This window comes from Paenibacillus cookii (assembly GCF_018333375.1).
GTDB lineage: Bacteria > Bacillota > Bacilli > Paenibacillales > Paenibacillaceae > Paenibacillus_AQ > Paenibacillus_AQ cookii.
The window spans coordinates 1-57,671 of sequence record NZ_BORW01000018.1 but is presented as its reverse complement, the minus strand read 5'-3'; the positions used below and the strand labels follow the sequence as shown (position 1 = coordinate 57,671).

46 protein-coding genes, 1 pseudogene and 1 CRISPR repeat array are annotated in these 57,671 nt (G+C 52.5%); of the genes and pseudogenes, 12 read left to right on the top strand and 35 right to left on the bottom strand.

The genetic code is table 11. The features are described from left to right. Nucleotides 1-120: 120 nt before the first annotated feature. Complete coding sequence (locus KI367_RS16350; RefSeq protein ID WP_212950948.1) at nucleotides 121-1,869, bottom strand: protoglobin domain-containing protein; 1,749 nt, start codon at nucleotides 1,867-1,869, stop codon at nucleotides 121-123. Between the two features lie 496 nt (nucleotides 1,870-2,365). Between KI367_RS16350 and KI367_RS16345 the strand changes: the two genes are divergently transcribed. Next, nucleotides 2,366-2,590, top strand: coding sequence for a hypothetical protein (locus tag KI367_RS16345; protein ID WP_212950946.1), 225 nt, complete (start codon nucleotides 2,366-2,368; stop codon nucleotides 2,588-2,590). A 14-nt stretch (nucleotides 2,591-2,604) separates the two neighbouring features. After that, on the top strand, nucleotides 2,605-3,276 hold the full coding sequence (locus KI367_RS16340; RefSeq protein WP_212950985.1) for a phosphotransferase family protein: 672 nt from the start codon (nucleotides 2,605-2,607) through the stop codon (nucleotides 3,274-3,276). A gap of 151 nt (nucleotides 3,277-3,427) precedes the next feature. Here KI367_RS16340 and mazF read toward each other — a convergent pair whose 3' ends face one another. From mazF to KI367_RS16295, 9 genes and pseudogenes are all read right to left on the bottom strand, one after another. Continuing rightward, complete coding sequence (mazF, locus tag KI367_RS16335; RefSeq protein ID WP_212950944.1) at nucleotides 3,428-3,769, bottom strand: endoribonuclease MazF; 342 nt, start codon at nucleotides 3,767-3,769, stop codon at nucleotides 3,428-3,430. After that, nucleotides 3,763-3,993 carry an AbrB/MazE/SpoVT family DNA-binding domain-containing protein gene (locus KI367_RS16330; protein ID WP_036712908.1) on the bottom strand — a complete coding sequence of 77 codons (231 nt, stop codon included), beginning with the start codon at nucleotides 3,991-3,993 and terminating at the stop codon, nucleotides 3,763-3,765. Before KI367_RS16330 ends, mazF begins: the two co-directional genes overlap by 7 nt. 82 nt (nucleotides 3,994-4,075) lie before the next feature. Beyond that, on the bottom strand, nucleotides 4,076-7,321 hold the full coding sequence (locus KI367_RS16325) for an SMC family protein (protein ID WP_212950943.1): 3,246 nt from the start codon (nucleotides 7,319-7,321) through the stop codon (nucleotides 4,076-4,078). 1 nt (nucleotide 7,322) lies between these two features. After that, nucleotides 7,323-8,039 (bottom strand): hypothetical protein, encoded by a 717-nt coding sequence (locus KI367_RS16320; protein ID WP_246537013.1) that lies wholly within the window; start codon nucleotides 8,037-8,039, stop codon nucleotides 7,323-7,325. After that, entirely contained in the window at nucleotides 8,029-9,450 is a 1,422-nt protein-coding gene (locus KI367_RS16315; RefSeq protein WP_212950941.1) for a hypothetical protein, read from the bottom strand. The genes KI367_RS16320 and KI367_RS16315 overlap by 11 nt, the downstream gene beginning before the upstream one ends. Beyond that, nucleotides 9,426-10,796: a toprim domain-containing protein gene (locus KI367_RS16310; RefSeq protein ID WP_212950940.1), complete on the bottom strand. Its 1,371-nt coding sequence runs from the start codon at nucleotides 10,794-10,796 to the stop codon at nucleotides 9,426-9,428. The genes KI367_RS16315 and KI367_RS16310 overlap by 25 nt, the downstream gene beginning before the upstream one ends. Before the next feature lie 241 nt (nucleotides 10,797-11,037). After that, nucleotides 11,038-11,442: pseudogene (locus KI367_RS16305) on the bottom strand (class I SAM-dependent methyltransferase); the annotation flags it as partial. A 93-nt stretch (nucleotides 11,443-11,535) separates the two neighbouring features. After that, nucleotides 11,536-11,826 (bottom strand): NUDIX domain-containing protein, encoded by a 291-nt coding sequence (locus KI367_RS16300; protein ID WP_212950936.1) that lies wholly within the window; start codon nucleotides 11,824-11,826, stop codon nucleotides 11,536-11,538. A 313-nt stretch (nucleotides 11,827-12,139) separates the two neighbouring features. Next, nucleotides 12,140-13,249, bottom strand: a complete 1,110-nt coding sequence (locus KI367_RS16295; RefSeq protein ID WP_246537009.1) for an amidase domain-containing protein — start codon at nucleotides 13,247-13,249, stop codon at nucleotides 12,140-12,142. Nucleotides 13,250-13,472: 223 nt separating this feature from the next. Here KI367_RS16295 and KI367_RS16290 point away from each other — a divergent pair, with 223 nt between their 5' ends. Then, complete coding sequence (locus KI367_RS16290) at nucleotides 13,473-14,978, top strand: oligosaccharide flippase family protein (protein ID WP_212950934.1); 1,506 nt, start codon at nucleotides 13,473-13,475, stop codon at nucleotides 14,976-14,978. Between the two features lie 104 nt (nucleotides 14,979-15,082). Here the strand turns inward: KI367_RS16290 and KI367_RS16285 are convergent, their stop codons facing one another. Continuing rightward, the gene (locus KI367_RS16285; protein WP_212950933.1) at nucleotides 15,083-15,694 is read right to left on the bottom strand and encodes a TetR/AcrR family transcriptional regulator; all 612 of its coding nucleotides are present in this window, start codon (nucleotides 15,692-15,694) and stop codon (nucleotides 15,083-15,085) included. 376 nt (nucleotides 15,695-16,070) lie between these two features. Between KI367_RS16285 and KI367_RS16280 the strand changes: the two genes are divergently transcribed. After that, nucleotides 16,071-16,436 (top strand): DoxX family protein, encoded by a 366-nt coding sequence (locus KI367_RS16280; protein ID WP_212950931.1) that lies wholly within the window; start codon nucleotides 16,071-16,073, stop codon nucleotides 16,434-16,436. 154 nt (nucleotides 16,437-16,590) lie between these two features. Here the strand turns inward: KI367_RS16280 and KI367_RS16275 are convergent, their stop codons facing one another. The 5 genes from KI367_RS16275 to KI367_RS16255 all read right to left on the bottom strand — a co-directional run bounded on the left by KI367_RS16275 (nucleotide 16,591) and on the right by KI367_RS16255 (nucleotide 21,647). Then, nucleotides 16,591-16,923: a YxeA family protein gene (locus KI367_RS16275; RefSeq protein WP_036711456.1), complete on the bottom strand. Its 333-nt coding sequence runs from the start codon at nucleotides 16,921-16,923 to the stop codon at nucleotides 16,591-16,593. A gap of 56 nt (nucleotides 16,924-16,979) precedes the next feature. After that, the gene (locus KI367_RS16270) at nucleotides 16,980-18,908 is read right to left on the bottom strand and encodes an ABC transporter permease (protein WP_212950929.1); all 1,929 of its coding nucleotides are present in this window, start codon (nucleotides 18,906-18,908) and stop codon (nucleotides 16,980-16,982) included. After that, the gene (locus tag KI367_RS16265) at nucleotides 18,895-19,680 is read right to left on the bottom strand and encodes an ABC transporter ATP-binding protein (RefSeq protein ID WP_212950927.1); all 786 of its coding nucleotides are present in this window, start codon (nucleotides 19,678-19,680) and stop codon (nucleotides 18,895-18,897) included. Before KI367_RS16265 ends, KI367_RS16270 begins: the two co-directional genes overlap by 14 nt. A gap of 230 nt (nucleotides 19,681-19,910) precedes the next feature. Then, nucleotides 19,911-20,945, bottom strand: coding sequence for a sensor histidine kinase (locus KI367_RS16260; RefSeq protein ID WP_212950926.1), 1,035 nt, complete (start codon nucleotides 20,943-20,945; stop codon nucleotides 19,911-19,913). An 18-nt stretch (nucleotides 20,946-20,963) separates the two neighbouring features. Continuing rightward, nucleotides 20,964-21,647, bottom strand: coding sequence for a response regulator transcription factor (locus tag KI367_RS16255; RefSeq protein WP_036711444.1), 684 nt, complete (start codon nucleotides 21,645-21,647; stop codon nucleotides 20,964-20,966). Between the two features lie 190 nt (nucleotides 21,648-21,837). Between KI367_RS16255 and KI367_RS27215 the strand changes: the two genes are divergently transcribed. From KI367_RS27215 to KI367_RS16245, 3 genes are all read left to right on the top strand, one after another. Further along, complete coding sequence (locus tag KI367_RS27215) at nucleotides 21,838-21,921, top strand: putative holin-like toxin (RefSeq protein WP_220687457.1); 84 nt, start codon at nucleotides 21,838-21,840, stop codon at nucleotides 21,919-21,921. 243 nt (nucleotides 21,922-22,164) lie between these two features. Beyond that, nucleotides 22,165-23,920: a CRISPR direct-repeat array (repeat unit 32 nt; unit sequence ATTTCAATCCACGCATCCACACAGGATGCGAC). A gap of 366 nt (nucleotides 23,921-24,286) precedes the next feature. Next, nucleotides 24,287-24,883 carry a LysE family translocator gene (locus tag KI367_RS16250; protein WP_212950924.1) on the top strand — a complete coding sequence of 199 codons (597 nt, stop codon included), beginning with the start codon at nucleotides 24,287-24,289 and terminating at the stop codon, nucleotides 24,881-24,883. A 43-nt stretch (nucleotides 24,884-24,926) separates the two neighbouring features. Next, nucleotides 24,927-25,679, top strand: a complete 753-nt coding sequence (locus KI367_RS16245; RefSeq protein ID WP_246537018.1) for an AraC family transcriptional regulator — start codon at nucleotides 24,927-24,929, stop codon at nucleotides 25,677-25,679. 66 nt (nucleotides 25,680-25,745) lie between these two features. On the opposite strand, the gene KI367_RS16240 is transcribed toward KI367_RS16245, so the two are convergent. Then, on the bottom strand, nucleotides 25,746-26,510 hold the full coding sequence (locus KI367_RS16240) for a hypothetical protein (protein ID WP_212950920.1): 765 nt from the start codon (nucleotides 26,508-26,510) through the stop codon (nucleotides 25,746-25,748). Nucleotides 26,511-26,613: 103 nt separating this feature from the next. Then, nucleotides 26,614-27,489 (bottom strand): ADP-ribosylglycohydrolase family protein, encoded by an 876-nt coding sequence (locus tag KI367_RS16235; protein ID WP_212950919.1) that lies wholly within the window; start codon nucleotides 27,487-27,489, stop codon nucleotides 26,614-26,616. 211 nt (nucleotides 27,490-27,700) lie between these two features. Here KI367_RS16235 and KI367_RS16230 point away from each other — a divergent pair, with 211 nt between their 5' ends. Further along, nucleotides 27,701-28,177 carry a hypothetical protein gene (locus tag KI367_RS16230; RefSeq protein WP_036711428.1) on the top strand — a complete coding sequence of 159 codons (477 nt, stop codon included), beginning with the start codon at nucleotides 27,701-27,703 and terminating at the stop codon, nucleotides 28,175-28,177. A 112-nt stretch (nucleotides 28,178-28,289) separates the two neighbouring features. Here KI367_RS16230 and uvrA read toward each other — a convergent pair whose 3' ends face one another. The 4 genes from uvrA to KI367_RS16210 form a co-directional block, all read right to left on the bottom strand. Continuing rightward, on the bottom strand, nucleotides 28,290-30,836 hold the full coding sequence (gene uvrA / locus KI367_RS16225) for an excinuclease ABC subunit UvrA (protein ID WP_212950917.1): 2,547 nt from the start codon (nucleotides 30,834-30,836) through the stop codon (nucleotides 28,290-28,292). A gap of 154 nt (nucleotides 30,837-30,990) precedes the next feature. Beyond that, nucleotides 30,991-31,533 carry an NADPH-dependent FMN reductase gene (locus tag KI367_RS16220; RefSeq protein ID WP_212950916.1) on the bottom strand — a complete coding sequence of 181 codons (543 nt, stop codon included), beginning with the start codon at nucleotides 31,531-31,533 and terminating at the stop codon, nucleotides 30,991-30,993. A gap of 68 nt (nucleotides 31,534-31,601) precedes the next feature. Beyond that, nucleotides 31,602-32,534, bottom strand: coding sequence for an NADP-dependent oxidoreductase (locus tag KI367_RS16215; RefSeq protein WP_212950914.1), 933 nt, complete (start codon nucleotides 32,532-32,534; stop codon nucleotides 31,602-31,604). Between the two features lie 38 nt (nucleotides 32,535-32,572). Next, nucleotides 32,573-33,982, bottom strand: a complete 1,410-nt coding sequence (locus KI367_RS16210) for an MFS transporter (protein ID WP_306433245.1) — start codon at nucleotides 33,980-33,982, stop codon at nucleotides 32,573-32,575. A 172-nt stretch (nucleotides 33,983-34,154) separates the two neighbouring features. Between KI367_RS16210 and KI367_RS16205 the strand changes: the two genes are divergently transcribed. Together KI367_RS16205 and KI367_RS16200 are read left to right on the top strand one after the other, a co-directional pair. Then, the gene (locus tag KI367_RS16205) at nucleotides 34,155-35,042 is read left to right on the top strand and encodes a LysR family transcriptional regulator (RefSeq protein ID WP_212950910.1); all 888 of its coding nucleotides are present in this window, start codon (nucleotides 34,155-34,157) and stop codon (nucleotides 35,040-35,042) included. A 76-nt stretch (nucleotides 35,043-35,118) separates the two neighbouring features. Further along, entirely contained in the window at nucleotides 35,119-36,345 is a 1,227-nt protein-coding gene (locus tag KI367_RS16200) for a chromate transporter (RefSeq protein WP_212950908.1), read from the top strand. 124 nt (nucleotides 36,346-36,469) lie between these two features. Here the strand turns inward: KI367_RS16200 and KI367_RS16195 are convergent, their stop codons facing one another. From KI367_RS16195 to KI367_RS16170, 6 genes are all read right to left on the bottom strand, one after another. Beyond that, entirely contained in the window at nucleotides 36,470-37,864 is a 1,395-nt protein-coding gene (locus KI367_RS16195) for an MATE family efflux transporter (protein ID WP_212950906.1), read from the bottom strand. Nucleotides 37,865-37,986: 122 nt separating this feature from the next. Beyond that, nucleotides 37,987-38,895: an HD domain-containing protein gene (locus KI367_RS16190; protein WP_212950904.1), complete on the bottom strand. Its 909-nt coding sequence runs from the start codon at nucleotides 38,893-38,895 to the stop codon at nucleotides 37,987-37,989. Between the two features lie 262 nt (nucleotides 38,896-39,157). Beyond that, nucleotides 39,158-39,577, bottom strand: a complete 420-nt coding sequence (locus KI367_RS16185; RefSeq protein ID WP_212950902.1) for a VOC family protein — start codon at nucleotides 39,575-39,577, stop codon at nucleotides 39,158-39,160. Between the two features lie 96 nt (nucleotides 39,578-39,673). After that, on the bottom strand, nucleotides 39,674-41,230 hold the full coding sequence (gene spoVB / locus KI367_RS16180) for a stage V sporulation protein B (RefSeq protein WP_212950901.1): 1,557 nt from the start codon (nucleotides 41,228-41,230) through the stop codon (nucleotides 39,674-39,676). A 587-nt stretch (nucleotides 41,231-41,817) separates the two neighbouring features. Next, nucleotides 41,818-42,417, bottom strand: a complete 600-nt coding sequence (locus KI367_RS16175) for a hypothetical protein (protein WP_212950899.1) — start codon at nucleotides 42,415-42,417, stop codon at nucleotides 41,818-41,820. Nucleotides 42,418-42,874: 457 nt separating this feature from the next. Further along, nucleotides 42,875-43,033: a hypothetical protein gene (locus tag KI367_RS16170; RefSeq protein ID WP_212950897.1), complete on the bottom strand. Its 159-nt coding sequence runs from the start codon at nucleotides 43,031-43,033 to the stop codon at nucleotides 42,875-42,877. Nucleotides 43,034-43,688: 655 nt separating this feature from the next. Between KI367_RS16170 and KI367_RS16165 the strand changes: the two genes are divergently transcribed. After that, nucleotides 43,689-48,167 (top strand): glycosyl hydrolase, encoded by a 4,479-nt coding sequence (locus KI367_RS16165; RefSeq protein ID WP_212950896.1) that lies wholly within the window; start codon nucleotides 43,689-43,691, stop codon nucleotides 48,165-48,167. 210 nt (nucleotides 48,168-48,377) lie between these two features. Here KI367_RS16165 and KI367_RS16160 read toward each other — a convergent pair whose 3' ends face one another. The 5 genes from KI367_RS16160 to KI367_RS16140 all read right to left on the bottom strand — a co-directional run bounded on the left by KI367_RS16160 (nucleotide 48,378) and on the right by KI367_RS16140 (nucleotide 53,168). Further along, nucleotides 48,378-48,749: a hypothetical protein gene (locus KI367_RS16160; protein WP_212950894.1), complete on the bottom strand. Its 372-nt coding sequence runs from the start codon at nucleotides 48,747-48,749 to the stop codon at nucleotides 48,378-48,380. 182 nt (nucleotides 48,750-48,931) lie between these two features. Then, a complete protein-coding gene (locus KI367_RS16155; protein WP_212950892.1) occupies nucleotides 48,932-49,765 on the bottom strand; it encodes a carbohydrate ABC transporter permease in 834 nt (277 codons plus the stop codon). Between the two features lie 3 nt (nucleotides 49,766-49,768). Continuing rightward, nucleotides 49,769-50,722: a carbohydrate ABC transporter permease gene (locus KI367_RS16150; RefSeq protein ID WP_212950890.1), complete on the bottom strand. Its 954-nt coding sequence runs from the start codon at nucleotides 50,720-50,722 to the stop codon at nucleotides 49,769-49,771. Between the two features lie 74 nt (nucleotides 50,723-50,796). After that, on the bottom strand, nucleotides 50,797-52,107 hold the full coding sequence (locus KI367_RS16145; RefSeq protein WP_212950888.1) for an ABC transporter substrate-binding protein: 1,311 nt from the start codon (nucleotides 52,105-52,107) through the stop codon (nucleotides 50,797-50,799). 134 nt (nucleotides 52,108-52,241) lie between these two features. Beyond that, nucleotides 52,242-53,168 (bottom strand): AraC family transcriptional regulator, encoded by a 927-nt coding sequence (locus tag KI367_RS16140; RefSeq protein ID WP_036711385.1) that lies wholly within the window; start codon nucleotides 53,166-53,168, stop codon nucleotides 52,242-52,244. A gap of 164 nt (nucleotides 53,169-53,332) precedes the next feature. On the opposite strand from KI367_RS16140, the gene KI367_RS16135 reads away from it, so the two are divergent. Continuing rightward, nucleotides 53,333-54,529, top strand: coding sequence for an acyltransferase family protein (locus KI367_RS16135; RefSeq protein WP_036711382.1), 1,197 nt, complete (start codon nucleotides 53,333-53,335; stop codon nucleotides 54,527-54,529). 137 nt (nucleotides 54,530-54,666) lie between these two features. On the opposite strand, the gene KI367_RS16130 is transcribed toward KI367_RS16135, so the two are convergent. Both KI367_RS16130 and KI367_RS16125 read right to left on the bottom strand, forming a co-directional pair. Next, the gene (locus KI367_RS16130) at nucleotides 54,667-55,512 is read right to left on the bottom strand and encodes a Gfo/Idh/MocA family oxidoreductase (protein ID WP_212950886.1); all 846 of its coding nucleotides are present in this window, start codon (nucleotides 55,510-55,512) and stop codon (nucleotides 54,667-54,669) included. Further along, complete coding sequence (locus tag KI367_RS16125; RefSeq protein WP_036711473.1) at nucleotides 55,509-56,588, bottom strand: Gfo/Idh/MocA family protein; 1,080 nt, start codon at nucleotides 56,586-56,588, stop codon at nucleotides 55,509-55,511. Before KI367_RS16125 ends, KI367_RS16130 begins: the two co-directional genes overlap by 4 nt. Between the last annotated feature and the right edge of the window lie 1,083 nt (nucleotides 56,589-57,671).

The window sequence follows — 57,671 nt, the reverse complement described above, 5'->3', positions numbered from 1 at the left end:
AAACGGCCGGGTGCCGCTCGCGGGCATAAAAAAGCCTCCTCTCCTGGAGTGGAGAAGAGGCCGTGATCATGTCCAGTATGGGGGATCCGACCTGAGCGTAAAAGGCCGCGCGGAAAAATCTCAGGCTTGCTTGCGTTTGCGGCCAAACAGCTCCTGGCGGAGTTCGTCCAAATGCCCCAGCACCTCGCGCGATGCTTCTTCAATCGGTTTCAGCACGTTGTAGGACTCGGAGGCCGCGGTCTTGCCGTCCATCAACCGGGCGGCCTCCTTCGCCAGCCGGTGGATTCGCGCATGCGGTTCATCGAGCGCCTGAAAGGACGGCAGCTTGGCGAGGGCCTCGCTTGTTCGGCGTTCATCGTACCACTTGCCCAACCGGCATGCGTGATGGTCCCCCGCGGCTTCGAGGTCGAGCCGATGAAAACCGAGCAGGCTGTTGTATACCCACCAGCGCCACAGCAGATGGTCGGTTTTCACGGTGCGAAGGGTCTGCTCTTCGCTCAGGCGCGGAAACAGCCCGAGAGTTTGCAGCCGCAGCCCGTTTACTTTTTTGCTCGCTTCGTAAATGTCTTTGCCGGTCGCCAGCGCATGCTGCTGAATCCGTTCCTGATGCTCCAGCATGACCGCCGTGCGCGCCGATATGTCCTTCGTTGCCGCGGCTTGCTCCTGTACGACCGCCGCGATGCCGGAGGTGGACTCGCCGATCCCTTTGATCAGCTGCATCATGTGGTCCAGACTGCCGATCGCTTCCTGCGCGCGGTTTACGTGCCCGAAGATGTCCTGCTCCATCTCCTCGGTTTGGCGCCGGACGTCGAACGTCGTCTGATCCATCCGGGCGATGCTGCTTGTCACCTGCTCCACCGAGCCCTTCGTCTGTTCGGCCAGCTTCCGCACCTCGCTTGCGACGACGGCGAAACCTTTGCCGTCCTCCCCGGCTCTCGCCGCTTCAATGGATGCATTCAAGGCCAGCAGATTCGTTTGCTCCGCCACCTCGCGGATGAGACCGACGACCTGAGTCACGTTTTGCACCGTCTCATGCAGTTCTTCGAAACGGCTGCGGGTGTCGGCAAAGCGTTCGGTGATCGCCAGAAATCCGTTCAGCGCCGAGGCGATCACCTCCTGTCCCTGCTGCGCCTGCTCCAGCATCCCGTTGCTGCTCTCCGCCATGCGTGCCGCGTGTTCGGCCACTTCCTGAACCGACGCGGACAGCTGCTGCGCTCCCGTACTAACGTTGTTCGTCTCCTCCAACGATTGCGCGACCGAATCGAGGAGCGGTTTGATTTTGTCCATTTCGATCAACGTTTCGACGATTTGGCTGTTCGTTTCGATCACCTGGTAATGATGCGCTTCATCGTACGCTTCCAGCACCAGCTGCGTGTCCAGCGTGATGATGCGGTTCAGCGACGTGATGATCGCCGCCGCTTTGTGCCGATTCGGGAATTCCTCTAAAATGAGCGGAACAAGCTCCTCATAAATCCGGGTGAACGCCCCGATGAACCACTCCGGCGCAAGCTTGATACGGCTGTGGATATGCCCGATCCGCATCCGCGACTCAAAATAGGACTCGTCCAGCTCGACGCGCGGAATGGATTTCAGATAAGCGATAAACGTGCCGGTCAGGCGCTCCCGGGTACTGTGTTCTTCGATGATATCCCGCATCTCCCGAACCTGCGCCAAAATCTCGTAATGCCGATGGGTAATCCGCTCCGCGTGCGCATCGATCAGCGCCGTTAACCGGCGCACGTTCTCCAAGTCAGCCTGATGAATTTGCAAAAATTCCAGCTTTTGCTTCAAATGGCCCGCCGCCGCAACGTCCGTCGAAGCCTGCAAGGGTCCGTCATCATCCCTCCGACTCTTCTTTTGAAAAAACATCTGATCCCCTCCTGATGTGTTTGGTTCTTGTTGATCATGCCAGCGCTGCAGCCTATTAACCTCTCTCGATTTATCCCTGACGCCGCTTTCCGGCATTGTAGAAGGCTGCCGCCGGCTTGCGTAGGAACTGGTTGCCGAGACAATGCGCCCATCTCGAAACCGTTTACGATTCCTGCTTTCTTATTTATCGGCAAATCTGGTTAAGAACTGGATATGAACAGAAGCGTAAATTTCATGAACACAAAAAATGCACCCCTTAAGAAGCGTGCCGGATGAACTGATGCTTGGGTTCCTGCTTCGCCTTTAAAAGGTGCTTTCGAAAAATATTAAAAAGCGGATGTGAACGCTTGACTTGCCGCCATATCCCCTTTGCGGATGATTGCATGAAAAATGGGCTGTTCATGGGAAGAGTTACGGGCGTGCATCCATACACTCCCTGTTGGGACGAATAGGATAGGATCGAACGTCCATCGTCGCTCCTCGGGGCAGCATGGCCGTGATCGCTGAAGGGAGTGCTTTCCATGCCCGCTCCATATCCACGCTCGCAAATTCGCGGCATCGCCCGCCAATTCGGATTGAACATGATTTCCTCGGCGCCGATGCCGCGAATTCAGGCAAGCTGTGGATTCTGGATCGGGGAAGGCCTTTCTACGTCACGGCATGGATCGAAGGGCATCCCATGCAAACGGCGCAGGACTTTGAGCAGCTCGGCAGGCTTTAGCCGCGCTTCATGCCATCCCCCCGGGAAAGGCCGGTCTCAAACGGGCTCCCGCCCTTGAACAAATTCGGTTATGGAAAACAAAGGATTCCTTTTTCCGCAAAACGACGGCGCGTTTGCATCAAAAAGGGAGATACCGAAGATGGATCGAAACGTACGGCAAAGCCTGCACATCGCTTTCGGAACGGGCATGGAGCGAGCTCGCCACCCCGGGGACGCTCCGGCTCATCAAGAACGAAGCCGCTCGTCCCTCATTCGTTCACAACGACGTCACGATGCCGAATGTCATCCTTTCCGGCGACGGGCGTCTCTTTCTCATCGACTGGGACCGGATTCGGCTGGGCTCGGCCTTTATCGATACGGCCAAGGCGATCCAAAACACGACCCAGTTCAATCCCGAGTTCATCCAATCGTTTCTGACAGGGTACGAACAACACCGGCCATTAGGCAAGGCTGCACGAAAAACCATCGCCGCCCTTTATGCGCTCCCGCTCGAAGTTTGGTCCGCTTTCCGTTTCCCTTCCCGCGCCGGCAGCCGGCAAATGCTGCGTACAATAGACCGGACGTGGCAGGAGCGGGTAAAGGCGGTGGAGTTTATGGATGCGTGGGCGGGGTTAGCTTCCGGTATTCCTTGTCCGTCAAATATTCACAGAAAAATGGGGCGGCTTCCTCGGGGAGAATCGGCTTGAACCACTCGTCCAGTCCCCGGTCCAGCATGACGAGCAGCACGATCATAAACAAGCTGACGCCGGTAGAATACCGAAGCCAGCTTGTATCCTGGAGTTTTTTTCGTTGTCCACTAAATGGGGTCTTGCCCAAGGTCTCGGAAGCATTATTTTGTCAGAGGATTAGCAAGCTCAGTTTTGAAATAACTTCGGAGAGGATTTTGGGCGGAACTTTGCAGATGAACATCGCTTGACGGGACTGCCAGTCAAGGCTCTTAACCTGATCGGCAAGGATTACTCCATCAATCGGCAAATCTTGCGGAATAATAACTTCAAAGGGGTAGCTTTTTCTCCTTGAGGTTATCGGACATAACAAGGAAAGTCCAACCTTTCCATTATAAGCTGCAGGAGAAACCACTAGTGCCGGACGCCTGCCTGCCTGTTCATGCCCCGCCTGCGGGTTGAACTGCAACCAAACCAAGTCGCCGCGATCCGGTATATATTCGGTTTTTACCATGCTTCCCGACCTTCCGGCCCGCCTGTTGACACCTCTTCATGAAGGTTCTCAGGTGTAACTTGAGTAAGAAGCTCCTCCAGTGTAGTGGACTTCGGCTTGATAACCAAGTGGCCGTTTTCCACATCAAGATCGATCTCCGACCCTTCCTCCAGCCCAACCTTCAAAGCAAGGGATTTCGGGATGCGAATGCCTAGACTATTGCCCCACTTTTGCACATGAAACATGGAACCGCCCCCTGAAAATGTATATACAAAGTATATACCCAATATGGCTAAAAGTCAAATTTTGGTCCCTTGCCTTTATGAGTTATGCGTTTCCCACTTGAAGGTTCGTTTGCTCCTTCTTTTTCAATCCAATGACCTGACTCTGTGGAATTAGCGGATTATGATACACGACATAAGCCTTGTTAAATCGCTCGAAATAGCTTGGCTCATGCGATTTAGGAGTTAGGATGATCATTTTTCGTTTAAGTTCGCGAACATAAAGGTCAAAGACCATATTTTTGCGCTGCTCATCCAGTGCGCTGTCAAATTCGTCAAGCACGATAAATCCGGGACTCGACTGTAAATTCTGCAAAAGGGAGAGCGCAAACAGCAAGGAACTCAGCGATTCCTCTCCTCCGGATACACCTTTACCTACCCTTCCGCCGCGCGCTTTGATGCTCACATCCTCCAGCTTGCCCCGGTGTCCTTCTTTTCGAGCTCTAATATACAAATGGAAGTGAGTTCTTCCCTGCTTGTCCTCATGAGAATCCCAGTCTACCTGGCCCTCAAATTGAAACAAAGACATATAGGACCTGAATTTTTGCTGAATTTCGCTTACGCGCATGCTAATCGTTGTTTCCAAAAGATCCTGCAATTCGACCGTCCGCTGCTCATCCGCCTCCAGCAGAATTTTGGTCCGCTTATATTCATCCTCCAGTTGCTCATAGTTTTCCTTGGCAATTCGGTAATTTTCAGGAGCCGCAGGATCTACTTCTTCTTTTCTTGCTTCTTCAAAGGTAACTTCCCCTTTTTCCGCATCTGTCCGAAGCGCCCTAATTGCCGGTTTCTCTTCCTTGGCATATTTCTCCGCATAAATTTGTTTAGCCTCGTTAAAGATTTCAGGCACTATTCCCTTCATGTCTTCAATCTTCCTAGCGAGTACCGTCATTTCTGATTCCGCGTTCTGCTTTCCTTCTTCCGCTTTGTGGTGTTGATTGTGAAGTTGATTCACCAGCTGCTTCGTAAGCTGCAGTCGATGCCCTACATCGCCAATCTCCCGGTCCAGCTTTCTTCCTTTCTTCTCCAGTTGCTCCAAACGGTCTTCTAATGTCTGTAATTCATCTTCTTTCTCCTGCGTTTCACTTTCCAATGACTGAAGCTGGGCTTCTTTGTCATGCAGCTGCTCAAATTGTTCCCTCTGCGCACCTAGCTTCTCATAAAATGCCGCTTCTCGTTCTAAACTTTCCTGCTCATTTTCAAGCTTGGCCCGGACTCGCACCAATTCCCGAAACAGTTGCGATAAATGATTCTGCTCTTCTTCCAACTTGGACAACTTTAGAGTCATCAGCTTTAACTGTTCCTGACGCTGCATTCGCTCGTGTTGTCTCGTCATAAAAGCTTCAGCCATACGAACCTGCTGAATGATCCCCCCCAGAATCTGACTTTTCTGTGTATCTTCCTCGACCAACTGATAGATCTGTTCCAGTTCTGTGGAAAGTTTGGTTATATTGGACTCGACTTGTTTTTGACGAACCTCAAGTGCTCGTGCACTTAGAATATACCGCGGCTGCTCCTGGTTCCCCCGAAGTCCGGCAGCATCCCGAAGCACTTCCTCCTCGATTCGGACCGAATTCTGCAGAAAGAACTGTTCTACCCACCAGAGCGCCTTGCTGGCGTCATTCGTCATCTCCTCAGACAAATCACGTTTTACCTTGAGATGAAGCGCCGGCAAAACAGTAACCGAGCGATCTGGAACAACCGAATGCAAAGAGACATGATACAAGTCGTTCGGAGGTTTGATCCCGTCAACGCTTCCGCCGAAAAAAATCGTATATTTGATCGTATTAAATGAATCCTCATACTTTGGATGTGCCGCCTCATCCAGTTCAATCAAGTCACTCAGCGTATACGCCTTTCTGCCCAGCCTCTGAAAATATTGAAGCGATGCTTGCTGCCTGACCGAGATATTCCGATCCATCCGCAAGTTTTCTAATTCCCTCTCCAGCACTTTCAATTCCCGATCAAGGTCATAACCGTGGTTTCTGCCTTTCCTGATCTTCTCCTCGAGTCGATTCATTTCAAGCTGTACCTCATGACTGGAAGAATGCTGACTTAAAATATCACGGTGCAAGGATTCTTCCTTCTCATCCTGTTCAAGAGCCGCCTTAAGCTCGCTTGATCTGTTCCGAAGGTCGGTAAGGCTTAGCCCGACTTGTGAAACTTGTTCCGTGTTGCTTTGTTCCTGCTCTGTCAGTTCAGCCAATCTTCTATAAACGTCCTCCAGCCCTTTACTCACCTGAGCTTCTGTTCGCTGAATATACTTTCTTTCTTCCTCGAGCATGGCAAGCTCCTGCTTCAGTCCAGCAATCTCTGTCTTAAGCACATCCCTGTCCTCTTGCAAGTTCTGAAGCTTCTGTTCGAGATCAGAGATCTCTCCGGCAACACGCTCCTTATCTTCATCACATCGGATCCGCTGAGCATCAAGATTCTGTTTTTCTTCGATCAATACATTCTCTTTTTCCAGTTGTTCCTCTTGGTCTATTAACAGCTGCTCTGCCTGTCCGAGATACATAGCCCTTTCCTGCTTGAAATATTTCTCAAGACGAAGCAGCGATACGGAGCGCAGTATTCCGCCATCTCGAAGCCTTTTGCGGTTTAGCTCATATCGATCCAGTTCAGACTTCATAATCTTTAAATTTTGCTTCGTACCGGCCAGTCTCGTCTGTGCCATAGACAATGATTCCCGTGTTTCCTTCAACTTGACCATGCTTTCTTCCCAATTTCTCTGCGCATCCGTAATGCCATGCATTTCGCTAAAAATACGGAATCGTTCTTCCGGCGACATCGTCGCAAATTGGTTTACTTCCTGCTGGTACCAGATTAAATAAAACAGGTCAGGGTCAATTCTATAGACATATTGCAAGTCTCTTTTATACTTGGTAAAGCTGTTTTCCCGATCTCCTGAAGTATAATGCTTTCTATCTGTATAATGATCTTGTTCATCACCTGCTTCGATAATAAATTCCTTCTTGATCGGCTCACCGGGCTCCTGTTTGATCAGCAGCGTAAATTCGATATAGCGCGGAGCGTCGATTTTCATCGATCCTTCATTCAAAAACAGCAGCGCAATACGTGCTCTCCAAGTTTCATCGGGAGGTAAATTTCGTGATTTCAGCCCTTCAACTTCTACTTTAGAGGAGTAGAGGACAGCACCCATACAGTACGTAATCGTCGATTTTCCTGCTCCATTGGGACCGGTGACCATAATATGATCCGTATGACCGGACAAATCCAGATAAGCAGGATCATAATCTCGAATGCCTGAAAAGGTTAGCTTCCATGGAATCATCTTATTCCCCTCCGGTGTGTAAATTGTAACGTCTGAAGAACTTGAGCACTTCCTCTTTGCTCAGCTGATTGGACTGACTAAATTCAGCTGTTCGCCGTAGGAATGAATCCGAGAAAAGATTTGCTCCGATAGCCGTCAACTGATATGCTCGTTCATTCGAAAATTCATTGTCGCTATATTCCTCAATGGCTCCGATTTTTTTTAGTGCATCCAGATTATTCAGCAGCTTCTGATTGGCTTTCGTCGTTTCATGTCCAAGTGCATGCAGCAGCTGATCAAACAGGGTGTACTCATGCTGCAGCACCTCTTGCTGATAAAAGATATATAGCAGCAGCGCCAGACTTTCTTCAGACAAAGTGGTTCTTGCAGTTCTAGCAGGAACCCTCATCATAACAATCAGTTGATCCCGTCGGTCGTCATAGATCAATTTGAAATATCTCCCTACTGCCTGGTTAACCCTAATAATGTAAGAATCAAGAGCATCATTATCACTTGCAGTGCCCAATTGTTTCTCGGCTTCCTTTCTGGACAAACCAAAGTTGCCCCCTCGCAAAGTTGCAGATGAGGAGAACAAAATATTCATAAATACCAGCTCTTCCTGCGGTGTCAGAACTCCCTTTAATCCCTGTAAAGCCTGCAATGTGTGACTCTCTGCCGCCTGATTCTCCGCAGGCTCTACCCGATCTTCCTTCTGTTTCCTCATTTCCTCATGATTCATCATGCAAATCTCCCGGCTTTCTTTTTTTAATCGTCCATTCCCGATCCTTCGGATTGATCCAATTCCAGACCTTGTCGGGCCACTGCTGAAGTTCTGATCCAGCTCTATTCATCCAAACCTTGTCGTTGCCAATAAGAGCTGAAATAGCCGCCAAGGAATTGATGGCGTCTGACCAGCGCGGGCCCGCGGCTTCGATCATGATTTGCTCCATCCCCGCCTCATCATATTGATCGAGATATTGTTCGACCTCTTCGGTGCGGATCATGGATTTCGTCATCAGCCAGGTGGTGTCTCCTATATACTGCTGCAGCTCATCTGCAGAAATTTGCTCAAGTTTGTATTCGATCATTTCTCCCTCTTCTTCCAGAGGTTTCACCTTGGGCTCATAGTTCTCCAAGTAATGAACCGAATCCGAAATATCAGCCGCAGAAATAGGAGCTGCAAACTTGATTGGAATCCATAGCCCATCCAATGCCTCGCCCTCGTACTGATCCTGTTCCATGAAGCTTAGCATTTGGTAAGGATTTGGAATGTCAGAATCAACAGGCGGATTATACATTTTGATAATGAATTCACGTACCTTCTCAGGCTGAATATAAGATGAAAGCACTGTTTCCCGCATCGTGGCAAATTTTAAATATTTATTCGTCATCCCAAGACTAAGACTTGTGCCTTCCGCTAATACAGAGGTTCCCTTTTGCATCAAAGTAGTCAACACCAGACTATCTTCCAACGTCTGAAATTGCCGGTAACGCTCCTCCAGCTTGCCCTGCAGCTCCTTCATCAACTCGTGAATCAGCTCTAACTGTGGCAATGCATTACGATCGGCCAGCATTTCAAGCTCTCGTTCTTTGAGCAACTGGATGGCATTCTCGACATTACGAATCATGCTGGCAATCTTGTTCCCGCCGGAAATGCCATGATCATCGTAGGCTTCGCTGATTTCTGCGTCTCGCCTTGCTTGAAACAAAGAACGTCCAATCTCGTCGTGCATATAATAGGCCAATGAGTCATTGGCAAGCCGCACCAAAGCATCCATCATCCGTTTCCCTGCATCGCGCAGCTTGATCTGCCTAGACTGTTTGGATAACCAGTTGTATTTCACCAAAATATTGATGATTTGCTCCATCTGCTTTTGGGTTGGAGGATTTGGATCTGTGTATTTATTTCTGTAACGATAGAATAATGTATCTGTATTTTCAATTGGCTCAGCCAGGCCCAAAGCTTCCTCATTTAGAAGCTGTATGATGCGCAGAAATCGGAATATCCCTCCCGGCGTCAACCATTGATGCGTACCGAGATCGTTGAATACACCTGCAAGATAACTGATATCCCGCATCGATTGATATAGCTCGGGAACCGTTCCGTCTTTGTCGAATACCGAGATCAGCATTCGATCCATTTCTTCCAATCTGTCTCACTCCCCAAAATCAGCTCTTGTTCTGTACGCTCACCATTCATCAGCAGTTCGTTCATATAATTCTCGTATTCTTCAAACCGGGTCAGGATCGAGTGATCATGGCATATCCATTTCATTGTGATTCGTTCTTTACTCGCCCCTTTTACAACCGATGTCAGATGACTGGCAATGACAAGACCGGATTCATCATAATCAGTCCATATGATCACTTGCTGGATGGAATCTCCTTGAAGCAACTGCCGAATCAGACGGGCATGCGCGCTTCTGAGTTGACCGTCTACTCCGATAACCAATAAGCCGCTGTCTTGGACAAATTCCTCTGCAGCTGCAAATCTGGTCAGAATTGCTCTGTTCTCCGCAAGCCAGAGTGTACCGGCTGAGGTCGAATAGTCATCTTTATATACAGCCAGGTCTGTTAAAGCGTAGACGGGCCCAGCCAAATAATTCGAGTACCTGCCCGATATCGGACCTGTAAAATAAATAGGCGTGATCTGTCCAAGACTATTCAACCCTAGCAAAGGTAACGGACAGGATGCCCAGGTTTCGACCAGACCTAGAAAATCCTGCTTGTGGGAATCAAAGGTTTTAGACCCCCCGATGCCCCGCTCATAGGAAGCTCCGATCTCTTTCCAGTCAAAAAATTGCTTACGAACAGACAAGTGGATAAAAGCCTGTAAGAAATGCATGAACACGAAGCGTTTTTTTCTTGTCCAACTCGCCGGAAATTCAGGAGAAGAACTGAAGTCATCCAAGAGATGATGTTGAAATAGCGCATCCAACACTGAAATTAAAGACGTTATATTTTCCTTTCGCTCCGGAAGCCAAGAAGAAGTATCTGAATGAGCAGGTTCAAGAGTTTTAAGGATATCAAGTTCGTTCCTAAGCGCTTGCCGCAATTCAGACCACTGCCGGTCTTCAGCCTCTCTTTTATTGTCAATAACCCCCTGCTTATATTGAAACAAACGAAGTCCCATACGGTAACTGATTCTTTCCGCAGTTCTGCCGTCTTGTTTGAAACGATACTCTTTCATAATCCAACCCTGCTCTAACCAAGTGAAGGTATTCGAATCTTCCTTAAGATCAGCTTTCCTTCCGACGCTCCATTCAAGCAATTTCTCTGAGGGTAACTGTGACTCATCCTCATAACTAACAGCAACAATCAACATCCCCGTCTTTCGATAGGTTTTAACGGTTCTTTTTACGATAGTTAATTCATGAAGATTACCTTCTGTAATACTTTCAGCCGTATCCAGGCCAACGGGTTCGATCTGCTCGCCTTTCTTTAAGATGTATTTTTCAATGAATTTTTTAATTTCTTCAAATTGATTTATGATCATAAACAACGAACCTTTATAAATGTAATTTATTTTAATTGTAGCATAGTGAAGGAAATGAGGCGGGAGGATATCTGGAAAATAAGAACCCCGCCCTTTCAGGCGGGAAATATCGGGTAGCTACTAATTAACGACAGTGATACCAATGAATTTTTCATTCATGGCCAAATTCCATTCGAAGCCCATTTTGAAGGACGAAAGCGATATGTTGGACAAGCCGACGATAAACAAGCCTTCGTCATGATCATAGTCGAGTCATCCCTTGAAAATGAGGGCTTCCTTCGCCGCTATCACGGGTATGGAAGTTTTCCATTTGAAAATAGATTTGGATGATCCATTGAATGTCCTCATCCGGGTACATGGCAAAATATCGCTTCGGCTCAAACGTATCTTGCTCCCAAATGCCGTCCGTGGACATCCCTCCATAAAGCCCTAAATAAAACAATCCGCCGGGCTTCAAAACGCGTTTGATTTCCGCGAGCACGCCGGGCAGCTGCGCTTTCGGCACATGCAGCAAGCAATTCATGGCGTACACCGCATCAAAGGAGCGATCCGCAAAATCCAGATGATAAAAGTCCATCACCCTTGCTCTCAGCCCTTTTTGCTTGCATAAACGGACCATTTCTTCGGATAAGTCTACGGCTGTGACATCAAACCCATGCTTTTAAAAAAAACAAGCTGTCCCGCCCCGGACCCGCGCCGATTTCTAGAACGCTGTGCACATCATTCGACTGGAACGCATTCAGCACATTGTCCCGCTCCTCGGCCTTCCACCCTCCAGCTCCGCAGCGTTTCTGAGGTCAGCATGATTGTCATATGCTTGTTTCAGCGTTGATTTGATGGATGAAGGCTCGATCGTGATTTGCATTTCCTCTCGGAGCTCGCGTTTCAGACAGTCGATTGGCGATTCTCCGGACTCCAGCTTGCCTCCCGGGAACTCCCACAGGCCTGCCTGCGGTTTGCCGGGCTTTTTTCTGGCGATGAGGACTTGTCCTTGCTCGTTTTCGATGATGGCTGCGGCGACTTGGATCAAAGGGGGGACCTCCTTGTTTAATAGCTCAATTCATCTTTCTCCTAACAACTATTATATTATTATCCCATATTGTCAAAGCGTCTGCTGAAGGCCCTCAAACGGCTGGGTGGATTGGAAGGATAAAAACGGGGAAACGCTGGATGAAATCAAAAGAAGCCGTTAAAGTCCTTTAAAGACCCTCACGGGGAATGATTTTAAAAAAGGCTCTGGACGAAGTGATTAATTATCGGTTCCTGAGCCTGTTTTTGTATCTCGTAAAAAACTAAATGCAGTTCCACTCAAACCACCGCCATCCCTAACCCCAGCAATCCCCCTAATCCCTAACATGAATCAAAATATACTTCGTCGTTTGATCCCATCCCAAATCGAATGGTACGCGATAACGGTCGGCGGTATGGGAGTTCACGAGGGGATAGCCGTTCGCGTCCTTCCCGACGACGACCGAAAAGTGGTCCGTGTCCCCTTTCAGCTCGTAGCCGATCAGATCGCCCGGCTGCAGCTTGGCAATCGCGCCATGGGGATGCTTGTCGCCGGATCGCGTAATTTCTTCAAATGTCCCTTTGGCAATCTGGCGGCCGTATCCGGAGTAAAACAAGAAGCGCTGGAAGGCATCCGTCTGCACCCAGGCCTGGCTTCCGCCTCCCCGATATCCCCAAATGCCGGACATCGGCAATCCGCCGCCTTCCTTTTTATCGCCAAGCACCTGGGATGCGAAGTTCGTGCAGTCTCCTCCCAGAGACGTATAATCCCTATAATTCCGGTTGTACCGATTGTTATTGCCGGCTCCCCAAGCCAGTCCCGCATATTTGTTGGCGTAAGCGACGGCGCGCTCCCGCTTGTATCTGCCTTCTTTTTTGGCCGCCTCGGGTTCGGGCGACAGATGCGGAAAGCCGGGAGGGGAATCCGGGATCAGCTCCGGATTTTCTTCAAGCGGATCGAGGTACCACTCCTTTTTAACGATCCATCCGTCGCTCGTTTTTTTCAGGATAAGGGCATGCCGGGTACCGATTCCAAAGGATTGCGGGGGAACGGACGACGTCTTGTAGCCGTAAGAAATTTTGGTGGATTGGACCAAAGAAAGCACGGCTTGATCCCCGACTTCCTTCAAACGGGCGATTCGGATGCGGGGTTCGGCGGCGATCAGCCGAAGTCCGCGTTTTTCAATCCATGCGTGGACGTATTTTGCGCGCTTTAATTCCATTTGGTAAGCGTAGCGGCCCCCGGACTCGGACAGGTCGTAATATTTCTCGATCGTCGTCGGCTGCTGATCAATGAGCAAGCGGTTGCGGTCTTGGTACAATTGCTCCAAAAACGGCATCATCTTTTCTTTATCATCGTCCTGCTCGGGGGAAAGGGCATAAGCATCCGATGGCGATAAACAAAGGATCAAAGACATGCCAATCAGCAAAAACAGTCGTAACACAGCGGAAATCTCCCTTATCAAGGTTATTTAAGCGTCAGGGCTTTATTAAAAATCCTTGAATGTCCTTTTGAGCATCAACCTTTATGCTTCCCATGAAGAATGGAAATATCCTTTGAGGTTCGAATTCCATATCCCGGTTTCAGACAAGTTTCGGCCACCCATGGGGACTACCTTCGCCGTTTCGCTCATATAATTTTGGGACAACGTTTTTTGGGGTGAAAAGATGCCGCTTCCTTCCGTCCTTAAACAAACCGTGATGCGCACAAGCATCATTTTTCTGGTGAAAGCCATCGGGCTTGCGGCCCGCATCCCGTTGTTTCGGCTGCTCGGCTCGGAAGGAACAGGGATTTATCAGATCGTGTACTCCATCTTCGGATTCGCGCTTACGCTCACCGTGGGCGGCTTCCCTACATCGCTGGCGCTCATGACGGCGAAAAACGCGGCGCGCGGCCTGCAACTTTTCAACCGGCTGGTTGTCCCGTTTTTGATCCTGGGTGTATGTTCCGTTTCCCTGCACTACGCCATAGCCCCATATGTTGCTTATTATCTCGGGGACAGCCGTCTGGCGTTTCCCATCCGCTGCATTGCGCCGGCGCTCGCGGTGATTCCGTTACTGCAGCTGTACCGCGGTTATTTGCAAGGGATCGAGTCTTACCTGCAAGCGTCCGTTTCCGAACTCGTCGAACAAGCGGTGCGCGCCGGTACGATGTTATTATTGGCGGTTTTATGGCTGAAATACGGCATTCATGCAGCGGCCGGCGGAGCGGCGTTCGGAGCCTTTACAGGCGGCGTGGCCGCAGTATGTTTTCTTTGGGTTTTGCGATACAAAAATCAAGAGGGGTCGGCGATCAATGCGGGGAAAACGTCCACGTTACGCTGGTTCGTCCTTGGGCCGGAAGCCTTTCTCTTCGTGAAGTCATCCCTTGCCATTATGTTCACCCGTTTAATTTCCCCGGCAGCCGATCTTCTGGATGCGCTGATTATCCCTCGCCGACTGCAGATCGCGGGACTTACCCACTCGGGTGCACTCGCCGTTTACGGGGAAATATTCGGCATGGCATCGATCATCGTGTACCTGCCTACGATTGTGACCGCCGCTTTATCCTATACAGTTGCCTCGAAGCTGTCAGCCGGTTGGCAAAGCAACAACAGGAAAGATTTTATAGAACGCTCGAACATATGCCTGGAAATCGGGTGGTTATGGGGGATCAGCTCTGCCATCATCCTTTTCTTTCATGCGGACGAGCTCTCCAGGCTCATTTTTGGGAACGAAGTTGCGGCCGCGGCCATTCGTTGGATGTCCTTTGCCCCGATCATTGCGGGGATGAGGGAGCTGACGACGACGATTTTATGGACGACCGACCAAAAGAAAGGGCCCTTTATCGGCTCTCTTTTCGGCCTTGCCTGTTCCGTGATTGCCGCATATTTCTTAACGGCCATTCCCGGGTTCGGTTACGCCGGCGCGGCCATCGGCATCTTCCTATTCGAACTTGTTCCATTGTTTTGGAATGCCGTCGTTTTACGTAAACAGTGTAAAGGTGCGTTTTCCATCGGGCACTTGTTTAAAGTCTCGCTGTTTCTGGTGCTGATTCCCTTTCTCCATGCTCCATTGGATGCCTTTCTGGCGCACATCGGCCTGGCGTCGTCGGCTCTCCGATCGGCCATAAGCCTGTTGTTTTTTACCGTCAATATGGTTTTTTACATCCTGTACCGATTCCGGAAAAAATAATCCATGAAGGGGGAGGGCCGATGAGGGCTCTACGCATGGAAACAAGCAAAAATAAAGCCTTATCTATCGCGAAGAATAGATAAGGCTTTGACGATTCAGCACGTTTACGCTTCCGTCTGCTCAGACGGCTCCAACAAACGACCGCTTACCTTGGTAAGAAACGCCGACCATTTCTCTTGAAATTCGGGGTCGCTCGACTCCAGGCCGGTCATGATCTGCGTGATGCTGCTGAAAATGATCGGATACGTCGTTAATGCAGTCAGCGCCAACGCCACAAATTCAGGGTCGAGATCCGGCGGAACCATCCCCTTTTCTTGTTGGGCCTTCCAGTACGACGCATAGGATTGCAGGGCGATTTCCCCGCCCTTATTCCATGAGGTCTGCTCGGCTCGCGCCTCAAGCGCTTCCCAAGCGCTGAACTTAATGAAGTCCGCCCTCGCCTGGCTGTTGACTCTGAAACGGTGCTCCGCAATATGGAGGGGATCGTCCGGAACCTGGGCTACCCACTCCGGTTCGCTTGTCGCCGAATACACCAAAACGGCTTCCAACAGTTCCGCTTTCCCTTTGAAGTAATGATAGATCAGCTGCTTCTTCACCCCGGCGTTTTCCGCGATCGCCTCGATCCGCGCCCCCTTGAAGCCCTTGTCGAAAAACTCGCGTTTTGCGGCTTCAAGAATGTTCTTTTGCGTACGTTCCGCGTTGCGTATTTCTCCCACTCGGCTGTACCTCCATCCCAAGTCTGTTAATATCATCCTACCCTCTTACTGAACTGCTGTCAAATTTAATTTAACAAATATAAAATTATACTTTACGAGAGTAAAATTATAACTTACCATGTAGTCAGTAACCAATATTTGCTACAAGGTGGCGATGGGAACAAACGCGTAGCTTCGCTAAAGGCAGGGAAAATCCGAATGGTCTTGAAAGGGGCTGTGATGCGCTAGAGCGTTGCAAACTCCGCGGTCAACGCGAACATCAATGAAATAGAAGGACCCGATTTTTAATCGGTTCATCCCGAATTTGCATGGTGCAAGGGAGCGATATTCGGGTGGCCAAAATGGATTTAAAAAAACAAACAATGGAGGAATTCCCATGACCGTCTTATCGATTGTTCTTCAAAGCTTGCTGATCGCCTATTATGTCTTTTCGGGATCCGCGAAGATCGCGGGGGCCAAATACTGGGTGGATGTGTTCAACGGTTTGAAGCTGCCTCAATGGTTCCGCGTCATCACGGGCCTGGTTCAGTTGGCCGGAGCGGCCGTGCTTATCATCGGCTATTGGTATGCAGAGGCCGTTGCATGGGGCGGCATTTGGCTTGGTATTACGATGCTGGTCGCGTTTTTTGCGCATATCAGGGTTAAAGATTCGTTCGGCAAAACGGTGCAGCCCGTCGTGTTCCTTGCGCTTATCGTCGTTGTAACCCTTATGAATGCGGACGGCATCATGAACCTTTTATGATCACGATCGATACGCCGGGACCTGCGGCTGCGGCTCCCGGTTATTCCGCTCCAACGCAAAAAACACCCGGCAACCCGCCGAGTGCTTTCCACGCTATTTCTGCTGTTCTAACCTTTTTTTATCTAATCTTGTTTGGATCTAATCTTCATTTACCTTACAACCCGATGCCCTTCGGCAAATCCTCCTTCTTCACCTGCTCCCATTCCTGCACGTACGCTCCTTTCGCCATCACCTTCAAATAGACCCCCTGCTTTAAATCGACGCTGGACGTAAACGTCACGTCTTTCTTTTTGCCCTCGGCATTGTACCCGGTCAGGCTGTACTTGAACCGCCCGTCATCCGGTTCCGAAGGTTTGTTGACCTGGACGTAGACATATTCTTTGGTGATGAACGGGTTGAAGCGATCGACGACGTCCTTGTACGAAAAAACGAAAAATGCTGCGAAAATGACGATGATAAAAGCGGCAACTGCGCCGAATTTTTTCATGATGGTTCCTCCTCTTTTCCCATGGTTGAATCATGGATCTGCTTGATTTCAGTCTGTCAGGACATGGCGTTTTTGACGATTTTCCTATAATAGCCGATGGTCAGGACCGCAAACACAAAATAGATCAAGGCGTACATGGCCATCGCAATCACCGAAGGTACGGTGATGTCGGACAGCACCAGGATGGACGCCGCTTTGACGGCAAAGATCGAATGCAGGATGCCGATCAGGAGCGGTATCGCGAACACGAACAGCTGCTTGCGTACGATGCCCCTCATGATGTCCTTCACGTCAAAGCCGAGCTGCCGCAAGGTCTTGAAGCTTCTTTTCTCCTGCTCCGCTTCGGTCATTTGCTTAAAGTACAGGATGCTGCCCGTCGAAATCAGGAACACAAGCCCCAGAAATGCCGAGATGAACATCAATAACCCGAGCGAATGAAGCGCCCCCTCGTATTGCGTATGAAAATCGGGTTCGAAATCGTCCTTCGACACGTATTTGGCGTAAAGGGCCGATGCCTTGGCACGCTCCGCTTTGCCCGGGACCTGGTACGTATCCAAGCGGACTTTTTCGTATCCGGGAGATCCCGGCATGTTGTTCGCCAGCTCCAGCACGGTGTTTTCTGAGGTCACGAGCTGGGCGCCGTAAACGTTGAAGTTCATGACGTATTGCACGACGAGGTTCGTCAGCCGCATTTTCGTTTCCCCGCGTTTGCCCAGCACGATTTCCTTCGGGAACCCCATGCCTTCCTTATCGGTTCTTCCTTCGAGGTTCACCCGGGCATCATACAGCACGGCCTCGCCTTTCGGCGGCACTTTCACCTTCATGCCTGCTTTTTGCAGCTGCTCCGCCGGCAGGAACAACATGCCTTGCGTCGATTCTTCCGGCTTGCCTTGCAAATCACGGATCGTTCCCTTCAGCCGCACCGCGTCAACCGGTTGATGATCGAACCGGATGCCCGCCTTTTCCAGCTCCGCGCCGAACGACTTGGCGTCTTTTTCTTTGTTTTCGAACACAAAATCGTACGGCAGCGAGATGCGCGTATCGCTTTCCGCCGAAAAATAAAGCGAGTAGGCCAGCGCCACCATCGTAAGCGTCATCGCCGACAACACCGTGATCAACGTAAGCGAGTTGGCGTTGGCTTTCATCCGGTGCATGAGCGGTGCAAGGGACAAGCTGTTCAGCAGCCCGAGATGCCCGTTTTTTCTTTTCCGAAACTGGTAAAACAGCCACCCGATCGTCACCCGGAACAGCAGATACGTGCCCAGGATCGTCGAAAGAAGCACCAACAGCATGTTAAAAAACAGCATGTCGTTCACCATATGCCCCGACAGGTCATAGCCGTAAATGATCAGCGCGATGCCAAGCAGGGCAAGAAACGCGGCGACGACGGTTTTCGGCTTTTTGGGATGGTCGCCTTGGCGTTCCGCGTTAAACAATTCAAGCAGCGTGTTGCGGTAAACCGTAAGCGTCATCTGGATGGAAGTGAAAATGATCAAGGCGGCAAAAACGATCACCGTCTGCACCGCCGCCGCGGCCGAAAAGGCGATCCCGACGATGACGTCGAAGCCGAGCAGCTTCATCAGAATCAGCAGAAACAGCCGCGATACGAGCGCGCCGCAGCCGATACCGAGCAGAAGGGCGCCCAGGCCGAGCAGCATGTTTTCGATGATCAAAAACCGGGCCACGCCCAGCTTCGACAGGCCGATCAATTGGTATAAACCGATCTCCTTGCTGCGCCGCTTCAGAAAAATGCTATTGGCGTATATGGTAAAGATGGCGACGATGACGAGCAGCAAAATTCCCGCCACCCGGAACGACGTTGCAAAATTCACGTCCGCGCCCATCCGCTCCACGATCGACGAATCATGCTGCAGCGTCGCAAAGACGAAATACAGGCTCATGCTGAAAATGAGCGCAAAAAAGTACAGGTAATAATGTTTGATGTTTTTCCGAATGCTGCGGATGACCAGTTCAAATAACGTCAACGTTGTCCCCCCCAAGCACGGCCTGCACGTCCATGATTTCCTTGAAAAACGACGGCCTCGTTTTGTCCCCGCGGTACAGCTCGGAGTAAATTTGTCCGTCTTTCAGGAACACGACCCGGCTGCAGTAGCTGGAAGCGACGGGATCATGCGTGACCATGACGATGGTGACGTCGCGTTTCCGGTTCAGGTCTTCCATCGTTCCTAATAAGGAGGAAGCCGATTTGGAATCCAGCGCCCCCGTCGGCTCGTCCGCAAACACCATCGAGGGCCGGTGGATCAGGGCGCGGCCGGCGGACGTGCGCTGTTTTTGCCCGCCCGATATTTCATGCGGATATTTATGCGCCAGCTCCTTGATGCCCAAAATGTCGGCGATGATGTTGAACTCCTCTTCCGCCATTCGTTTGTCCATTTTGCTGAGGGAAATGGGAAGCAAGATGTTTTCCTTCACGGTGAGCGTGTCGAGCAGGTTGTAATCCTGAAAAATGAATCCGAGTTTTTGGCGGCGAAAAGCCGAAAGCTCGGCATCCTTCATTTTCGAAACGTCGGCGTCGTCGATCCGAATGGTCCCCTCCGTCGCGCGGTCGATGGTCGCCAGCACGTTCAGCAGGGTGGTTTTCCCCGACCCGGAAGGACCCATGATGCCCACGAATTCCCCTTCCAGGACGCGAAGATCGATGCCTTTCAACACTTGTTGGGCGCTGCCTTTGGAACCGTAGGTTTTGCGGACGTTCTGCGCGTGCAGCACCGTTTTTTGCGAATTTATGTCATTCATAGCGAACCTCCATGTTTGGCTGTATCCTCATTGTACTTTCGACCGCCGGGTCTTGTCGCACGTTTTGGATGACAGGCCGGCAGGGCAAGGTGACAATATCGTCATGTTGCGGCTGCGGAAAATCAAAAAAAGCAGTCAGGACGTACCCGGCTGCTTGTTTTGTCTCGTATAGATTCCATTATGGGGAACATCGGAAGGGGATATTCCCTTCGAAGAAACACGGATTGGGGCTATGTCAGCATCCCTCTCCGGATCGCCTCAAACTCGTTTTTAGCCGCAAAAATCATGCGCATGTTCGTCCCGTTTGGCGGCTCCGACTGCGCTTGAAGCGTAATTCCGATTTTGGACGCGACGGTTTGCGCGAGATACAGCCCGAGGCCCGTCGCCGCATTTTGGATTCGGCCGTTCCCGCCCGTGAAGCCTTTATCGAAAATGCGCGGCAGGTCGTGCGATGCAATGCCCGGCCCTTCGTCCTTCATGTTCAGGACGGCGTTCCCGTTCTCCGTGACGCTTGTCCCGATGACGATGATCCCGCCCTCCGGGCTGTATTTGACGGCGTTCGTCAGCAGCTGGCGGAGGATGAACCGGCACCATTTCCGGTCGGTCACGACCTCGGCGTCTTCGCCTTCGAATTCGACCGCGATGTTTTTCTCCATGCACCAGGAAGCCAGGTCGCGCACCTCCTCCGCGGCAAGCCGCCGCACGGACGCCGGCTCCAGCACGTAATCCGACTCGAGGGACGGAAGGCGCGCCATATGGAGCTGCCGGTCGATCAGCAAATGGATCCGCAGCCACTCCGCTTCGATTTTCCGGATCGCCGGATCGCTGCGGTTGGCGTCGATCGTAAGTTTCATCGCGGTGAGCGGCGCTTTCACTTCGTGAATCCAGGAGGAGGTAAAATCATTTTCGATCAGCTGCGCCTGCTTCACGTCGGATAGCTTTCTCCTGTAAAAAAGATCCGCCGCACGCAAAATGTCGTTCGTTACCTCATCCGGATAAAAGGCCGGTTTCGGCAACGTTTCCAGCCAGTCCTCGTGCATCTCTTGGCTTCGTGCCGCCAGCGCCGCCGCATACTTCGTTTCCGTTTTGTAACGCCAAATCAAAAACACGGCAAAGACGAGCAGAAACAACACGTTCAAATAGATCACGGAGCTGGCATGGACCGCGATGCCATGGTCGAGCAGGATCAGCACGTCAGTAAACACGAGCAGCGCCAAAAACAGAAAAATCCAGCTTTTTTTATAAGCCACGTAACGTAAAAACACCCCTCCGACGCGCCTCCTTTATAACGTGATGGCCATGTAGCCAAGCCCTTTTTTCGTGACGATCGCTTCTTCCAGCCCGAGCACCGCCAGCTTTTGGCGCAATCGCGTCATGTTGGCCGTGAGGGTGTTGTCATTCACGAAATGCTCGTCCTCCCACAGCTTCCGGATCAGATCGTGGCGGGACACGATTTCATTTTTCGCTTGGACGAGAACGGCAAGAATAAAAAATTCGTTTTTCGTCAGATCAGCCTCCTGGCCGTCCTTGCGGATGACGCCGCGTTTCATGTCGATGACCGCGCCGTTCCACTCGATAATATCCGACGCCTCTTCCCCGTATGCGTACGTCCGGCGGAGGATCGCCTGGATTTTGGCCAGCAGCACGTCCATATGGAACGGCTTCTGGACGTAGTCGTCCGCACCCATGTTCATCGCCATCACCATATCCATCGGATGGTCCCGCGAGGACAGGAACAGGATGGGCACCTTCGATACCGCTCGAATTTCCCGGCACCAGTGAAAACCGTCGTATTTCGGAAGCTGAATATCCAAGACGACCAGATGGGGCTGCGCATCGGCAAAAGAACCCATCACATCGTCAAACGATTCCGGTCCCGTCACGCGCAAAGACCATTTTTCCAGCCTGTCCTTCAGGGCTTCAAAGATGTGAGCGTCGTCTTCGACGATAAAAATGTTCATATCCATCGGTGTACCGTCCCCTTTCATACCATGTATTGTAAATCATAGCGGGCGTGATTTGAAATACGAGACAAAATAAGGACTCTACCTTAATAGAAAAAGACCCTCCGAAGAGAGTCCTATGGTATAATATGGATTGTACAACATTTCGGCTTTAAGGGCGGTCGGCTAATCTCCCGGAAGGGAGGTGATGCCCATGGAGGTAAAAGACGCACTCTCCTTAATGTTCATGTTCGGCATGTTCATTTTGGCGCTGCTCACCTACATGAAAAAGAAATAGACCGCCCTTGGTGAGGACAACGGTCTATTTCACGACTTAACTCCGAAGCCGACCGCTCTTTTAGCGGCTGTTGTACCAAGGGATCGTGTTCCAGCACGGTCCCTTCTTTATTGTTATCTTAGCATATGGAGAAATATACCTCAAGGTACGTGGCCGTTGGGGCTTCCGTAAATTTCTTAGCGTACCCGTTTCGCGTGATCTTCCCGTGTATAAAATGCGGCCGGATGGAGAGCTGCAGCCTGCATTTCAATCCACGCATCCACACAGGATGCGACTTCTGATCCGGGCTTGTCCGGCTCATTTCGGCCAATTTCAATCCACGCATCCACACAGGATGCGACAGAAGAACCGGATAAAGCATGCCGTCTTTGCAATAATTTCAATCCACGCATCCACACGGGATGCGACACCTCCGGCGGGTAGCATCATTAAGCAGATCACATTTCAATCCACGCATCCACACAGGATGCGACGTTTATTCATATTTACCGCCCTTTCCGGTTTAGATTTCAATCCACGCATCCACACAGGATGCGTCGACGAACGTTTGGAAACGCCCAATCTCGCGGATAATTTCAATCCACGCATCCACACAGGATGCGACCAAACATTAATCAAAAAAATACTTGAAGGCATAATTTCAATCCACGCATCCACACAGGATGCGACCTCAATTTCTTTTCCTGCCTGTATACGTTCGTTATTTCAATCCACGCATCCACACAGGATGCGACTAAAATAACACAAAGACCAAAAGTGACTATTCCTATTTCAATCCACGCATCCACACAGGATGCGACTTTCGGTTCCGCCGCTTAAGGATTTCGATAAACCATTTCAATCCACGCATCCACACAGGATGCGACAAGGGCACAAGCTCCGAACTTCATATCAGCTGCGTATTTCAATCCACGCATCCACACAGGATGCGACCTAGAATCCGCGCTCTTTTACTCCGGATTTTATTATTTCAATCCACGCATCCACACAGGATGCGACGACTCGTCGAGGTTTTGGAACGGGAGGCCGGTCAAATTTCAATCCACGCATCCACACAGGATGCGACCCCGACAGCGGTGGACAAGGATATAGAGTTCTAAATTTCAATCCACGCATCCACACAGGATGCGACTTGCGAAGCTACCGCTTAAGGTGTATCAAGAAGACATTTCAATCCACGCATCCACACAGGATGCGACCGTATTCCGGGTAATCGTCGCCAATATTGTACAGTTTATTTCAATCCACGCATCCACACAGGATGCGACATGAAATCACTTTGCGCCTGATCGAACCGTTTCTATTTCAATCCACGCATCCACACAGGATGCGACCACGTTTAACTGCGTCGTCCTTCGCAAACAGCCAATTTCAATCCACGCATCCACACAGGATGCGACGCCTCAAACAGAAGACCGTCGAACAGCTTTTCGTTATTTCAATCCACGCATCCACACAGGATGCGACTTCGCCTGAGCGCCGCGTCAAACCGGATTCTCAATTTCAATCCACGCATCCACACAGGATGCGACCATTACGGCTCCCAAAAAGTCCGACGGCGGTAGTTCATTTCAATCCACGCATCCACACAGGATGCGACCAAACTTGCCCCAATGATTATTGGTGACCTGAAAATTTCAATCCACGCATCCACACAGGATGCGACGTAGTCGGATGCTTTACCTTGAATACGAGGGTCAATTTCAATCCACGCATCCACACAGGATGCGACGGGCCTCGTTCATCTTTCTGACGGCTCCCTGTCCTTATTTCAATCCACGCATCCACACAGGATGCGACCGGACGCTGATGGAGACGGGATACCTACGTTTGACATTTCAATCCACGCATCCACACAGGATGCGACGAAAACTGCTGAAGAATTGGCCAAAGAGGCCTTTATTTCAATCCACGCATCCACACAGGATGCGACTTCAAGTGTTTGGTAAAGGGAAAGACCGGGAATGATTTCAATCCACGCATCCACACAGGATGCGACTCCGATTTTCAGGCGAACTTCCCTCAAAATAGGCTCTTTATTTCATCAAACAACATTTCCTGCCCCATAGAATAAACATTTATTTACATAAAAGGAATGGTATCAAGATTTTTCGGGTGCGAACCCCCCAGGGAATTCATGTTCACTTCACATTCGCACCAAAGACCTTCCCAAACCGCTCTGTAAAAAGGTACCACTTCCTTCTTTATCTTAGCATAACCCGTACGGGACAGCTATTGTGCCTTCTCCAAACCATGCTGATCCCCGAAAAATCTATCTCCTGAGCTCCTTGCAATAATGTACTATTCCCCATCGGCTTTTCGGCTCTATAATGCAAGAAACTTATTCTTGAAGGAGCCTTGGAGCATGAACATCATGTCGTTTCTCTTATACTGCGTCGTCGTCACCTTCACGCCGGGACCCTCGAATATCGTTATTTTGGCCACGGTGAATCAAAACGGCTTCAAACACGCCTTAAAGTTCATTGCCGGATCTTCTTTGGCTTTTGTGCTGCTGATCGCAGCCTCGGTAACGGTAAACCGGGAATTGCTGACCCGCATGCCGGTGCTGCTCGCCGGACTTCGAATCGCCGGGAGCCTGTTCATCCTTTACCTGGCTTATAAAATCCTTCGGATGGATGTGCCCCGTTCGGCTGCCAAACAGGCAACATCGTTCATGTCCGGATTTTGCATGCAGTTTCTCAATCCCAAGGTGGTCTTGTTTACCGTTACGGTGATCCCGATCTACGTCATGCCTTACTATACATCGGGCTTCGTCCTTTCGGCCTTTGTGGCGCTGGTTTCGCTCATCGGGATTTTGGCCTACCTAACCTGGGCGGTTTTTGGTAAGCTGTTAAAAACACTGCTCCAAAAATACCAAAAAGCGACCAATATCATCCTCGCATCGTCTCTGGTCTATTCTGCGGTCATGGTGTCCGGGATCGTGGAGCTTGCAAAGGGGTGACATGACATTGGAAGATCGGTTTACCTACAGACAGTCCGCAGGCATGACGGCTCTGTCCGCCAGTTTGTCGGATTTTACCTATAAAAAACACTGCCACGAGGAATACGCCATGGGGGTTACCCTGCGCGGGGTCCAACAATACCATCTGGAAGGCAGCATGCAGTCGTCCGTCCGGGGCGGCGTGATGTTGTTTCATCCGGAGCAGACCCATGACGGAAAAGCCCACGACCGGACGGGCATCGACTACGTCATGGTCTACGTTCATCCGGATCTCTTTTTGGAGGCGCTCGGAAAAAAGGACGTGCTGCGCTTCAAAGAACCGATCGTGTATCATGCCGGGTTAAGGCAAAGCTTGCTGGCGTTATCGCAGGCTATTTCCGAAGGTCGGGACGAAGCGTTATGCAGCGATCTGCTTTTTAAAGTCGCGGGGCATGTATCCCAGGATATTTTGGAGCCGGTGAACATCAAGGACCGGGCTTTTACGGAAAAAGCCAAGGAAATGATGCGCAGCGACCTGCAGCATGTGCTTCGCCTGGACGAAATCAGCTTTTCCTTCGGGATGTCCAAATACCAATTCATCCGCGCTTTTAAAGCCAACACCGGCATCTCGCCTTACCAGTATTTCGTGAACTGCCGGGTGGAGCAGGCAAAACAGGTGATCGAGCAGCATAAGGACATTTATCTGGCCGTCAGCAGCTGCGGTTTTGTGGATCTGGCCCATCTGAACCGGCATTTTAAACAGGTATACGGCACGACGGCTTTCGAATATTTGTCCTATGTGGAAGGTAACATGTGACCTATTATTCCGCCCGGCTCTTTGGCCTGTATCCGAAAAGGATGGCAGGCTGGAGAGCCTCTTCATTCATTCGGATACCAACCGCTTCTTGTCCAAATCCAGCCGGTATTGTATTTTCCCGATGGGGTCGCCGCCAGCTCCAACAGGCGGATGCACGATCAATTTGTCGTTTTCAACATAAGGAAACGGATTGATTTCGGAATAAACCAGCGTATGGAACACATGCCCGTTGCTAACGATTTGCAGAGGAAAAGCCTCGCCGCTGCGTTGATCGACCGCAAACAGATATCCTTCCACCCCATGACCCGTTTTGTACTGCGGGGTAAGAACGTAAACGTCCGCATCTTTGAAACGGATCCTCTCGAAAGACAGCTTTTCGTCATCGGGCCGGGCAAACATCAACGCGGGCAGCTCCAGCAATACCCGATTTTCTTCTCCCTGCCGGTATATAACGGAATAATCGCTTTGGAACGTTTTGTCGCCTTCCCGTCCGTAATTGCTCGACACGGCCAAATGCCCCAGCTCCTCCCAACCGTTCGACATCATCACTAACGTTCCTTGCTCCGTGACCGTCTCGGCACGAATGGATGGAGTATCTTTCACCGAGTCGAGTTCGGTGGAAGCCGAAAGAATCGATTTTGGAAACCGGCTGGTGAGCTTGCTTGGGGTTTCCCCCCTCGGTGAAACTTCGGTTTTTTCAACGGCTGGATCGGCGGGATTCGACGCGGAAAGATCCGTAGCGCGATCAGGCCCAACCGCCGCCTGAGGCGTGCAGCCTATTAGCAGGCCAAACCATAAAAGGGACGCAGAAAATAAAACCTTCGTGTTCATATGAATTCTCCCGTTTTCGCTTCTCATGCGTTTCCTTCATTGTACACGCCGAATCCATCCAAAAAGTTTATAAAATGTATTTTATTATTTAAATTTCCGTCATCTAGGTCCTAAGCGCATACAACCCCGAAACCGTCCGGTCGAGTCTCTCTTTGATTAGAATCGCCTCCGCGTACCGGGCGGGAATGCCTTCATAACCGTAGTAAATACCGGCCAACCCGCCGGCAATGGCGCCGATCGTGTCGGAGTCTCCTCCCAAATTTGCCGCCTGCTGCACGACGCCCGCAAAATCCGGCGCATGGAGCAAAATATGCATTACCCACCGGAAGGTATGTACGACAAAACCGCTCGGCGGGCAATCCGGCTCCGCTTCGATGAGGCCTTCGTATTCGCTACCTGCCACCTCGGCCAAAATCGCTGCTCTTAAGTTTTCGCCCTGCAAAAGACGCGCGGCAATCCGGTTGTACAGGATACAGGCTTCCGCGCACCTTGGATCGTAATGCGTCATCCGCGACTGCGTGGTTGTCACCCGCTCCATGTCCGCCGGGTCGCTGTAGGCCAGCGCCGCCGGCAGGCACCGCATCAGGGAGCCGTTCCCGCCGCTTTGTCCCATATCCATATGCGCAACAAAGGCCGCTTCGAACCAGTCCCCCTCGTATTTCTCAAACACGTGGCGGATGATGTTCCCGATATCTTTGGGCCGCGATTCATACCAGGCCATAAAACGGCGCCCGATCGCCTCCATCGGCTCCTTCGGATGTTCGAGAATCCCTTCCGCCACGCAAAGCGTCATCATCGTATCGTCGGTCACTTCCCCCGGTTCCAGGCTCCACACGCCCCCGCCGACGATCTCCGTCAAATAGCCGTGTTTCGCCTCGACCTCTTTTGCGCTCATAAACTCCGTCGTTCCGCCCAGCGCGTCGCCCACGGCCACGCCATACAGCCCGCCCTTCATGCGGTCGAATAATTGATTTTCCATAAGGCACCTCGTTTCCTGATTTGGAGATAGAAATCCCGGCAATTGCTTATTTGGCTATGATTATACTACAATAGGCCGCTTATGTTGGGGCGTGCAGTTAAGCAGTCCGGTGCAGACCCGAATTCACAGACCATCCATTTAGAAAAATAATATAGATAAAGCAGCAACAGTCGGTATTTTTCCATCGTCTTTTAAATGGAGGTGTGTATCCATGAAGATCATGGTCGTTGTTGCCATTCTTTTGAATTTGTTCGTCTTTCAGTCCTCTGATCCGGGGCAACTTCCGTCGACAAACACAGGGATGGAATCCAAGAAAACGGATATGAAGGATTTTACGGCCCGCGTCACCGTCCCCAAAAAACTGAAAACGGGCAAGGCCTTTGCGGTAAAAGCCGAGCTTCTAGTAAACACGGAACAAAAAATGACGATGATGAGCAGGGAGAACGTGTTCGTATTTTTGATTAAAGATAGAAACGGGAAGCAAATCAACTCTTTTGGGGTTCATGATGTAGGAAAGGTCCGGACGCTTTCCGGCAAAGAGACGATTTCAGAGGTATATCACTATAAGATAAAGGAACCGGGCGTCTATATGATTTCAGCAGTCGCGGAATTTAAAATAAATAAAGATGGAAGCATCAAGGACTATAAAATGGAAGCCGATCCCCAAACGGTTGAGGTAACGGAATGACTTTATAATAAAAATCTTAGATAAAACGCTAAAGGCAGCCCCAAGATTTCTTTGGAGCTGCCTTATCATTTTCCGGTGAACGGTATGGCGTAAAGATTCCTGCCGGCTTCGATCACTTCCGGGCGCGCGAGAGATGGACCGCCAAGTAGGTTCCGGTGTGGGAGCCTTTGATGGCGGCGACTTCTTCCGGCGTGCCCTGAGCGATCAAGCGTCCTCCCTCTTCGCCGCCCTCCGGCCCGAAATCGGCCACCCAGTCCGATTCTGCAATAAGGTCGAGATTATGCTCGATCACGATCACCGTATTGCCGGCGTCTACCAGACGGTTCAACAGCGAGCAAAGCTGGCGTACGTCCCAGGGATGGAGCCCCGTCGTCGGCTCATCCAACAAATAGAGGGTATGTCCCCGGTTTTTTTTGCCCAGTTCCTTCGCCAGTTTGATGCGTTGGGCTTCTCCGCCCGACAAGGTGGATGTCGGTTGTCCCAGCTGCAAGTAGTCTAGGCCGACCTCGCACAGCAGCTCCAGCTTCCCGGCAATTTCCGGCTCCACGAAAACCGAAGCGTTCTCCCGGACCGTCCCGTCCAGAACGTCCGATATGCTGTAACCGTTGTACTTCACTTCGAGCACTTCATCCGTGAACCGTCTCCCCCGGCAGGCCGGGCACCTTACTTCCACGTCAGGCAAAAAATGCATTTCCAGCTGCAGGGTGCCCATGCCCTGGCATTTCTCGCATCTGCCGCCCGGGGTATTGAAGGAAAAATGCTTGGACGACAATTTTCTCTTCCTCGCCTCCGGAAGGCTGGCGAACAAGCTGCGGATCGGTGTAAAAAGATCGGTGTATGTCGCAATGTTGGAACGCGATATTCGTCCGATGGGGGACTGGTCAACGGCTATGATTTTGTCGATATGCTCCAATCCGTCAATGCGCTCATGTTTGCCCGGCATTTCGTTCGTTCCGTGAAGATGCGCCCTGGCCGCAGGCTCCAATATATCGAAGAGAAGGGTGGACTTGCCGGATCCGGACACCCCCGTGACGGTGATCAGACAGCCCAGAGGAAATGAGACGGTCATATTTTTCAAATTATGGGCGGATGCATTTCGTATCGTGATGCGTTTTTGATTTCCGGTGCGTCGTTGCCGTTCGGGGCGCCCCTGTTCCTCTTCGCGCAAAAATCGGCCGGTTACGGACTCGGGACTGGCTTTCAGCTGATCCAAGGTTCCGGAGCCGACAACGGCGCCCCCGCGTTTGCCGGAGCCCGGCCCGATGTCGATGATGTGGTCCGCCGCTCTCATCACCTCCGTATCATGCTCGATGACGAGCACGGTGTTCCCCAAATCGCGCAGCTGCTTCAATACGCTGACCAATTTGCCCGTATCCCGCGGGTGAAGCCCGGTGGTGGGTTCGTCGAGCACATACAGGACACCGGTCAGGCAGGAACCGAGAAGCGACGCAAGCCGGAGACGCTGGGCTTCGCCGCCGGAAAGCGAATTGGCCTGGCGGTCCAGCGTCAAATAATCCAGACCGACATGGATCTGGCGGCGGATCCGTTCTGTCAGATCGTTCAAGACGGGCTCCAGGATCACTCGGCCCGCTTCTGTAAGCTGCTCCTCCATCTTCTCAAGCCAGGCAAGAAGTCTGCGCAGAGAATAAGAGGCAACTTCGACGATGGACACGCCATGGATGGTCACTTGCCGGCTTTCCTGCCGAAGCCGCGTTCCCTTGCAATGGGTGCAGGTTTGTTGAACGAAATAACGGTCCATTTTGCCGGAAGAATGGAGTTCGCCGTCTTTCTCGCGATGTCTCCTTAACAGCTGGGTTACGATGCCTTCAAAATTGCCTTTGCCGACGGATTTCGGGGGCCGTATATCCGGAAAATGCGCCTTAAACTCCTCGCTGGCGGCTCCGTACAACAGAAAATCCCGCGTGTTCGCGTCAAACCGCCGAATAGGCATGTTCGGCTCGAATGCAAAGCCGTAATGCTTGGCGGCGGCGGACAAAACATCCGAATAATAGTCGCGGACCCAATTTTCCCACATCAGGACGCCGCCTTCGGGAATGCTCTTGTCTTCATCGAGCAGTTGTCCGATATCGACGGTGGTTATCACCCCAAGTCCGGTGCATGCCTCGCATGCTCCTTCGGGTTTGTTGAAGGAGAAATGGGCCATTTTTAATTTCGGCATTTGCGTTTTGCAGTGGGGGCATTTCACGCCGGGCGTTTTTGAATTCTGCTCTTCGAGCTCTTCCTGGTCCATATCCATGATGGCCGGATCGCTTTCAAAATCGGGGGGAACCGTCTTGCCGCATGTCGGACAAACGCGAACGCCAAGCTTGGCATAGAGGACGCGCAAGTAGGTGTACACCTCGGTAACCGTGCCGACCGTCGACCGGGGATTCCGGTTTGAACGGTGCTGGCTCACGCTGATGGACGGGGACAGGCCGCGAATGGAATCCACCCGCGGTTTGCTGATGAAGTCCGTGACCATCCCCATGGACTCCATATATTGTCTTTGGCATTCCTTTTGCAGCGTATCCATCGCAAGGGATGATTTTCCCGAACCCGAAAGTCCGGTTAACACGATCAGCTTGCGTTTGGGAATCCGCAGGGAGATGTTTTTTAAATTATGCTCCCTCGCGCCTCGGATTTCGATATATTCGTTCATGGCTGTTTCCCTCATTTCACCCAACTTTACCATCAGTATAAGCCCCAATTATGACATAAGTTGACGTAAATGAGAGATGAGGGATACAAAAAGAGCCTTTGCCGTAAAGGCATAGGCTCTCAGGGCCGCAAGACTCACTTTTGCAAAACAGCCTTCATCGCAACGTTTTTAAAGCACCGCTCCAGGCGACCGTTTGATCCAGCATCGCGTTTACATTTTGAAGATGCAATTCGGCCGGTTTGAATGTTCTGAAGTTTTCGAAATCCGTATACAGCGATAAGGTCGGATGCACGCGAACGTCCGCAACCAGCAATTCGCCCAGGATTCCCCGCAAATGCTCGGCCGCGCGTGCTCCGCCCGTCGAACCGTAGCTGACGATTCCCGCCGCCTTATTGTTCCATTCGTCGCGTGCGGAATCCAGCGCATTTTTTAAGGCTCCCGTAATGCTGTGATTGTACTCTTGAACAATAAATACAAAACCGTCCAAGCGGGAAAGCTTTTCCGACCACGCCGCCAATCCGGGTTCGTTGCCGGAACCCTCTCCATAAAACGGCAGTTTATAGTCTGCGATGTCTACGATTTCATAATTGGCGTCTCCCCGTTGATCCCCGATTTCTTTCACCCAATTTCCGACTTGCGGGCTTAAACGTCCTTGGCGCGTGCTTCCTAAAATGATGCCGATGTTCAACTTTTCCATGTTATATCCTCCTCTATTTTACGATCGCCAACTTTAATAGCTGGCATTTTTCAGGTGAACTAGCGGAATTACTCCGCAATTCGGACGATGATCCGCCCTCTCCCGTGCCCGGTTTGGCAGAGCTCGTGGGCCTGCCGAAGGTCTTGAAGCGGAAATTCCTTCCCAATCGTCGCTTTCGCTTTTCCTTCCGCCATCAACTGGGCAATCGCTTGAAATACCTCATTGGGCGCAAGTTCATTGCTGAATCGCGCATGAATGCCCAGTTCTCCGGCTTTCTTTTCGGAAGGGACGTCGACAAGCGAGAGCAGCGTTCCTCCGCGTTTTAAAACGGACCATGAACGTTCAAGCGTCTCTCCCCCGACAGCGTCAAGCACCAAATCGACGTCTTGAACGACCTCTTCGAACGACGTCGTTTTGTAATCGATCACGGTATCCGCGCCAAGCGACTTCACATAGTCTACATTGGCCGTCGAACACGTTCCGATCACCTCGGCGCCTTTCCATTTGGCAAATTGAACCGCAAACGAGCCGACGCCTCCTGCGGCGGCATGAACCAACACGCGTTGTCCCGGTTCCAGGCCGCCATGGGCAAAAAGCGCCATCCAGGCCGTCGTGGCCCCGCCCGATATCGCCGCTGCTTCGGCAAAAGAAAGCTGCTCTGGTTTATGGGCGATCGTTTTCACGGTCGTTGTCACATATTCCGCGCAGGCTCCGTGACTGGCCCGGCCGAAAACGGCCTGCCCTTTCTCGAATCCTTTTATGTTCGACTCTTCGACGACTCCGGCCACAGCCGATCCGGGAATAAAGGGAAACTGCAGCGGAACGTGTTTTTGCATCAACCCTTGGCGGTATGCCCAATCAACGGGCAATACGCCCACGGCGTGCACGCGAATCAATATCTCGTCGGACGCCGGCGTCGGTACCGGGATCCTCTCAAGCGTTAAAACCTCCGGCCCTCCATATCGATGAACACGGACGGCTTGCATCATGGGTCTGGTCATCCTGATTCTCCTTTACATGTATCGTCATATTTCAAAACTTAGCCTGCCTTGGCGCGTTTTTTCGGGTCTGGACGAAAGGAAGAAGCTTGGACGCTTTTGGTGCCGAACAGAACGAAATATAACGCAATCGCCAAAAGAGAAACGCAGGCAAGCATAAAAAAGGCATTGCTATACGCGGCGGCCTGCTCATAGATTTGCCAAGGATTCAACCGAACGGTCGCCAAAGCATCGAGTACCTTGCCGATCATAGCGGTGGAAGCCGCTCCCGCCATAAACGTCATCATCGTATAAAAACCCATCCCGATTCCTGCCTGTTCCTTCGACAAGGTGCGGGATACGTTATTGGACATCGCGACCTGAATGAAGGTCTGCCCTATGTTCGCCAAGGCCAAAACGATCCACAGCCACGCCGGAGACATCCCCGACAACGTCGATAAAACGCAAAAGCTCATGAACAAAGGAATGGCCGCCGCATAAAAAAGAAACGAATTCCCCTTCCGGTCAGCCAGTTTGCCGGCCGCCCTCCCTAACAGCGCGGCAGCAAACGCCCCCGGGAACAGAACAAAGCCAATATACGCGGAAGAGACATGGTTCACGTTGGAAAGCAGCTGCGGCGCGATAAACGGCACTCCCGCACCCAAACCGGCGGCCAGCAAGGCAACGACAACGGCTAGCGAATAATTTTTACTTCGAAACAACGAGGGCTCGATAAAGGGGTCGGCAGCAAACCGGATGCGCAGGAGCAGTAAAACGAATGAAAGCAGGCCGACCGGCAGGAAAATGAGCGAACGGGTAAGCGACAAAAGCACGCAAGCGACCGTACCCGCAAGAAGAACGCCGCCGATCACATCGAGCTTGCTTGCCGTTTTGATCGGTTGATCGTCCAAATGTTTTCGAAAAAAAGGCAGCGTTAGCCAGATCAGGAACGAAAAACAGAACAGCAAACGCCAATGCAGCATGCCTGCCACCAAACCCGCCGCAATCGGGCTCAACGCATTCCCGAGCGCTAACCCGCTGACCAACGTGCCTATTGCGCGGCCGCGCTTTTCGGAAGTAAAATATTTTACCGGGATCAGCATCGAGATGGAGGGAATCACGGCGGCTCCCGCCGCCTGCAGCATTCGCCCGGCAACCAGCATCCCATATTGCGTCGCTGCGAGCCCCGCAAGCGAACCTAGTGACATCAGAATCAATCCGAATGTCAGCACATTTTTCAATCGATACCGATCCGCCAATTTCCCATACGTGACCGTTCCGATCGCATACACGATGCCGTATCCGGTCGTCATCCAGCTGACGTTCGAGGCGGAGAGGGAAAATTCTTCGCTAATCGAAGGAAGGGCCACATTAAAGATGGTTGCATTCATCACGGATATGATCAGCGTAAAAAACATGATTCGAAGCAGCTTTTCCGCCGTTTTTTCCGTCTTCTTCAAAGAGGCATCCACTTGTACCACCCCCTCCCTCATGAACATGTCATACATTTAAACACGGATCGATCTATCAAATTTGACGCCGCGGCTGCCTTTGTTTCCCATTGTATGATTGCGATAAAATAAATGAAAATATATATTTATTTATGTAATGATATACTCGGGTATATGGATAGGAGGGATACACGTGGAATTGCTGCAGCTGAAATATTTTCAAACGGTCGCCCGGCTGGAACATATGACCAAAGCTGCCGAAGAGCTTCATATTGCCCAGCCGGCCCTCAGCAAAACGATCTCACGTTTGGAACAGGACGTAGGCGTCCCTCTTTTCGACCGCCAGAACCGGCAAATTCGGCTGAACCAATTCGGCAAAATCTTTTTGGAGCATGTCGAGTCGGCCCTCTTATCGTTGGAAGAAGGGAAGCGCCAAGTGTTGGAGCAAGCCGGGCTGGAACGCGGGCGCCTGTTTTTGGCGACGACCAATCACAAATGCGACGCCGAAGTGATCGGTTCGTTTTTATCGATGTACCCCAACATTAACCTTCGCCTGACGCAAATCCCGACGGAAGAAGAGAAATTGGATCTCCTTCTTAACGGGGAAGCGGATTTTTGCATTACCTCTTTGCCCGTGGAACATGAGGAAGTCGACAGCATGCCGTTTCTGACGGAGGAAATCTTTTTGGCCGTACCTCCCGGCCATCGCTTCGCCGGTCGGCAGAGCATTGACTTGATCGAAGCGGCGGCGGAGCCTTTCATCAGTTTGAAGGAAGGAAACAGCTTCCGGGAATTAACGAACGGCTTTTGCAGGGAAGCGGGGTTTGAACCGGCGACGATATGCGCCGTGGATGAATTCGCGGTGATTAGCAACTTTGTGCAAAACGGGATGGGCGTTGGTTTTTTGACGGAAACCGCCAAAGAGAAAGACCCTTCTTTAACGCTAGTTCCGATCCGTCAACCCTATTGCCGGCGTTCTTTTCGGCTAATTTGGCTGAAAAAGCGCTATTTGTCGCAAGCGGCGCAAACTTTCCGCGATTTTCTTCTCCAGTATTACAGAGACTTTAACAAACCTCAGTGACGCGTTACAGACGAGGCGCTATCGATGTGGAGCGTGCATATTCCAAAAAAACACGAGGGCGAGGTCGAAAGTAAAAATGACGAAACAGACGGATGCAGCACGGCATGCCGAAACGGAAGCCGCGAAACGTCCCAAAGGTACGATCCTCGAAATCCTGGGAGCATCGGCGAAACTCGGATTGACGTCGTTTGGCGGGCCGATCGCCCATTTGGGCTATTTTCGCAATGAATACGTCAAGCGCCGGAAATGGCTGGACGAAAAAAGTTATGCCGACCTGGTCGCCTTGTGCCAGTTCCTGCCGGGACCGGCCAGCAGCCAGGTCGGGATCGCCATCGGCATGATGCGCGGCGGACTGCCGGGCGGGATCGCGTCCTGGATCGGTTTTACGCTGCCCTCCGCTTTGGCGTTGATGCTCTTCGCTTATCTGCTTGACCATGCCGACGTCAGCGGCGCCGGTTGGCTGCACGGGCTGATGATCGCCGCCGTCGCCGTCGGCGCCCAAGCCGTCTGGGGCATGGCCCGGAGCCTGGCACCCGACCGGAACCGGGGCACCATCGCCATGTTGACCGCGGTCATCGTCTTGGTATGGCCTTCTGCTTACACGCAGTTGATCCTTATTGCTGCCGCGGGGCTGGTCGGCCGATGGTTTTTGACTGCATCCAACGTTCCGGAAATGCCTCGTCTGGGCATAGCGATCCGCCGCCGTACGGCGGTTGCCGCCTTGGTCGTGTTTGTCGGCCTGCTGCTGGGATTGCCGCTGCTGCGGTCCGTTTCCCCTTCCCAAGGCTTGGCGCTGTTCGACTCCTTTTTCCGCGTCGGTTCGCTCGTTTTCGGCGGCGGCCACGTCGTGCTTCCGATGCTCCAAGCCGAAGTGGTTCCCGCTGGCTGGGTCACGAAAGCCCAGTTTCTTGCCGGATACGGGGCGGCTCAAGCGATCCCGGGACCCTTGTTCACCTTCTCCGCTTATTTGGGCACCGTCATGAACGGCTGGGCCGGAGCGGGCATCGCCTTAATCGCGATGTTCCTTCCTTCTTTTCTGCTGGTTACCGGTGCGCTGCCGTTCTGGGATACGATTCGCAACCGTCCTCATTTCCAGTCGGTGTTCCAAGGGATCAACGCCGCCGTGGTCGGCATTTTGCTTGCCGCGCTGTACGATCCGGTGTGGACGAAAGCGATACATACGCCTTACGACTTTGGCCTGGCCCTCGCCGCATTCGGCTTGCTCATGTTATGGAAGCTCCCTCCGTGGGCCGTCGTTTTGTTTTCCGCAGCCGGCGGGGCAGTGATCTCTTCGTTTGCGTAAGTCACGATCAAGATACCTACATAACAAAACACCCCCTGGAATCCATCGGATCGACTTAAACGTTCCAATGTTTATTCCAGGGGGGTCTCTCTATTGCTGCCCGCTTGTTCGTTGCGATTCGATATCAGATCAACTTCCGCCGGTACCACTTCTCGCCCCTGAAGCGCCACCAGAAAATCGCCCCGCGCACGCCCCATTCGGTGACCATCGCCACCCAGACGCCCATGATGCCGAATTTCAGCGGGATGGCAAGCACATAACCCAAAATGACGCGCAGCACCCACATCGACAGCAGCGACGTGATCGAGGTAAAGTTCGAATCCCCGGCCGCGCGCAGCGCCGACGGCATGATGAAGCTGGCGGACCAGAAAATCGGCTGCGTGATGGCGATGAGAAGCGTGAGGTTAAAAATGTCCGGAACGATTTCGGCCGGCGGCGAAAACAGATTGACGATCCACGGGAACAGCGGCAAAATGATGGCCGCGATCACGATAAAAAACACCGTCGACAGCCCGATAAAGGACTTGATGAATTTCCGGGCGTCCGGAATGTTGCCGTTCCCGATGCACTGGCCGACCACCGTGACGACGGCGATGCTGAGCGCGCTGCCCCCGATCTGGAACAGGAGCGAAATCGAACCGCCGATCGCGTTCACCGTAATCGCCAGCGTGCCGAGCTGCACGATAAACGTCTGCGTCAGCAGTTTGCCGCCGTTAAAAAACATCTGCTCCGCGGCAAACGGGATGCCGATGATCATGATCTTTTTCAACAGCGAAAAATCGATCTTCAGCGCATCCTTGATGCGGTAGCGAAGCGTATGATTCATGCGGATCAAATAAAACAGCGAAATGCCCATGCCGAGCACCCTTGCCGTAATCAGCGAAATAATAAGTCCCATGATGCCCATATCGAGCACGGTAATGAATAAAATGTTCAGCAATAAATAGGACAGGTTCAAAATCAGGGACAACCCGAGGCACGCTTTCGTCTCCGCCACGCCTCGGAGCGCTCCGGTCACGGCTTGGAACACCGCGATAAACGGGTACGAAAGGCAGCTGCCGATCAGATACAGTCTTGCATTCTGGAAGACGTCGGCTTCCGCCTGCCCGAACAGCAAATTCAGCAAAGGGGTGTGAAAAGCGATCACGAGCACGCACAGCAGGACCGAAATGAACGCCACCGCCGTAATGGCCTGCGCGGCCGTTTTCGATACCATGCTGTCGTTCCCGCTGCCCTTGTACTGCGCCACGATGACGGTCCCGCCCGTCGCGACGGCAATAAAGACGTTCACGAGGAAAATGTTCAGCGAATCCACCATGCTGACCGCGCTGACGGCCGCCACCCCGGAGGAGGCGATCATTGCCGTGTTCAACAGGCTCATTAAAATAATAAAAGCTTGATCCACAAATATCGGGATAATGATCGCGATAATTTGCCTGTAATCAAGCTTGCTTCCGGTAAAATACTTATTCAGGAATACATTCGTTTTCTGTTTGTAATATGGAGCTGGCGTACCCAAAATGTCATCTCTTCTTCCGTGTAGTTTAAAGCGTTCACCGTATTATAGCACGGTTTGGGCGGAATGGATGGGATGGATTCGTTTTTTTCGAAAAAATGCTCCATAGCAACCCTCGCGGCGGTCTATAAAAGGCCCTTCTTCAAACTGCGGAGAAGATGATGGTACACTTCATGCGGGTACAGCCGGAACGCCTCCTGCATGGCCGCGCAGGCCGAAATGATGATATCCGTGCCCTCCGAATTGGGTTCGAAGTCGATGCCGCGCGAAGTCAAGTAGCGAAACATCTCAACTTTTTTCTCCGCGCATTCCCCATCCCCTTGCCTGCAGCGCCCGATCCGCTCGAAGACGGACCGCTTGCAGGCGAGCAGCCCCTTTTTCTCCAACTCGCCTTCGATTTGGGCCACCCGCTCGGGGGAGGCGAATAAACATTCAAACATCGCATCGAAAAACTTGGGGTTTCTGCGGCAGCTTTTCTCCTCTGCGGAAAACTCCAGCCCCATGAAAAACGACTCGACCTCGTCCTGGAACGTATCCAATAGCGGAAAACGCGAGGCGTGCCCGAGGCTTTCCACCAGGTTGACGTAATACCATTTCTGCTTGTCGTAACCCCTTTTGAATTTATTCCATACCTCGTCGCCAAGGTCAGCAAAATCCCTGCGGACGGAGCGCAAATTATGCAATTTGTCCGCGCAGGACAGCTGCCTGGTGGACAGGTCGGCGCTTTTCAAAAATTCCAGCGTATGTTCCTTGCGCGCTTCCCACGACAGGCTTTTGTCCGGTTCGGACGCGCCCTGCACCAGGCGCAGCACCTCCTCGCCGAATCGGCTGCGGATGTCTTCGTCCGTGGTGTCGGTATCCTCGAGCGTGTCGTGAAGCAGGCCGGCCATGACGACCTCCTCCTTGCATTGGGCTTCAAGCAGAATCATCGCCACGCCGAAAGGATGGCTGATATAAGGGATTTCGCTTCCTTTTCTGAACTGGTTCCGATGGGCGTAGGCCGCAAATTCGATGGCTGCGTCGATTCGATTCATGGTTTTTCACATCCTTTGCGAGTATTTTAACCATAGACCAAAGGTACGGCCGGCATTCGATGTATACTCCGATCGATTACCGTTATTATGAACGAACCGTTTCGGGAAGTCGATCCCTATTTTGGACATCAGCTCGCTCATTGCTTTTTTGCCCTTTGCCGGGAAGTTTTAATACTATATTTCGCGTTGCGCGGCATGGTTCTTTTCTGAAAAGAAAAAAGCCGCCGATTAGGCGACTTGCTAAGGAGTACGTGCGTCAAATTCAGGGATTCAGCATATCCAAATCATGCGGATTGTACATGATCCCCAGGACGTTACCGAACGGATCCGTCACCGAAGCCGTAACAAACCCTTGCCCACGATGAGTGACCGGTTCGTATTCTTCAGCGCCCATGCTCTTTAATTGCTCCTGTGCCGCTTCGATATCGTCAACATGCCAGTACATGATGGCGCCCCCGGGAGCTGCCGTGGAACGCGCGGGAGCGAAACGCCGGTCGATCAGGCCCAATTCATGCTGATAGTCCCCGACGCGGAATTCGGCGTAAACGAGCCGCCCGTCCGGTCCTTGCCGCTCAAAATAAGGCTGCATGCCAAGCAGCTCCGCATACCACTTTTTTGCCGCCTCCACGTCATCCGCCCAGTAACTGATCGTCGCAAATCCGCGCAAAGTTTGTTTTTTCATTTTTCGTCCCTCCCAAAATTCATTGGATATCGTCCTCTATGGATAGGATAACGAAACATGACTGACGACTGTATGTCAGTGTTTATGTTTGCCCTCTCAGGAAACCGGCGTCATCGTCGGCGTCTTCGGTCCGCTCCGCAAAGCCCGGGTCAGCTGCAATGTTCCGAGGTAGGCGAGGATCGAAACGAGCAACGCCCCGATCAACGCGATCGTCTGCCCCAGCTCCATGCGTTCGAGAAAACGGTGGGCCGCCAGGCTGGTTACCGTCATGACGATTCCGCCCGCTCCCGCTTTCAGCAACACGCGAAAATCGAAATAAAATCCGATCGTTTGGGCCACGGCAAAAAAATTCAGCACGGTCAGCAGCAGCGTGCCCAGCCCGAAGGCCACCGCCACCCCTTTGATTCCGATGTTGGAGCCCAGCACGAAAATGAGGCTCATTTCGAAAATGTTCGTCATCACATGGTTCCACATGACCGTGGACGCTTTGCCCAACCCGAGCAAAATGGCCTGCAGCGGCTTTTCGAAATAATGGAGAAAAAACAGCGGGGCCAACAGCTGCAGCAAAACGCCTGCTTCGGGGGCGTGATAGATCACGGTCGTTAACGGTTCGGCCCATAAGTACAGGATCAGGGTGCAAGGCACGCCGACGAGAAGCGCGGTGCGCATGGCCATGTCCATTCTGCTGTGCACGAGCTGGCTGTTGTTGTCGACGCTCGCTTCGCTGATGGCCGGGATCAACGCGGTCGAAAGCGATTGGGTAAAAAAGCCGGGGAGAAACAGCAGCGGAATGGCGTACCCGGCCAGCAGGCCGAACTGCTTGGTTGCCATCTCGACGCCGACCCCGAACAGCACCAGGCTTTTCGTAATGACCAGCGGCAGAAACGCGTGGTACAAGGAATGGATGAAGCCGCTGCCCGTCATCGGCAGGCCGATGCGCAGCAGGTCTCTTAGCGTGCGGTCCCCTTTGGGCGATCTTCGGGGGACAAGCGCAGGTTTTTCCTTGCCTTTTCCCCGGTGCGCCCATTTGAATACCGAAAACAGATAAAGCAGCCCGACGCCTTCGCCAACGACGGAAGCGGCCATCGCCCCCGCGGCGGCGTATGCGATCCCGTAAGGAATCAGGATGTTCACGACGCCGATAATGACGACGATCTGCGCCAGGTTTTCGATGATGTCGGATAGGGCGAGCGGGTTCATGTTTTGCCTGCCGCGAAAATATCCCTTCAACACGGCGGACATGGCGATGATCGGAATGATCGGCGTAATCGCAACCATCGCGTAATACGCCCGCTGATCGGCCAAAACGATCGAAGCGATCCATTTGGAGCCGAAAAGGGCCGCCAAGGTCAATACGACGCTCAGCGTGCCCGTGACCGATAAAGATACGGCCAAAATCCGTTTGATCCGCGCTTCATCCCCCTTGGCCTCCGCCTCCGACACGAGCTTCGAAATGGCGACCGGAAGCCCGAGCTCCGTCATCGTAATAAACAACGGCAGCAGCGGATGGGCGATCATGAGCAGCCCGACCCCTTCCGCCCCCAAAAAACGCGCCAGCAAAATGCCGTTCACAAAACCGAGCCCTTTGGTAAAAAACGACGATACGGTCAACACAAACGTTCCGCGAATAAAACTTTGCTTTTTTAGTCCCATTGGTCGCATCCCCACCTACTGTTTGTCCTGTTCTATTTTTTAAGCTTATTCGGACAGGGGGCAATACATGCAGACAAGGTTGCGAAAACGGCCTTATTCCTCCATAAAATTCCTAAAACGCATATCGCGCAACGATCGAGGAAACTCGCCCATTTCAATGGATCGGTAAAATACGTTTGCCAATGGGGGCGCTGCATTCAAACATATATTGTTCTATCGGTGCTGCTAATTCGCTCCGATCTGCTCCGGTTCCCCCCGGGTGAACACTTTAACGCTGACAACCGGCTTCGGATCTCCCTTGAATTTGCAACTGAACGACAATGTCTGCCCGCCTGCGGCTACAGTCGGCGCCTCGGCGGATGTCTTGACGGTTCTCAGGAGATTCCAGTTCTCCGATTATAGATTTTGCCTTCGGAGGCGCCCTCGCAGACCAGATACTCATTGACGGCAACTTCAGTTTCAAAAGTCATAAACGTGCCGTTCGTATAAATCGTCGGACGCTCCACTGTTGCATCTTCATTGCCGTAAGAAGGCATCACGCGCAGGCAGAAACGGAGCGGCTGAGCCGCATACTTGTTGTAAAAGGCTCAGTCAGCACTGCCCGGCTGGCCGGGCTGCAGCTCTTCCGTACTGCAAACGAACGGTTTGGAAATAGCAATCGGATACAGCTTCCATCTCCCCCTTCCCGCTTCCTCCAGATGCCAGTCGCTTTTCGCATCGCAAAGCCGTTGACGCTGCTCCGCGGTAAAAACCTGCGCATGCCGGGCTTCCTCCCAGACACGCACGCTATCGAGCAATATATTGATATTGCCGTTACGCTCAAGTACAGCCATGTCGGCCACCAGTGAGAAGCCGGCGTTAAATCCTGCCGCTTTCGACAGCACCCATTCAATTTCATCCAGAGCAGTCGCTTCAAAGCGCTCCGAAGCAGAACGGATCAGGAACCAGCCAAGCATGGGCGGTATGAAATTTCGTTTGAAATAGCGCTGGTTGCTGAGCCGAAGTTCAAGCTGGCCTTCGCGGGTGCGAGCACCCCACGGTTCACCCCAATTGAAGCGGGTAAATATATGCCATAAATAATTCGGCACAACAATACTCGCATCATTGATGACTTCGCTGCCCCAGCGCTCGTAGCACATATTCACGAACCGGTTGACGCCGTAACCGTCCTGTCCTGTCGCATACAAGCCTTCCAAACCGTCAAACGAGATTTGCTTTAGTCCAGCCTCAGCCAAGTCTGGCTGGTTACGTAATAAGTCCGATACTCCTTGTTATTCGTACCTGGTGCCGGGCAGTTGAGGGGAAATCGAGGTGTTCTGGTTGGGCAAGTTAGAGCAGAGTTTTGAAGCGGGCTTTAGAGAATGCAAAGCTAAAACTCCAAGTAACAGTTTGTTACCTGGAGTTTTGTCCATTACTTGGTATCTCGATGAATTATCGCATAGATTAATAAGGATAAAAAAAGTAACGTTATATAGGTGATTATATACTTTGTAAGTGGCGATTGAGGATTTGATGTGAACGTTGCAAAAGTAATAATGAACGGTAAGGCGACAAAATCCAAGAGATATCTTTTTCGAACCTTGTACATTTTGAATAATTCCTTTAGTCGAAGGTTCAATAGATACCATCTCCTATCGATTGTATTTATGGACGTTCAAACCAAAACTCACCCAACCAATTTTGTTTGAATAATACTCCAGTATCTTTAAAATTTCTATAAAAAGTAGTGATGCCATAGCTTGTAACTGCACCTACAAAAGTAGTAATTGATGTTTCAACTCTTGCTGGGACTTTAATCCCCATTCTTTTACTTATTAACTCCAATACTGTAATTGTACCGAGGGTAACCCCTCCAGTTAGCTGGGCCCGCGAGCACCGAATTTTAAAGCGATCTCTAGCTAATGCACATCTAAAACTCCAAGTAACGGAGCGTTACTTGGAGTTTTAGTCACTATATTCATCAATCGAAATACTAAGGGTGTTGTCTTCGGCAACTGCCTTCGCCAAACCTGATTCATATGAATACTGGTAAGGATATGATTCTTCCAATAGATGAAGGGTGCCCGTTTGGGGTGCCCTGATTTGATTTGACGGAATCTGCTATACTGCGGTCTTTGTAGGCTTGGACAAATATCAGGAAGAGAACCTCAAAACGCTGATTCTCGCTCCCTCCCCTCCATTGAAAAGCGCATACCCCCTCGGCCTCCTCATTCTTTTCGAATGCGGGGGCTTTTTCCTTTGAACGATGATCCAGGCAAAAAATAACATTTTTATATTTGTTATTATTTAATTAGCAAAATAATATAACTTGATTATTGCCATCCACACCCCGTTATGATAGTATATTGACTCGAAAAGGGATAAATAAAGCGATTACATACTTTTCAAATATGATACTCTGTTAGCTTAACAACCGCTTTGTTAGCCCTTTATCTTCTATCAATCAAGGGGAGTTTTCATGAAAAAGTCATCCAAATGGCTGGGCACTACCCTATCGGCGGTATTGATCGCTTCACTGCTGTCTCCCGCCTACGGATCGGCAGCTGCCCAAACGGACCTCAGCGGAATAATCGCCAAGGACCTTACGGGGCACTGGGCACAGGCCAGCGTGCAAAAATGGCTGAGCAGCGGGCTGATCCAGGGCTATCCGGATCACACCTTCCGCCCTAATGCAGAAATCACGCGTGCAGAGTTCGTCTCGCTCATAAATCATTTGTTCGGCTTTGCGGCCCAGTCGAAGGAAGCTTATGCGGATGTCCCCGCCGACTCCTGGTTTGCAAGCGCTTTCTCCATAGCCAGGGAAGCCGGCTACTATACCGGATATCCCGGCAACGCGGCCAAGCCAGGTGAACCGCTAACCCGTCAGGACGCTGCGGTGCTGCTGGCACGGGCGTTTGAATTCAGCGGAAACGAAGCAGCCTCTACCCTTAACTATCCAGACCAAGAGCACATCGGGGTGTACGCCCGCGAAGCGGTCCGGGCGCTCTCCGGTTACTTCCAAGGCTACCCGAACGGGACCCTCCGTCCCGAGGAACCTATTACCCGCGCAGAAATAGTTACCCTGATCGATAAGCTGGTCAGCGCATACTATCCTGCTGCGGGTACTTATACCGCCGGGAAGATTCAAGGCAGTGCCGTGGTGAACCACGGGGGTGTCGTCCTGAAGGACGCTGTCATCCAGGGCAATTTATATCTGGCGCCAGGAATTGGCGACGGCGAGGTCACCCTGGATCATGTCACGGTTCAGGGCACCACTTTCATCGAAGGCGGCGGCGCCCACACGGTCATCGTGAAGGACTCCGACCTCGGCAGCGTTCTCGTCAACCGCCGCGACGGCCAGGTGCATGTGCAGCTGGCCGGCACGACCCATATCGGGCAGCTGGCCGCAAACAGCCCGTCCAAGCTGGACGCAGGTGACAGCTCGAGCATCGACAGTGCCGAGTTCAACCAGCCGGTGCAGCTGAGCCTCGGCGCTGGCGCCTCCATCGCTTCCCTGACCGTGGACCCGTCGGCCGCAGGCACCGCAATCACAGGCACGGGCAGCATCAAGCAGGCGGTGATCCAGGGCATCGGCGTCACGCTGAACGGCAAGGCGCTTCCGCCTGGAACGACCAGCATCTCAGGTGGAGCCGTCAATGCAAGCCCTGCGCCTTCCGGAAGCACAGGCACCACAGGCTCAGGTGGCAGCTCCTCGGGCAGCACAGGCGGCAGTTCCAGTTCCGGCGGAAGCGGAAGCGGCGGGGACAACGGAGGCAGCCCGGCGGAGAACGTCCCGACCGTCAATCTGGTGGACGTCGCCGCGACCGACCGGACCAAGTCGCTGTTCGTCTATTTGAACCAGCTCCGCGGCAAGAACATCCTGTTCGGCCAGCAGCATGCCACGACCGAAGGAATGTCCATCACGGCTAAGGACGGAACCCAGTCCGACACTTTCAACAGCGTCGGTGCCTATCCGGGGCTTTTCGGTTGGGATACGCTGAGCCTGGAAGGCAAGGAAAAACCGGGCGTAGCCGGCAACGCCGAGCAAAGCCGGGACAATCTTGTCGCCGTTATGAAGAAAGCCTACGCCGACGGCGGCGTGCTGACGCTCAGCTCCCATATGCCGAACTTCGTCACCGGCGGGGATTTTTACGACACCAAGGGCAACGTCGTGTCTCACATCCTGCCGGGCGGGGACAAGAATGCGGCGTATAACGCTTTTCTCGATCAGATCGCCGACTTCGCCCTGCACCTCAAAACCGATGACGGAAGGCCGATTCCAGTCATCTTCCGGCCGTTCCATGAGCAGAGCGGAAGCTGGTTCTGGTGGGGGGCTGCTTTTACAACGACCGACGAGTATAAGGAAATCTACCGCTACACGGTCGAGTATCTCCGCGACAAGAAAGGTGTCCACAACTTCCTCTACGCCTACTCGCCGGGCGGCGGTTTTGGCGACTCCGTGGATACCTACTTAAAAACCTACCCGGGCGACGACTACGTCGACATCCTCGGGTTCGACAGCTACTACAACGGCGAGGGCGACTCCTGGTTTAACGGCGTGAAGACGGAAGCCAAAACGGTGTCCCGAATCGCCGACAGCCGCGGCAAAGTCGCTGCCTTTACCGAATTCGGCTACCAGAAAATGAAGGTCTCCGGCAATACGACGCCCGACTTCTACACGAAGCTGGCAAACACGCTCAAATCCGACCCGGACGCGAAAAAGATGGCGTACATGCAAACCTGGGCCAACTTCGGGCCGGATTCGGTTTACGTCCCATATCCGACCGGCGATCCGAACCAGGAGCATGAAATGCTGCCGGACTTCCGGAAATTTTACCAGGATGCGTATACGCTGTTCAGCGACGGCGTGACCGGAGCTTACGATAAAAAGGTCAACACTGCGTCCGAGCGGGGTTTCATGCACATCGCCTCCCCAACCAACCAAAGCACGATCAAAGACGCCTCGGCATTGCTTCGCGCCCGCGTCCTGAATGAAACGCCGGAACGCGTCGCGTACAACATCCAGGGCTCTGACGCCGAATACCCGATGGCGCTGAACCCGGACAGCGGCTACTACGAAGCGGAGTGGACGCCGGCGGCTGGCCTGAACGGCAAAACCGCGGACGTTACCGTCAAAGTCTACGGCCAAAACGGCGCCGTCCTGCATCAGCAAACGAACACCGTGTTCGTAAAAATCGGCGAGGTGCTCGCCGGAGCCTACACCTTCGATACGGCCGCCGACGTCGAAGGCGTTCAATACAACGGCGAATATACCGATTCGCTTACGGAAACGCATGACGGAAGCGTGGGGCACAGCGATTTTAACGGGGGCTCCCTGGTGATCCGGGCCCCGCATTTGAACGGAACCGATTCGTGGCAGGAGCTGAAGCTGGAGCTGAAAAATGCCAAGGCCAAAGCGGGGGCAAGCTCGCTCGCGGATATCAAACGGCTCAAAATGGACGTGTGGGTGCCGGCGTCCGCCGGGGAGGCCAGCGTAAACGCCAGCCTGCGCGCGGTCGGACAACTGCCGCCGGATTGGAGCAATAAATACGGCATGGATACGACGTATGTCCCGCTCGCTTCCCTGCCAAAGGAGACGATCGACGGCGTGGAATACGTCAAATTCAGCCCGACGATCGATTTTACGAATGCGGACGCCTTGGCGGCAGCCGACGACATCGCCTTGTCCATCGTGGGCAGCGGGCTGGATGCGGGCGGCGAAGCGCTGCCGGTCTATGTCGATAACATCCGCCTTTACAACGCTTATCACGAGACATCGGGAGACCCGGCAATGGTCGACGACTTCGAGGGATATCTGGGAAGCAGCGACGCCCTGGCCGGCAAGTTCGTGCATGCCGGCGGCGACCCGGCGAGCGCTGCGCTGGACGGCACGCATAAGCATGGCGGCAGCTACGGGCTGAAATACACGTACACTTTGGCGGGCAGCGGTTACGCCGGCATCACGAAAGCGATGAACGGCGCCGATTGGTCCGGCTTCAACGCCCTGCAGTTCTGGTACCAGCCGGACGGCCAAGGACAGAAGCTGGTGATGCAAATCAACGTGGGCGGCAAAACGTACGAATATTACCCGGACACGAAAACGACCGAACCCGCACTGATCACCGCGCCGTTCAATGAATTCAAGCCCGCCAACGGCGCAACCGGCACGCTGACGAAAACGAACCTGAAGAACGTCCAGGCCTTTTCGATTTACACCAACGCCGTGCCGGACGGCCAGCGGCTGACGTCGTCCATGTATTTTGACGACATCCATGCGCTGCTAGATCCGAACGCCGGCACCGTGCCCAGCGGCAGCGAAAGCGGCGGCATCGCGCCGGGCGTGCTGTTCGATTTTAACGACAACATTGCCGGCTGGACGTTGAACGACAACACGCTGGGCGCGGACAACCTCGCGAACCCCGAGGACGGCGGCAGCAAGGTGCTCAGCGCAGATTTCCCGGCCACGGCTCCCGGCGGCCAGCATTTCGAGCTTGCCTACATGAGCGACCAAGACCTCAGCCAAGGCAACACGTTAAAAGTTCGCGCCCGGGTCGCCGGCGGCACCGCCAAAGCCAAGCTGTTCATCAAAGCGGGAGCGAACTGGGCCTGGGCTTCAACCGATGAAGTGGAGCTGACCGGCGAATACCAGTGGATCACGCTCAGCCTGAACGGCAAGGATTTCAATGGCGAAGCCATCGACAAGACGCTAATCAAAGCGGTCGGCCTGCAAATCTCCTCGCCGAACGGGCAAGGCAAAATGACGGTGTACGTGGATGACGTGACCCTGGACGAAAAGGAGCCGGCTGCCGGAACGGACGAAACAAGCCTTCCTGAAGAGAGAGCAGCCGGGGAGGAACCAACCGGCCACACGGAACCACCCGTTCAGGAAAAGCCAGCAGGAGAAGAAAGCGGCACGAGCCAAGAAAATGTTCCTCCCGGTGAAGACGAGGGGCTATGATAAACCAAATGGATTAAAAACGGACGTTTGCCTGAAGCACGCACCCGCAGGCTGTCGAGAAGGTTCTCGGCAGCCTTTTTTATGCACGATATATTGACTTTTTTGCTCTGGCGGAGAAGCCTGATTTATGCATACTTAGGCCAGCTCCTTTTATCCGGGATTATGCCTCATATTATAGTGGTCCGATGTGCAAATATAGATACGGTTTCCCTACCGAAACTGCGGCTTCAGCATTTCATCAAAGTAGGTGCGGCGGGCTTCTTCGCTGTCAAACTGTAGCATAACTTCAGCCGCATCGCTATATGCCCGACAACGTTTCGAACTCCGGCCGGTATAATACATCAGGCCAATATAAACGATGATGACATACAAGCTCCATGACCTAAAAGAAAGCTGATGAACAAGCGCCAATCTTGATGTCCAAAATATAGCCCACAGAAAGACGATGAACCCTACTTTGACGATCGTTTCATTAAAAAGCAGCCTGTTCTCGCTTCGGAGCTGCCTGGTGATAATTTCATCCTTGGTCATGTACAAGTAGCTTTCACATGCTTTGAGGTAATGTTTGTTATAAACTTTCATTGCTCTTCCCCACCGGTCCCCTTACTCGATCGATATGCTAAAAAGATTACTAAGGAATCAATTCTCTATTTTCAAATAAATCCCTTCTATAGCAAAAGAAGCCGACTTCCCGAGGGGGAAGAAGGCTTCTTCATTTTTCGACTTTCTAACCGCATTGCATGTAAATCACAAATTCCCGCCTTTCACTTAAACCCCGTAAAAGCCGATCCCGACTGCATATAATACTTCTGCCCGAAAAAATAAAGCAAAATCATCGGTATCGCCATAATCGTCGACGCGGCCATCAGCTTTTCCCACTGGGCCCCGTGATCCTGCTGGAAGCCCTGCAGGCCGAGCGTCAGCGTCCATTTGGCGGCGTCGTTCAAATAAATGAGCGGCCCCATAAAATCCGTGTAGGCACCCACGAAGGTAAACAATGCCACCGTCGCTAACGCCGGCTTCAACGTCGGCAAAATGATTTGCGCGTAAATCCGGAATTCCGACGCCCCGTCCATTTTCGCCGCCTCGGACAGCTCTTTGGGGACGCCCAGGAGAAACTGCCTCAACAAGAAAATATAAAACGGCGCCCCGAAAAACGCCCCGATCGTCAGCGGCAGCATCGTGTTGATCCACCCGAGCTTCGCAAAAATGATGTACTGCGGGATCAGCTGCACCTGCGACGGCAAAATCATCGTGGCGAGGACGATCGCAAAAATGATTTTGCTTCCCGCCCATGGAATCCTTGAAATGGAATACGCGACAAGCGGCGCGGCAAACAACTGCCCAATGATACATACCACGCAGATCACCAGCGTATTCAGCATGTATCGGCCAAACGGCACGGTTTCGAACGCGGCCTTATAATTTCCCCATTGAAAGGATTCCGGGATGATCCGCGGCGGCAGCTCGAAAATTTCATTGGACGACTTCAGCGAGGTGAACACGAGCCACACGAAAGGAAACAGAAAAAATATCGCGAACAGGATCAGCATTGCATGCGGAAAAATCTTCGTACGAAAAAGCTTGGCGGCGCCCATCCGTCATTCACCTCCATAATAAACCCAGCGTTTTGAGGTTTTCAGCACCAGCAGCGTAATCAGCATGACGATGATGAACAAAATCCAGGCCAGCGCGGAAGCGTAACCCATTTTCAAATGGATGAACGCTTCCTGGTACAAATTGACGGCGTAAAACAGCAACGACTGCCCGGGCCCGCCGAGCGAGCTGCCGCTGCCCGCTTTTCCGCCCGCCAGAATATAGGATTCCGTAAAAATTTGGAACGCGCCGATCAGGCCCATAATGAGCTGGAACAGAATAATCGGCGACAGCGCCGGTACCGTAATTTTCCAAAACCGATGCCACCAGTTGGCGCCGTCGACTTGGGCCGCTTCGTAATAGGTTTGCGGAACGCCTTGCAGCGCGGCCAGAAAAATGAGCGCGCCTGCTCCCGAACCCCAAAGCCCCATCAGAACGAGGGAAGGCTTCGTGAACCGGGGGTCCAGCAGCCAAGCGGGATCGGGCAGGCCGACCCAACGGAGGAACATGTTGACCAGGCCGAAATCCGGGTTCAGCATCCAGGTCCAGAGCAAGGCGCTGGCCACGCCGGGAATGACCGCCGGAAGATAAAACATCGTGCGGTAATAGTTGATTCCTCTAACCTTGAAATTCAGCAGCATGGCGATGAGCAAAGAGCTGAACAGCGTGATCGGCACGGATATAAACGCCATGAACAGCGTATTCGTGATGGATTTATAGAAACTCCGATCCTCCATGATCGCTTTGTAATTGTCGATGCCCACCCATCTCGGGGGGTTAAACAGGTCATATTCCGTCAAACTGAAGTACAGGGAACTGAAGAAAGGATATACGGTAAAAATCAGGAAACCGATGATCCATGGGGAAGCGAAGACGAGCCCGAGCCAAAAGTAACGCCATTCCCTTCTCGTCCATCCCTTTTTCCTTGAAGGCGTTTTGCCGGAGATGGAGTCTATCATCTACCCGTCCTCCTCGTGATTCGAATGGGATCTAACCCGGCCATGCAGCGGCTGAGTTAGATCCTGATTCCGGATTATTTGACTAGCGGCTGAATTTTGTCCTTCACCCTTTTTAACCCTTCGTCCACGCCAACTTCTCCGCGCAGAATCGCATTGTATTGCGTCGTGAACTCCGTCATGTACTCCGCCGAAAACGACGTCGCCGGGAAGGAGTGCAGGTTCGGGCTCGACGAATATTGCAAAAATTCCTGGAAACCCGGCACATCCTTATAGATTTCATGCTGCTGCAGCGAGGTTCGGGTCGGGAGGTTGCCGATGGCCGCGGTAAACTCCGCCATTTGCTCCGGCTCCGTGAGCCATTTCAGGAACTTCCAGGATTCGTCCGGATGTTTGACGCCTTTTGGAATATAAAACACGCTGGTGGTCACATTGCCCGGATGTTTAAGGCTCGGGTTGTTTTCGTCGTAAGGAATCGGCGCGATGCCGTACTGCAAGTTCGGGGCGTATTGTTTGATGAACGTCGGCAGCCATTCGCCGTCGATCGTCATCGCGTATTTGCCGGTGAAAAACGGATTTTGCGGCGACATGTATTGCCCCAGTCCGGACGCAAACCGGTCCAGCTCCTTCGATCCGAATTGATCCCAAATCCCTTTGCCGAACTCGACGGCCGCTTTGACGCCCGCGTTGTCCGGCGTGACCTGCTTGTTCTCGGCATCGTAATAAGAACCGCCATAAGCGTAGCTGAACGTGAAGGCGTCTACCCCCGGCCACAGGCCGAGCCGCTGAAGTTTGCCTCCATTCTCCTTGACGCTCAGCTTCGCGATGTATTCTTTAAGCTGGCCCATCGTTTCCGGCGGACCGTTCAGGCCTGCTTTTTCCAGCAGCTCCTTGTTGTAAAACAGCATCGAGACGTGCATCGCAATCGGAAGCGCGTACGTTTTTCCGTCGGACTGGGAAGAGCTGAGGGCGGCGGGCACAAAATCGCCCAAATCGACGTTGTCCTTCTTGATGTAATCGTCCAGCGGCATCATGGCGCCCCGCTCGCCCCACGGCACGACATCCTGGCCGAAGTTGGACGCGATATCGGGCGGATTGCCGCCCGTGATGGCCGTCAGCTGCTTTTGGTAATCGCTTTGCGACAGCCCCTTGACCCGGATATCGGGACGGATGTCATTCCATTTTTGGATCAACTTTTCAAGCGCTGCGGCTTCCGTTCCGGTCCATCCGTACCAAAAGCTAAGCTCCACCGGTTCTTTTTTGGCATCCCCGCCCGCCGGCTCGCCGCTTTCGCTGCCGGAGCCCGCAGGTTTTTTGCCGCCGCAGCCGGATAAAATCGCAAGCAACAAAACGAACACAAGCCCCCATATACTCCCTTTTCGCTTCATGTCTCTTCCCTCCTTGAGTCTTATGACAGCAACACCAGCGAATAACGCCTGCTGCGATCAGTTACCCTAATGGTAGCATGTAAGCGCTTTAGTTAATTTCACTATTGTATCGATAAGTTGGATTATCGTTAAAATCAAACCGGCTTGTTCGTCGCCTGTTTCCGGTACTGGTTGGGCGATATGCCCGTGTATTTTTTGAAAATCCTGCAAAAGTAAGCGAGCTCGTTGAACCCCGTGGCATAACAGACATCCGTGACCGACATCGACGGGCGCTGCAGCAGGACAAGCGCGTTGGAAATGCGCAAATCGACGAGATAGCGGTTAAACGTCTTGCCCGTCCACTCTTTGAACAGCCTGCAGAACGTCGGCTTCGACAAATTGGATACGGCGCACACATGCTCCAGCTTGATGTCCTCATGCGCGTTTCGTTCGATGTATTCAACGACTTGATTCATCGTGTCCCGGTACCTTTCGATCTTTTGGAATCCGGCCCGGACCATCTCCCCGTTCACCTGGCGAATGATCATCGACAACAGCTGCAGCAGATTCGCTTTCAGCACGATTTGAAAAAACGGCGCGCGTTCCTCGTATTCGTGGAGCATGTCCTGAAGCAACGCGCGGATTTTCCCGTCCGTCACGCCGTCGAACGCGATCTGCGAATGGGCGGAGGAATCCGAATGCAGGAAATGCTTCAGGTAGTTCGCGTCAAAAAACGCCCGATCCGCGGACGGATCGTCGAACCGCTCGTTGATGAACGCCGGCATGAATTCGCAGCCGAAAATTTCGGCCTCTTCCTCGAAAGCCTGGATGCGGTGCAGCGTAAAAGGAGGCACGAGAAACAGGTCCCCTTTTTTGATCCGGTACTGCCGGGAGCCGAACGTGTGCAGAAATTCGCCTTTGGATACGTACCAGATTTGAAAATAATCGTGAAAATGGGTGGACAAGCTGACGAGGGAATCCATCCGATACAGCTTGCAATGCAAATCTTCCAGCATCTCCAGCTTGGAGTTGAAATAAATGACCCCTGCGCGGGTCAATTGGTCGATATCGGACTTGTTCATCCGGTCATCACTCCTCTCCGCATAGATCCTTCCCGGTAACGGCAGCCTCATGGTTTTCAATCGGTTTTCCCGTTTTGCAACCCGATACGTTAGTACAATCATTCCTCTCGAAAATCGAATACAATGGAGCCCTGAAAATGAACAATCGGGGGAGTTGAATCGGTATGACGTCAAAAATCGCTTATTTGGATGGGGTTAGAGGTTTGGCGGCTTGCGTGGTCGTCGTTTCTCATTTTTTTCAGGTGTTTGCGCCGTCGGTGTTTGAAGGAAAACCGGAAATCGCCCACTTTGCCTTCGAAGGGCTTGCCGCGCGGACGCCGCTCAACCTGCTGTTCAACGGCAACTTTTCCGTCTGCGTCTTTTTCGTCTTGAGCGGTTTTGTGCTCAGCTGGCGGTTTTTTCACACGAAAGACCGGATACATATTTACTCCTCCGCGCTGCGCAGATATTTTCGCCTGGCCGTTCCGGCGGCCTTGTCCGTTTTCCTCGCCTACGTTGTCATGGTGCTGGGCTTAGCCTATTTCGACGATATTCGTCAAACGACGTCGTCTTCGATGCCCGATCCGTTTGCGGCCAGCCCGGACGTCCTCGTCATGGTTCAAGAGGCCTTGTTCCATACGTTTTTTAGTTACGGGTCCGCTTACAATCCCGTATTGTGGACCATGACCTATGAGCTGCTCGGTTCCTTCCTCATCTTCGGATTTCTCCTGACCATCGGCCGGTTCAGACTTCGGGTCGCCGCCTATGCGGTCCTGGCCGTGATTTTTATCGACTCGTATTACCTGGGTTTCGTTTTCGGCATGGCGCTTAGCGACCTGAAGTATAGCGGCCGGGATCGGCTGGCCTTCCTCCGGCGGCCTTGGACCACCCCCTTTCTGCTGTGCGCCGGCTTATATCTCGGTTCCTACCCCTACGTTGGCGTCGAGGGCACCATCTATTCGATCCTCACCTGGCCGAACTCGTCCAACTTTTCGTTTTTTGTGTTTTACCACACGCTAGGCGCCTGTTTAACCCTGACGGCCCTGCTGATCTCGCCGCGCCTGCAATCGTTTTTTAGCCGAAAACCGTTCTCCTACCTCGGCGACCTTTCCTTCTCCTTGTATCTGCTCCACTTTACGATCCTCTGCTCCTTGGGAGCTTTTATCTTCGATCGGCTTCACCCCCGTTTTCCTTACGGCTTTAGCGTGGCGCTCACCGTTCTGCTAACCACCCCGATCATGTTTGCTTTTGCCCATTGGTTTTATCGATTTGTCGATGCCGTTACCCTTTCCGTGCTCGGCCGGTGGAGCAAGCGTATCTTCGAGCCGATGGTTCGGAAAAAGGCGCGTGCTGTGAAGGCGGAAAAAACCGAAAGCATGTAGAAAAAAAGCGGCGCTTTCCGGCGCACTTTCCCATGCCAAGGCTTACATCGGAACGATCCAAAAGAAGACGCGTCCCAAGCAAAATAAGCAGCCATCCCCGGGTCTTCCCGGAAATGGCTGCTTTCTATGATTCGCGCTTATCCGCTTTCCGGCAGCTCGATCCATTGATATGGCTGCTTTGCGGCGATAAGCCCGTTTTCGATGATACTGATGACGGCAATCGTCTCGGCGGGCGGCACGGCAGCTTCCCCGGTCTCGAAAAACCTGGCCAAGTCCCGTATAAAGCTCTGGAAAAAATCCGATGCCGGCTGCACGACGCGGCAGGCTCCCGAGGCGTAGTTGACGGCCATCGTAAACGGACAGCCCGGACCCGGCTGCTGGATCGTCGCCTGCCGGCCGCCCGAGAACTCGATCAGCAGGGCCGGCGCGGCCGCCGTGCCGGTGTACATGACGCGTTTGGCTTCCGTTCCCATCAAGGCCACGATCGGCTCGATCTGGTGAATCGAGTAGTTTTCCAGCAAACCCGGGCCCCAGCTGGAGATCACCTGGATGCCTTCCCTTTCGACCTCCGCGTATTCGGCGGCATACCGCAGCGCGGATGAAGAATACAGCGGCGTCCGGTGCCGCGCGGCCCGCTCGAACAAACGCAAGGCCGCCGCCCGGTCCGGGGCGAACGTCTTGTCGATGTAGGTCGGCTTCCCCGAAGCGAGCGGCAGCTCGGCAAGGGCCTCATGCTGCTCCGGGTTGTCGGGCGACAGCACGATCAGATAGTCGCTTCGGGCAACCACCTCTTCGATCGTTCCGCATGGCGTCACGCCGTTTTTGGCGCACCACTCCTTGTTGCTCAGCCCATGCCCGGCGTCCTTCATGCCGTATGCAAAGGCGACCTCCATCGCGCCTCCGGTGGCATCCCGAATCCATGCGGGATATTGATTGGCATGCCATTCGTCCAGGTAATAATCGATAAAGCCGATTTTCTTCATGCCAGCGCTCCCGCTTCCAGCAGGGAAATCTCGCGGCCTTCTTCCGAGGAACGGTAAATGGCCTCGATCATTTGGGCGGTCACGATCACCGTGTCAATATGCGACGGCAGCTTTTCCCCGGAATGGATCGCGGCGATAAAGGCGTCGATCTCCTCCTGGAAGGCATCGCTTTTCGGATAGTTCGGCGTGCTTTCGAGCAAAGCGCCATGCTTTGCCGAATAAAGCGTGAACTCCTTGCCGTACTTCAGGCGGATGCCTGCCTTGTCCCCGAGAAAATCGATGTACATTTCTTCTACGCCGATATTTTGCGCCCATGCGCCGTTGACCGTGATCGACGGTCCTTCCGTGCGGATCATGGCCGTCACGAAATCATCCACGTCATAGCTGCCTTCGTAATTCGGAGGGCCGGCCCACATGTTCAGGTAAGCGTAATTCTGCATGTCCGTGCCCAGCTTGGAGTACGCCTGTCCCGTCACCGTTTTCGGCCGCGGATCGCCCGCGCAATACATGACGATATCCAGGAAATGAACGCCCCAGTCGATCAGCGCCCCGCCCCCGGCAACCGCCTTGGTCGTAAAATCGCCCCCAAGCCCGGGAATCGAGCGATGCGCGCGGAAGCTGACGACGACGTGGTACAGCTCGCCAAGCTCGCCGCTTTCGATCATCTGCTTGATAATGTTGACGCCTTTGTTGAAGCGGTTCACGACGCCGATGTTCAGCGTTTTGCCGGTTTCGTGCTGCACCTTCTGCATCTCCAGCGCTTCCTTGTACGTTCTGGCCGCCGGCTTTTCGCACAGGACGTGTTTGCCCGCGCGCATGCAGTCGATCGCGATCGGGGCATGGACATTGTTCGGCGTGCAAATCGATACCGCCACCACGTCCGGATCCTCCAAAATGACGCGGTAATCCTCCACCGCCGTGCCGCAGCCGTACTTCTCGACCGCCTGTTCGGCCCGTTCCTTGCGAATGTCGCAGAAATACTTGATCTCGGCGTCCTTATTGGCCATATAAGCCGGAATGTGCGCGCCGTTGGCGATCGTTCCGCAGCCGATCACGGCCACCATCGTTTTTGTCATCGCTTTTTTCCCCTCCGATTTTTGAACCCGGCAAAGGCAGCTCCGGATTGCGTATAGTATTGACCGGAAACGTGATCCGAAAATAGCTCCATCCTCCGCTGAAGCCGGCAGCTTTTTCATTCGTGACCCGTTACGGCCAATTACTGACATGTTACCATGAAAGCGGTTTATTTGACTTCAAAATCGTATATGAAAATAGGATTATCGTATCCGTTTCGCCCGCGGCCGAGCTCGCCCGGGAACGGAAGCGGATCAGGCATATGCGCCGTCATTTTAAAAAATTATGCACCAACGGATGGGCTTATTCCCTCGCAGTTTATGGCCCGCGCCTTCCACTTCCGGGCCTTGTTATCCGCAATAGAAAAAGCGGCAGCGATGTTCTGTAGCTTCATCGTTCAGCCGCTCTCCCGTTATATTTGTGTGCGCCTTGTCCCTCTCAGGACCTCCTTCTCGCCATGCTACACCATCACCATCAGCACCTCCAAATAATGCAGTCTTTTTGCCGATAAAGTAATAAAGAATCAAAAAACAAGAAAGAGGTCGATTCGTATCGTTCCATTTGAGGTCATTATTATCATCATTGCCGCTGCCGTATTAATGATTGGTTCTGAATGGTTCAATTATTCAAAATTTAAAAAGGCCTTGATTATGCCTCTACCCGGGCTTGTAGTTAGCAAGAAATGGTCTTTTCTTAATGAGTGGGCATTGACAGATAGGCTTTATCAGTCCTATAAAAAACTGCCTTCTGGTAAATTTAAATTAGTGAAAATGCGTGTTATGTCACATGATGTTAAAATAGCCCCTTTCAACAAACAGTCGATGCTTTTATAAAATTAGTGTTAACTATTGGATTAGCAGTATTAGGCGTATTGGTTACACTTTCAATCGCCACTTTAAATTTCATAAATGGTAATAGTGAAATGAAAAAAGACTATAACTTAAGGGTTCAAATGTTAATTGAGTGTTTTGCATAATTCCGTTTCAGAGAAGAAGCGATAGCATATTCACTGTCGTTAAGGGGTAATTTTCGAAAATGGTATTATATGGATGAAGAAAAGGGCAGACTTGCAGAATTTTAGAACA

Coding starts and splice junctions, on each gene's coding strand:
- KI367_RS16350 (WP_212950948.1), bottom strand. CDS start 1,869: ATGTTTTTTCAAAAGAAGAGTCGGAGGGATGATGACGGACCCTTGCAG.
- mazF (WP_212950944.1), bottom strand. CDS start 3,769: ATGGTAAAAACCGAATATATACCGGATCGCGGCGACTTGGTTTGGTTG.
- KI367_RS16330 (WP_036712908.1), bottom strand. CDS start 3,993: ATGTTTCATGTGCAAAAGTGGGGCAATAGTCTAGGCATTCGCATCCCG.
- KI367_RS16325 (WP_212950943.1), bottom strand. CDS start 7,321: ATGATTCCATGGAAGCTAACCTTTTCAGGCATTCGAGATTATGATCCT.
- KI367_RS16320 (WP_246537013.1), bottom strand. CDS start 8,039: ATGAATCATGAGGAAATGAGGAAACAGAAGGAAGATCGGGTAGAGCCT.
- KI367_RS16310 (WP_212950940.1), bottom strand. CDS start 10,796: ATGATCATAAATCAATTTGAAGAAATTAAAAAATTCATTGAAAAATAC.
- KI367_RS16290 (WP_212950934.1), top strand. CDS start 13,473: ATGCCGCTTCCTTCCGTCCTTAAACAAACCGTGATGCGCACAAGCATC.
- KI367_RS16280 (WP_212950931.1), top strand. CDS start 16,071: ATGACCGTCTTATCGATTGTTCTTCAAAGCTTGCTGATCGCCTATTAT.
- KI367_RS16275 (WP_036711456.1), bottom strand. CDS start 16,923: ATGAAAAAATTCGGCGCAGTTGCCGCTTTTATCATCGTCATTTTCGCA.
- KI367_RS16265 (WP_212950927.1), bottom strand. CDS start 19,680: ATGAATGACATAAATTCGCAAAAAACGGTGCTGCACGCGCAGAACGTC.
- KI367_RS16255 (WP_036711444.1), bottom strand. CDS start 21,647: ATGGATATGAACATTTTTATCGTCGAAGACGACGCTCACATCTTTGAA.
- KI367_RS27215 (WP_220687457.1), top strand. CDS start 21,838: ATGGAGGTAAAAGACGCACTCTCCTTAATGTTCATGTTCGGCATGTTC.
- KI367_RS16250 (WP_212950924.1), top strand. CDS start 24,287: ATGAACATCATGTCGTTTCTCTTATACTGCGTCGTCGTCACCTTCACG.
- KI367_RS16245 (WP_246537018.1), top strand. CDS start 24,927: ATGACGGCTCTGTCCGCCAGTTTGTCGGATTTTACCTATAAAAAACAC.
- KI367_RS16240 (WP_212950920.1), bottom strand. CDS start 26,510: ATGAACACGAAGGTTTTATTTTCTGCGTCCCTTTTATGGTTTGGCCTG.
- KI367_RS16235 (WP_212950919.1), bottom strand. CDS start 27,489: ATGGAAAATCAATTATTCGACCGCATGAAGGGCGGGCTGTATGGCGTG.
- KI367_RS16230 (WP_036711428.1), top strand. CDS start 27,701: ATGAAGATCATGGTCGTTGTTGCCATTCTTTTGAATTTGTTCGTCTTT.
- uvrA (WP_212950917.1), bottom strand. CDS start 30,836: ATGAACGAATATATCGAAATCCGAGGCGCGAGGGAGCATAATTTAAAA.
- KI367_RS16220 (WP_212950916.1), bottom strand. CDS start 31,533: ATGGAAAAGTTGAACATCGGCATCATTTTAGGAAGCACGCGCCAAGGA.
- KI367_RS16215 (WP_212950914.1), bottom strand. CDS start 32,534: ATGACCAGACCCATGATGCAAGCCGTCCGTGTTCATCGATATGGAGGG.
- KI367_RS16200 (WP_212950908.1), top strand. CDS start 35,119: ATGACGAAACAGACGGATGCAGCACGGCATGCCGAAACGGAAGCCGCG.
- KI367_RS16190 (WP_212950904.1), bottom strand. CDS start 38,895: ATGAATCGAATCGACGCAGCCATCGAATTTGCGGCCTACGCCCATCGG.
- KI367_RS16185 (WP_212950902.1), bottom strand. CDS start 39,577: ATGAAAAAACAAACTTTGCGCGGATTTGCGACGATCAGTTACTGGGCG.
- spoVB (WP_212950901.1), bottom strand. CDS start 41,230: ATGGGACTAAAAAAGCAAAGTTTTATTCGCGGAACGTTTGTGTTGACC.
- KI367_RS16170 (WP_212950897.1), bottom strand. CDS start 43,033: ATGGGGATTAAAGTCCCAGCAAGAGTTGAAACATCAATTACTACTTTT.
- KI367_RS16165 (WP_212950896.1), top strand. CDS start 43,689: ATGAAAAAGTCATCCAAATGGCTGGGCACTACCCTATCGGCGGTATTG.
- KI367_RS16160 (WP_212950894.1), bottom strand. CDS start 48,749: ATGAAAGTTTATAACAAACATTACCTCAAAGCATGTGAAAGCTACTTG.
- KI367_RS16155 (WP_212950892.1), bottom strand. CDS start 49,765: ATGGGCGCCGCCAAGCTTTTTCGTACGAAGATTTTTCCGCATGCAATG.
- KI367_RS16150 (WP_212950890.1), bottom strand. CDS start 50,722: ATGATAGACTCCATCTCCGGCAAAACGCCTTCAAGGAAAAAGGGATGG.
- KI367_RS16145 (WP_212950888.1), bottom strand. CDS start 52,107: ATGAAGCGAAAAGGGAGTATATGGGGGCTTGTGTTCGTTTTGTTGCTT.
- KI367_RS16140 (WP_036711385.1), bottom strand. CDS start 53,168: ATGAACAAGTCCGATATCGACCAATTGACCCGCGCAGGGGTCATTTAT.
- KI367_RS16135 (WP_036711382.1), top strand. CDS start 53,333: ATGACGTCAAAAATCGCTTATTTGGATGGGGTTAGAGGTTTGGCGGCT.
- KI367_RS16130 (WP_212950886.1), bottom strand. CDS start 55,512: ATGAAGAAAATCGGCTTTATCGATTATTACCTGGACGAATGGCATGCC.
- KI367_RS16125 (WP_036711473.1), bottom strand. CDS start 56,588: ATGACAAAAACGATGGTGGCCGTGATCGGCTGCGGAACGATCGCCAAC.